General features: G+C 69.2%; 37 protein-coding genes and 7 pseudogenes (1 of these 44 only partly in view). 19 read left to right on the top strand and 25 right to left on the bottom strand.

Annotated elements, in window-relative coordinates:
* Nucleotides 1–284, top strand: partial view of a transposase gene (locus O3X23_RS13155; RefSeq protein ID WP_269271503.1) — the 3' end only. Its footprint begins 442 nt before the window's first position; only the last 284 of its 726 coding nucleotides appear in the window; the start codon falls outside the window, past its left edge; it ends in the stop codon at nucleotides 282–284.
* 21 nt (nucleotides 285–305) lie between these two features.
* Here O3X23_RS13155 and O3X23_RS13160 read toward each other — a convergent pair whose 3' ends face one another.
* From O3X23_RS13160 to O3X23_RS13175, 4 genes and pseudogenes are all read right to left on the bottom strand, one after another.
* Nucleotides 306–605 (bottom strand): hypothetical protein, encoded by a 300-nt coding sequence (locus tag O3X23_RS13160; RefSeq protein ID WP_269271504.1) that lies wholly within the window; start codon nucleotides 603–605, stop codon nucleotides 306–308.
* 132 nt (nucleotides 606–737) lie between these two features.
* Nucleotides 738–893, bottom strand: coding sequence for a hypothetical protein (locus O3X23_RS13165; protein ID WP_269271545.1), 156 nt, complete (start codon nucleotides 891–893; stop codon nucleotides 738–740).
* Nucleotides 889–1,382 (bottom strand): annotated as a pseudogene (locus O3X23_RS13170) (ISAzo13-like element transposase-related protein); the annotation flags it as partial. The pseudogene O3X23_RS13170 and the gene O3X23_RS13165, both read right to left, overlap by 5 nt.
* A 113-nt stretch (nucleotides 1,383–1,495) precedes the next feature.
* Nucleotides 1,496–2,326 carry a glycoside hydrolase domain-containing protein gene (locus O3X23_RS13175; protein WP_269271505.1) on the bottom strand — a complete coding sequence of 277 codons (831 nt, stop codon included), beginning with the start codon at nucleotides 2,324–2,326 and terminating at the stop codon, nucleotides 1,496–1,498.
* Between the two features lie 1,169 nt (nucleotides 2,327–3,495).
* Between O3X23_RS13175 and O3X23_RS13180 the strand changes: the two genes are divergently transcribed.
* The 4 genes and pseudogenes from O3X23_RS13180 to O3X23_RS13195 all read left to right on the top strand — a co-directional run bounded on the left by O3X23_RS13180 (nucleotide 3,496) and on the right by O3X23_RS13195 (nucleotide 7,159).
* The gene (locus O3X23_RS13180) at nucleotides 3,496–3,789 is read left to right on the top strand and encodes a DUF6461 domain-containing protein (RefSeq protein ID WP_269271506.1); all 294 of its coding nucleotides are present in this window, start codon (nucleotides 3,496–3,498) and stop codon (nucleotides 3,787–3,789) included.
* 10 nt (nucleotides 3,790–3,799) lie between these two features.
* Nucleotides 3,800–4,159: a hypothetical protein gene (locus O3X23_RS13185; RefSeq protein ID WP_269271507.1), complete on the top strand. Its 360-nt coding sequence runs from the start codon at nucleotides 3,800–3,802 to the stop codon at nucleotides 4,157–4,159.
* Nucleotides 4,160–4,641: 482 nt separating this feature from the next.
* Nucleotides 4,642–5,392, top strand: a pseudogene (locus O3X23_RS13190) (IS110 family transposase); the annotation flags it as partial.
* A gap of 195 nt (nucleotides 5,393–5,587) precedes the next feature.
* Nucleotides 5,588–7,159: a hypothetical protein gene (locus O3X23_RS13195; protein WP_269271508.1), complete on the top strand. Its 1,572-nt coding sequence runs from the start codon at nucleotides 5,588–5,590 to the stop codon at nucleotides 7,157–7,159.
* A 563-nt stretch (nucleotides 7,160–7,722) separates the two neighbouring features.
* Here the strand turns inward: O3X23_RS13195 and O3X23_RS13200 are convergent.
* Genes O3X23_RS13200 through O3X23_RS13210 form a run of 3 tightly spaced genes read right to left on the bottom strand, consistent with a single transcriptional unit; the run spans nucleotide 7,723 to nucleotide 11,245 of the window.
* Nucleotides 7,723–8,076: a UBP-type zinc finger domain-containing protein gene (locus tag O3X23_RS13200; RefSeq protein ID WP_269271509.1), complete on the bottom strand. Its 354-nt coding sequence runs from the start codon at nucleotides 8,074–8,076 to the stop codon at nucleotides 7,723–7,725.
* Entirely contained in the window at nucleotides 8,073–9,572 is a 1,500-nt protein-coding gene (locus O3X23_RS13205; RefSeq protein WP_269271510.1) for an ATP-binding protein, read from the bottom strand. The genes O3X23_RS13200 and O3X23_RS13205 overlap by 4 nt, the downstream gene beginning before the upstream one ends.
* On the bottom strand, nucleotides 9,569–11,245 hold the full coding sequence (locus O3X23_RS13210; protein WP_269271511.1) for an FAD-dependent oxidoreductase: 1,677 nt from the start codon (nucleotides 11,243–11,245) through the stop codon (nucleotides 9,569–9,571). The genes O3X23_RS13205 and O3X23_RS13210 overlap by 4 nt, the downstream gene beginning before the upstream one ends.
* 659 nt (nucleotides 11,246–11,904) lie before the next feature.
* On the opposite strand from O3X23_RS13210, the gene O3X23_RS13215 reads away from it, so the two are divergent.
* Nucleotides 11,905–12,150: a hypothetical protein gene (locus O3X23_RS13215; protein ID WP_269271512.1), complete on the top strand. Its 246-nt coding sequence runs from the start codon at nucleotides 11,905–11,907 to the stop codon at nucleotides 12,148–12,150.
* Between the two features lie 295 nt (nucleotides 12,151–12,445).
* On the opposite strand, the gene O3X23_RS13220 is transcribed toward O3X23_RS13215, so the two are convergent.
* Nucleotides 12,446–13,066 (bottom strand): TetR/AcrR family transcriptional regulator, encoded by a 621-nt coding sequence (locus O3X23_RS13220; RefSeq protein WP_269271513.1) that lies wholly within the window; start codon nucleotides 13,064–13,066, stop codon nucleotides 12,446–12,448.
* 140 nt (nucleotides 13,067–13,206) lie between these two features.
* Between O3X23_RS13220 and O3X23_RS13225 the strand changes: the two genes are divergently transcribed.
* A complete protein-coding gene (locus O3X23_RS13225; RefSeq protein ID WP_269271514.1) occupies nucleotides 13,207–14,358 on the top strand; it encodes an FAD-dependent oxidoreductase in 1,152 nt (383 codons plus the stop codon).
* 249 nt (nucleotides 14,359–14,607) lie between these two features.
* Here the strand turns inward: O3X23_RS13225 and O3X23_RS13230 are convergent, their stop codons facing one another.
* From O3X23_RS13230 to O3X23_RS13245, 3 genes are all read right to left on the bottom strand, one after another.
* On the bottom strand, nucleotides 14,608–15,084 hold the full coding sequence (locus O3X23_RS13230) for a hypothetical protein (RefSeq protein WP_269271515.1): 477 nt from the start codon (nucleotides 15,082–15,084) through the stop codon (nucleotides 14,608–14,610).
* 117 nt (nucleotides 15,085–15,201) lie between these two features.
* A complete protein-coding gene (lepB, locus tag O3X23_RS44160) occupies nucleotides 15,202–15,822 on the bottom strand; it encodes a signal peptidase I (RefSeq protein ID WP_443047837.1) in 621 nt (206 codons plus the stop codon).
* Nucleotides 15,823–15,932: 110 nt separating this feature from the next.
* Nucleotides 15,933–16,853, bottom strand: coding sequence for an EamA family transporter (locus O3X23_RS13245; protein ID WP_269271516.1), 921 nt, complete (start codon nucleotides 16,851–16,853; stop codon nucleotides 15,933–15,935).
* A gap of 79 nt (nucleotides 16,854–16,932) precedes the next feature.
* On the opposite strand from O3X23_RS13245, the gene O3X23_RS13250 reads away from it, so the two are divergent.
* Nucleotides 16,933–17,841, top strand: a complete 909-nt coding sequence (locus O3X23_RS13250) for a LysR family transcriptional regulator (protein ID WP_269271517.1) — start codon at nucleotides 16,933–16,935, stop codon at nucleotides 17,839–17,841.
* 89 nt (nucleotides 17,842–17,930) lie between these two features.
* Here O3X23_RS13250 and O3X23_RS13255 read toward each other — a convergent pair.
* The 8 genes and pseudogenes from O3X23_RS13255 to O3X23_RS13290 all read right to left on the bottom strand — a co-directional run.
* Nucleotides 17,931–18,194, bottom strand: a pseudogene (locus O3X23_RS13255) (GH25 family lysozyme); the annotation flags it as partial.
* Nucleotides 18,195–18,281: 87 nt separating this feature from the next.
* Nucleotides 18,282–18,413 carry a hypothetical protein gene (locus O3X23_RS13260; protein WP_269271546.1) on the bottom strand — a complete coding sequence of 44 codons (132 nt, stop codon included), beginning with the start codon at nucleotides 18,411–18,413 and terminating at the stop codon, nucleotides 18,282–18,284.
* Nucleotides 18,412–18,838: pseudogene (locus O3X23_RS13265) on the bottom strand (transposase); the annotation flags it as partial. The gene O3X23_RS13260 and the pseudogene O3X23_RS13265, both read right to left, overlap by 2 nt.
* A gap of 181 nt (nucleotides 18,839–19,019) precedes the next feature.
* Nucleotides 19,020–19,394 (bottom strand): annotated as a pseudogene (locus tag O3X23_RS13270) (GntR family transcriptional regulator); the annotation flags it as partial.
* Complete coding sequence (locus O3X23_RS13275) at nucleotides 19,387–20,181, bottom strand: hypothetical protein (RefSeq protein ID WP_269271518.1); 795 nt, start codon at nucleotides 20,179–20,181, stop codon at nucleotides 19,387–19,389. The gene O3X23_RS13275 and the pseudogene O3X23_RS13270, both read right to left, overlap by 8 nt.
* A 1,370-nt stretch (nucleotides 20,182–21,551) precedes the next feature.
* Complete coding sequence (locus O3X23_RS13280) at nucleotides 21,552–21,755, bottom strand: cold-shock protein (protein WP_269271519.1); 204 nt, start codon at nucleotides 21,753–21,755, stop codon at nucleotides 21,552–21,554.
* Nucleotides 21,756–22,097: 342 nt separating this feature from the next.
* Entirely contained in the window at nucleotides 22,098–22,334 is a 237-nt protein-coding gene (locus O3X23_RS13285; protein WP_269271520.1) for a hypothetical protein, read from the bottom strand.
* Between the two features lie 212 nt (nucleotides 22,335–22,546).
* A complete protein-coding gene (locus O3X23_RS13290) occupies nucleotides 22,547–23,353 on the bottom strand; it encodes a hypothetical protein (protein WP_269271521.1) in 807 nt (268 codons plus the stop codon).
* 321 nt (nucleotides 23,354–23,674) lie between these two features.
* Between O3X23_RS13290 and O3X23_RS13295 the strand changes: the two genes are divergently transcribed.
* The 3 genes from O3X23_RS13295 (at nucleotide 23,675) to O3X23_RS13305 (ending at nucleotide 25,929) form a co-directional block, all read left to right on the top strand.
* A complete protein-coding gene (locus tag O3X23_RS13295) occupies nucleotides 23,675–24,256 on the top strand; it encodes a ferredoxin (protein ID WP_269271522.1) in 582 nt (193 codons plus the stop codon).
* Nucleotides 24,257–24,401: 145 nt separating this feature from the next.
* Nucleotides 24,402–25,592: an ISAs1 family transposase gene (locus tag O3X23_RS13300; RefSeq protein ID WP_269271523.1), complete on the top strand. Its 1,191-nt coding sequence runs from the start codon at nucleotides 24,402–24,404 to the stop codon at nucleotides 25,590–25,592.
* Nucleotides 25,593–25,647: 55 nt separating this feature from the next.
* Entirely contained in the window at nucleotides 25,648–25,929 is a 282-nt protein-coding gene (locus tag O3X23_RS13305) for a hypothetical protein (RefSeq protein WP_269271524.1), read from the top strand.
* A 348-nt stretch (nucleotides 25,930–26,277) separates the two neighbouring features.
* Here the strand turns inward: O3X23_RS13305 and O3X23_RS13310 are convergent, their stop codons facing one another.
* Nucleotides 26,278–26,859 (bottom strand): TetR/AcrR family transcriptional regulator, encoded by a 582-nt coding sequence (locus tag O3X23_RS13310; protein ID WP_269271525.1) that lies wholly within the window; start codon nucleotides 26,857–26,859, stop codon nucleotides 26,278–26,280.
* Between the two features lie 115 nt (nucleotides 26,860–26,974).
* On the opposite strand from O3X23_RS13310, the gene O3X23_RS13315 reads away from it, so the two are divergent.
* Both O3X23_RS13315 and O3X23_RS13320 read left to right on the top strand, forming a co-directional pair.
* Nucleotides 26,975–27,655, top strand: a complete 681-nt coding sequence (locus tag O3X23_RS13315) for an SDR family oxidoreductase (protein WP_269271526.1) — start codon at nucleotides 26,975–26,977, stop codon at nucleotides 27,653–27,655.
* Nucleotides 27,656–28,231: 576 nt separating this feature from the next.
* Nucleotides 28,232–29,236, top strand: a complete 1,005-nt coding sequence (locus O3X23_RS13320) for an NADP-dependent oxidoreductase (RefSeq protein WP_269271527.1) — start codon at nucleotides 28,232–28,234, stop codon at nucleotides 29,234–29,236.
* Between the two features lie 116 nt (nucleotides 29,237–29,352).
* Here the strand turns inward: O3X23_RS13320 and O3X23_RS13325 are convergent, their stop codons facing one another.
* Nucleotides 29,353–30,555, bottom strand: a complete 1,203-nt coding sequence (locus tag O3X23_RS13325; RefSeq protein ID WP_443047838.1) for a PP2C family protein-serine/threonine phosphatase — start codon at nucleotides 30,553–30,555, stop codon at nucleotides 29,353–29,355.
* 409 nt (nucleotides 30,556–30,964) lie between these two features.
* Here O3X23_RS13325 and O3X23_RS13330 point away from each other — a divergent pair, with 409 nt between their 5' ends.
* Entirely contained in the window at nucleotides 30,965–31,135 is a 171-nt protein-coding gene (locus O3X23_RS13330) for a hydrophobic protein (protein WP_269271529.1), read from the top strand.
* 481 nt (nucleotides 31,136–31,616) lie between these two features.
* On the opposite strand, the gene O3X23_RS13335 is transcribed toward O3X23_RS13330, so the two are convergent.
* Both O3X23_RS13335 and O3X23_RS13340 read right to left on the bottom strand, forming a co-directional pair.
* Nucleotides 31,617–32,564 (bottom strand): sigma-70 family RNA polymerase sigma factor, encoded by a 948-nt coding sequence (locus O3X23_RS13335; RefSeq protein ID WP_269271530.1) that lies wholly within the window; start codon nucleotides 32,562–32,564, stop codon nucleotides 31,617–31,619.
* Nucleotides 32,561–33,982, bottom strand: coding sequence for a DHA2 family efflux MFS transporter permease subunit (locus O3X23_RS13340; protein WP_269271531.1), 1,422 nt, complete (start codon nucleotides 33,980–33,982; stop codon nucleotides 32,561–32,563). Before O3X23_RS13340 ends, O3X23_RS13335 begins: the two co-directional genes overlap by 4 nt.
* Nucleotides 33,983–34,124: 142 nt before the next feature.
* Between O3X23_RS13340 and O3X23_RS13345 the strand changes: the two genes are divergently transcribed.
* Nucleotides 34,125–34,412 carry a hypothetical protein gene (locus tag O3X23_RS13345; RefSeq protein WP_269271532.1) on the top strand — a complete coding sequence of 96 codons (288 nt, stop codon included), beginning with the start codon at nucleotides 34,125–34,127 and terminating at the stop codon, nucleotides 34,410–34,412.
* Nucleotides 34,413–34,612: 200 nt separating this feature from the next.
* Here the strand turns inward: O3X23_RS13345 and O3X23_RS13350 are convergent, their stop codons facing one another.
* A complete protein-coding gene (locus O3X23_RS13350; RefSeq protein ID WP_269271533.1) occupies nucleotides 34,613–35,293 on the bottom strand; it encodes a hypothetical protein in 681 nt (226 codons plus the stop codon).
* 1,075 nt (nucleotides 35,294–36,368) lie between these two features.
* Between O3X23_RS13350 and O3X23_RS13355 the strand changes: the two are divergent.
* Nucleotides 36,369–36,722: pseudogene (locus O3X23_RS13355) on the top strand (hypothetical protein).
* Between the two features lie 47 nt (nucleotides 36,723–36,769).
* A pseudogene (locus O3X23_RS13360) lies at nucleotides 36,770–36,916 on the top strand (IS5/IS1182 family transposase); the annotation flags it as partial.
* A gap of 254 nt (nucleotides 36,917–37,170) precedes the next feature.
* Here O3X23_RS13360 and O3X23_RS13365 read toward each other — a convergent pair.
* Nucleotides 37,171–38,460 (bottom strand): FAD-dependent monooxygenase, encoded by a 1,290-nt coding sequence (locus tag O3X23_RS13365; RefSeq protein ID WP_269271534.1) that lies wholly within the window; start codon nucleotides 38,458–38,460, stop codon nucleotides 37,171–37,173.
* Nucleotides 38,461–39,456: 996 nt separating this feature from the next.
* Between O3X23_RS13365 and O3X23_RS13370 the strand changes: the two genes are divergently transcribed.
* Entirely contained in the window at nucleotides 39,457–42,843 is a 3,387-nt protein-coding gene (locus O3X23_RS13370) for an NACHT domain-containing protein (protein WP_269271535.1), read from the top strand.
* A 507-nt stretch (nucleotides 42,844–43,350) separates the two neighbouring features.
* The gene (locus O3X23_RS13375; RefSeq protein ID WP_269271536.1) at nucleotides 43,351–44,697 is read left to right on the top strand and encodes a S1 family peptidase; all 1,347 of its coding nucleotides are present in this window, start codon (nucleotides 43,351–43,353) and stop codon (nucleotides 44,695–44,697) included.
* The last annotated feature ends 64 nt before the right edge of the window (nucleotides 44,698–44,761 follow it).

The raw sequence follows: 44,761 nt of genomic DNA on the forward strand, positions 1-44,761 counted from the left end.
AGCCTGGCGCCAAGGCGGCCGTCGGCATGGCGACTGTCATCGCCGACGGCGGATACCCGGGCACCGGCCTCGTCATCCCGCACCGTCGGCCCAAGGACGGGGTGCTCACCGAGTGGCAGGTGGAGCACAATCGTGGACACAAGCAGGTCCGCGCCCGCGTCGAGCACGTCTTCCCCCGAATGAAGGCCTGGAAGATCCTGCGTGACTGCCGAATCAGGGGCGAAGGCGTCCACCGCGCAATGCTCGGCATCGCCCGCCTGCACAACCTGGCCTTGAGTGGATGACGCAGGGGAGGCTGGCTACCGTCAGTCGATTATCGGGCCGGCAGCCGACCAGCGCTGGCCGCGGGGCCTCCGATGTCCGGAATCCAGCCGAGTACCGCTCGCATCGACGACTGCGTAGTCGACAACGATCTTGTATGGGTCGCCGTCCTCATATAGCCACACGGTGACGCAGCCTTTCGAGACATAGGTGTCGAACCAGACATCAACACCCTCCGCCTCGGAACGGACTGTGAATGCCTCCCCTGGTTTCATCCAGTAGTCCTCACAGTACGGCTCGATGAAGAGACAGAGCTCGGTGTCGCCCCGGTTCTCTATCGGCATGCTGCTGCGACCCACTGGTCCCCCAAGATCGATACCCCTCGGCCCCTCGACACACTAGCCGCCAGCGCCGTCCCGCTACTGCGGGGGACATCACTCTCGCATTACGGGACAAGCCTCAGGGCTTGCAGATCATTAACACGTCTTCTTGATCTTGTTGTTGGGTTCGCTGCTCTGGGTGAGGACCCGTCCCTGGAGGGGTGCGAGGGCGGCGGGTGGGGTGGTCGCTGGTGAGATGACGATGCCGCGTACTTCGAGCAGTTTCCTGATTTTCAGCAGGGTGCGGTGCATGGCGGTAGGGGTGCTGTTTCCCCTCCAAGGTCTTGACGTTGGCCTGCAGGCTGAAACCCTCCTCCCGCAGCAGGTCGGCGACAGTGTCCGCGCTGACTTTGTGCCCGGCCCCAGCCAGCTCTGCCGCGAGAGTACGGGTCGATTTCAGCGTCCACCGCAGCGGCGACATCGGATCACCTCGCACATCGGGTTCGACCAGCGCCAGCAGTGCCGGCCGCAGCCCCGGATTCAGAACCACGACACGCTTGCGTCCCCGCCAGGACGCCGGATCCGGCCCAACGGCTCCTCACCGGATTCCCGCTCGAACACGCCATGGCGGACTGTCGTCTCGCTGACTCCCGCCGCCCTCGCGACAGCGCGGACACCACCGTGTCCCAGCAGTCGGGCCTCAGTCCCCATCAGTAGCCGTCGCTGCCGCTCGTCCAGATGCTGGAACAACACCATGAACTTCGCCGAGAGTTGGTCTCGGGTCTCGTCCGGAATTGCCATACCACCTCAACGAGCCCCAGACAGGGAAGCAACACCTTGATTCCCTGCAAGCCCTAAGGCCATCGACCGGCACGGAGCAATGCGTTCGAGAGCGCCCCTTGGGCGGTGTGGGGTCAGCCGATGATGGCGACCGGGGCGTCCCAGGCGTTGCGGTCGACGGGGAGGGTGTAGCCGCCGCGGGTCTCTTTGCTGTTGGCCTGGTACTGGTGGGCCCGGCTGTGGTCGGTGTACAGCTTCGGGTTCCAGGGCCAGTCCTTGGTGGTGGTCTCCTGGCCGTTCCACAGGGCGTACCAGAGGTTGCCCGGCAGGTCTGTACGGTCCTGGGCGGTGGCGATGGCCTTGGCGCTGGAGGTGCTGAAGCCGTAGAGGCCGCCGCGGTAGGTCTTGGTGCGGAGGGTCTTGCTGAAGGCCCGTACGTAGGTGAGGGTGGCGTCGTTGCAGGCCTTGTCGGCGGTGTTGTACGACTCCATGTTGAGGTAGACGGGGCTGCCGGCCTTCATGCCGAGGGCTGCGGCCTTGGCGATCGCGTCGTTGGCGTTGCTGACCCCGACAGCGGTGGCGGTCGCTGCGGTGAACCGTTCCTTGTTGCCGCTGGTCTGGCAGGGCGGCTGAGCGCCGACGTAGAGGGGGATGACCCGCCAGCCGGCGGTGTCGACCGACTTGACCCAGGACTTGGTCAGGTTGGGCTGGGCGCACCCGCGGTTCTTTCCGCCGATGTAGACCGCGACACCGCTGTAGTAGTTGTCCTTCTTCCACGCGTTCATCGCGGCGAGGGAGGGGGCGGTGCAGGCGTCGAACGCCCGGCCTGTGTAGGTCTTCTGGGCCGGCCACGTCGTGGCCGCCATCGAGGTCTGCGCCACGACCCCGGCACCGGCTACGACGACGACGCTTGTCGTCGCCAGGGCGATGTAGCGGCCTTTTTTCGACAACCGGTGCTTCGGCATTCCCCGCCCCAAAAACATTCAGGCTCCGGGTCTCCGGAGCCTGGTCATCATATGCGGAGGCGGTTCGACGACAGTGACCGGCCAGGTCCTCCGACACCGCCCCCAGGCCAGGGCGGGCTGCGATCCGCCCTGCCGCCATACGCGAACCGCCGGGCGCCCGTCGCAACAGCCGGTCTTCGACCCGTCCGACTCGGAGCCGACCTCTGGACGCATGCAAGAAACGCGCGACAGACCCTGAACGCACTCAGCCGCGCAACGAGCATCCACGTCTGGTCCACACAGATCTCGCTGCCCATGTCAGCTCAGCAACGGCAGCCTTCGACAAGAAACGCCGGGAGAGGGACAGGCACCGGTACGCAGAATGCCCGAGCGACTCCCCGTTCCACGGACCCAGCGCGCTCAGACGATCGAACTGACGCCGTGGCAGGTGCGGCACGCCGTGGCGCGTGGCTACGTAGAGGCCGGACAGGTCATGGGGCGCGAGCTCGCGGAGCTTGGCCGACGATTTGCTCCAGCAGGGCACGGTACTCGGCGTTCAGCCCCCTCGGCGTGCTTGAACTCAGGGGTCTCCACCCAGAGCAACCCACCATGCAGCAACTGCTATCCACGATCGTGAGCAGCAGGTCGGGGGGTAGCGCTGGGTTGCGGCCGCACGGCCGCGCCCCATACCTGCCGGTCTTGCAGTACACACCGCCCGCCCGGGGAATCCGGGCATGTGCCCCAAAGCAGCAACCGGACAGCAGCGGTAACAGGACGGAGCCGTTCAGGGCGCGGCAGTCGCCGGACATCGCTTAGCAGCGTGCGGCGAGGCCGTTCTCGAATCCCTCGCCGCACGCGTCGCCACAGCGCCAGAACGTCGCGGCCGCAGTGTGGGACAGGTAGGCCGGGGCGACTTCGAGCATGCAGATGGCCTCATGGCTAGGAGCTCGTAACAAGGTCTTGTTGAGGTGTCCTGGTCGAGCGTGGCAGGGGGCTGATGCTGCCGCTCGCGGCCCCTTTCTGCATCCAGTTCACCGGGCACCCCCCCGGGGGCGTCCTGCCCGGTACCGATCCCACCGGATGAACCAGGCATCATGATCCGGGCTCCTCGCCGTGCTTGGCACAGTGCGGAGGGCCTGGAAGGCTCGCCCCTGACAGGCGATGCCAGGTGTGAATAACGGAGGCAGATCATGGAAACTGACACGGACGCGGGTTCGCTGGACTGGGCGAGGGCCTGGATGTGCGCTACTTTCACCCGCGGTCTCGCCCCCGAGGAGGTGTTCGCCCGCTACGGGGCCGATCCGGAGCAGGCGCGCCTGCTCGGCTGGGATGCAGCCTCGGACCTACCCTCGGGTGAATCGGGTGACGGGACGGTCTCGCTGCTGCGGGCCGGCAGGATCGGTCAATGGGCCTTCTGCGTCGAGGAGGACGGCGGCATCGGCTGTGGGGGAAGAATCGCTCGCGGAGTTGTCCCGGGGAACTGAGACGTACAGCGTGGCGACTACCGAGGGAATCGACGTCTTCCAGTACTGGCGCGACGGCGAGTGCGTCGAGTACTTCGAGCCCGGCATGGAGCACAGCCGGTCCGAACCGCTCGGCCCCTGGTGGGATCGAGTGGAAGACGCGCTCGCCGCACACGAGGCTGAGGGCGCCGGGATGGCGCCGGTGGTGGCCCTCGTACTCGATCACCTCGGCATCACTCTGGACGATGCAACCCTCGCCGGGCCTTGGCCCAGCCTGACGCTCGCCGAGGACGATGCACCAGCAGCACCGCTGAGCACTACCTACGCGGGTGAGGGACCGGTTCCGCCCGGGACCATCCTGGATCTCGGGCCTTCAAGTGGACTTTCCTGAATGGCAGGATCGCCTTTCGCCGCCCTGGGCCACGACCAGCGCCTGGCCAACGTGACAGGTGGCGACCGGAGAAGGACAGCGACACGATGACCGATCTGAGGGCAAGGCCAGCGCGTATCAGCCCGGACAGTTCGTGACGCGATCAGATCTGGCCTTCTTGAGTCGCCTCCACCGGATAATGCTGCAGACCAACGCGGAAGGCGTCGTGGAGCTCAACTCGCCGTTCCCAGCGCACGGCCAGGCGTGTGAACTAGCGGAGCAGGGCGAAGGTCTGCTCGACGACGTAGCGGAACTTGCCCAGGCCTTTGATGTTCGGGGAACCCTTGCGGGAGATGGCCGGCGGATTCGTCGGTATCGCAATTCACGCCGCACGGATCGCGAGTCGTACGCCTCGTCTCCGAGGACGGACTCGGGGCGCCGTCGTGGTCGGCCGGGCCGTCCGGCCACCGGTGGGATGCCGTCGACCAGCCTGGAGCTGGGACGTGACCAACGACGGCATCGACGTCTACCTCGGCCTGGACGTGGGCAAAGGTGAACACCACGCCACCGCGCTCACCCCCGCGGGCAAAACGGTCCTGGACAAGCGCCTGCCCAACACCGAGCCGAAACCGCGCGAGGTGTTCGCGAAGCTGCAGGCCAAGCACGGGACCGTGCTGGTGGTCGTCGACCAGCCCGCCTCCATAGGTGCGCTGCCGCTGGGGGTGACCCGCACTGGGCTGTCGCGTCGCCTACCTGCCTGGTCTGACGATGCGCCGCATAACAGACCTCTACCCAGGAGAGGCGAAGACCGACGCCCGCGACGCGTTCGTCATTGCCGACGCTGTCCGCACCATGCCGCACACCCTTCGGGCCGTCGAAGCCGCAGACGAGACTGTCGCTGAACTGGAAATGATCGCGGGCTTCGACGACGATCTCGCCACCGAGTCGACCCGGACCAAGGATCGGCTCCGCGGCCTGCTCACACAGATCCACCCCTCGCTGGAGAAGGTCTTGGGCCCGCGGCTCGACCACCCTGCCGTCCTGGCCATGCTCGAACGCTTCGGCTCTCCCGCCCAGCTCAGAAAGGCCGGCCTCCGTCGACTGGTCACACTACTGCGCTCCGAAGCACCCCGTATGGTAGAGCGCTTGGTCGAGGACATCTTCACAGCGCTCGGCGAGCAGACTGTAGTTGTGCCCGGCACGGACGCCGCCGCGATGGTCGTCCCCAGCCTGGCCTCCTCGCTGAGCTCGGTTACGGTGTCCTGCGGTCCCGGATCCGGACCCCCCCGCACGTGACACGATGGCGCGTCAGGCCCGCAACGGCCAGGCGCGCCGCCGGCGTTTGGTGCGCCCCACAGCGTCCGTGGGGAATTTCTGCGCCGTACCCCTCCTGTTGGCCAGGTCCGGCTACCTTCGCCTCGCCCGGTCCGGTACAGGAGAGGTACATCCATGAGCACGCCGATCCACCGCACCTCGACACGGCAGTCGGCACCCTTCCTGGCGTCGGCCCGGCACCGTGAGGGAGGGAGCCGGACCGGGAGTACGTCCGCACGCCCACTGGAGCGCGCCCTCCTGGAGATGCAGTCCCGCGCCGGCAACCGGGCCACGACCGCGGCGGTGCAGCGCCTGCGGGACACCGGGACAGGGCATGCTGAGGCGAACGGCGACGCGTCCCCCGCAGCCAAGAGGGAGAACTATCGCGACCGGATCGCCGCGCTCCTCGACAGGTTCAAGAAGAATCTCGAACCCATCGACACCTTCATCAAGGGCTTCCAGACCCCCACCAACGCGGCCTTCGCCCAGCAGGGCGCCGTCGCGGCCAACGAGGGCCTCAAGCACTCCGCCGCCGCCTCGGGGACCTCCGCAGCGTCGGGCAACCTCCTCACGGAGGCCGCCGGCACCGTGGTCAATGGCATGGACGCGTACAAAAGCAGGAAGGACGCCAAGGAGCACGAGACCGGGGCCGACCACCACAAGGCAATGAAGAAGGCCAAGACCAAGGGCGCTGACACGGTCGTCGGCGCCGCCAACTCGGGAAGCTACAGCGCTGCCATCGCCAAGGAGGTGACCAAGATCCAGAAGGCGGCGGATGCCGCGGTGGCATCCGAAGCAAGCGGTATCGCCAGCGCTTCCATCGGCGCGGTCAAGGCCATGCGGTCCGCCTTCCGCATCGGGGGAGCAGCCAACAAGTACCAGCAGATCAAAAAGCTGGGAGATCCCCACCTCGTCCAGGCGGGGTCACTGGCACGGCTGAACGAGTCGCACGAGCAGGCCGGCTGGGCCGCAGCGGAGGCTTACGTCGCGCTGGACGCCTACTGGAAGCATGAGGGCCCGGAACGGCTGGAGCTCGTTTCCGAGGCCATCGACGCCGCCTGGGAGGCGATGGGTGAAGCCCGTGACGTCGCCGAGAACCTCCAGCACGCCGAGAACGACGTGGAAAAGCTGAGCAAGGTGCAGCAGTACGCGAAGAAGAAGCAGCTCACCAAGATTGGCAAGGAGACGGCCGGCGGCGGGGGCGAGTCCGTCAAAGCCGCAGCCGGCGTCGTGACGGCGGTCGCGGCGGGAACGGTCGGGCTGGCGAGCAACCCGGTCGGATGGGGCCTCGCCGGGGCCGGGGCCGGTCTCGTCCTCGGCGTCACCATGTACAAGGCGCTCCGCGCCGCCACGAAGCGCTACGAAGAGGTCCACCACCCCGAGCGCTGGGCGCCGCAGGGCGAGACCCTGGCAGAGGCCGCCTCCCGCAAGGAGTCGCTGAAGCACGCGATGAAGTTCTGGAAGAAGGTGTCGAAAGGAGAACGCCAGGCCATGGCGCGCGAGATCTACGCCCTGGCGGCGGGCCCCGACATCTCCGGGAACACCACGGCCGAGATGCGGGCGTCCGCCAGGTCCCTGCTCATCGCCCTCAAATCCGGCCCCGCCAAGCACAAGCTGGAGCCGGACGCGTGGGCCGAGACCCTCAACGACCCGGCGAAGAGCTCCGGTTGGATCGCGGAGATAGCGGAGCAGCTGGCCTCCGGGTGACCTGGAGCGGGCCGACGGTTCACTCCGAGCGTCCGGCGACGCCTACGCCAGCCCGCCTCCCGGAGCCCCGACGGGATGTAGTCGGTCCACAGGTTCACCCCCACGGTGGTCGCCCCCTGCATGTTCCAGGTCAGGAACGGGGTCTGGTCCGGGGGCGAGGCATGGGCGGGGGTGGCGGTCACAGCGGTGCATGGCACGACCAGGAGGGCGAACAGCAGCGCCTGGACCATGCCGAGGGCGACCGATCTGCCGCGCGGCCCGCCGGACCGTGCCCGGGACAGCCCTCCTGCCGTGGACGGTGACGACTACCTCACGCTGTACCGGCTGTGGTTCGCCGACGGCCATGGGCCTGTCGACGATTTGGGGCCTCCCGCTCCTCGCCCGCACCCTCCGGCGGCGGTCCCTCCCCGGGTAGCACCGGCTGGTCCGTGCCATCCGGGGTGGGCGGTAGGCCCGCAATCTTGCGGCGCGGATGGGCCTCGGGCCGGCCGCCGCGCGGGGTTCGGCAGGACGGCACCGGCATCCGGCAGAGCCCGCGTCGGGACCCGCACGGGGCCGCCCGTTCAGGAGTGGAGCATGCGCGTCCAGTCCTCCGGCACGCGGCCGGCCGGGCCCGGGACCGGCTGGTCCGACGGGTGCCCAAACGGCGGGGTCAGCTCGGGGCCGGACTCGTACAGCTCGTCGGCGGCGTAGTCCCAGAACCAGTCCTCGCCCGGTTCGTAGCTCTGCACCACCGGATGGCCGGTGGCCTTCCAGTGGGCGGTGGCGTGCTGGCCGGGCGAGGAGTCGCAGCAGCCGATGTGGCCGCACTGGGCGCAGCGGCGCAGGTGGAACCACCAGCCGCCCGCCGCGTCGCAGTCCGCACAGCCGGGGCCGCTGGGCGGGGTGGTCAGGTCGACTCCGTCGATGGCACTCATGGAGACTCCTCGTGGTTCGGGGTTCCCGGCACGGTGTCCGGTTCGGCGGGCGGTTCGGTGTCGGTCTCCGGGGCGGTCAGCGGCAGCAGGACCTGGAAGCGGGTGTCCCCGGGTACGGATTCGACCTGGAGGCTGCCGTGGTGCTTGCTGACGACGATCCGCCAGGAGATGTCCAGGCCGAGCCCGGTGCCCTCGCCGACCGGTTTGGTGGTGAAGAAGGGGTCGAAGATGCGGCTGCGGATGTCCGCCGGGACGCCGGGCCCGGTGTCCCGGAACTCCACCAGCAGCCGGTCCCCCGCCCGGGCCGTGCGGACGGTGAGCGTGCCCTCGCCTCCCGTGCTCCCCATGGCGAAGACGGCGTTGTCGATGAGGTTGGTCCACACCTGGTTGAGCTCCGCCGGGTACGCGGGCACGTCCGGCACCGAGCGGTCGTACTCCTTGACCACCCGGATCCCGCGGCCGATCTTGCCGGAGAGCATCAGCAGGGTGCTGTCGAGGAGTTCGTGGACGTCGACGACCCGGTGTGAGGCGCGGTCGAGCTGCGAGTACTGCTTGGCGGCGTCCACGAGGTGCGAGATGCGGGTGGTGGAGTCGTCGATCTCGTCCATCAACAGCTCGGTCTCCACCGTGTAGCTGAGCCAGCCGATGGCCCCCGGCAGGATGTCTTCGGCCACCGTCGCCGCCACGTGGTCCAGCCAGTCCGTGTCCAGGCCTGCCTGGACGAAGACGGGTGCGATCCGCCAGCCCTCCGCGATGCCGTGGTCCTCCAGCCAGTCGGCGAGTTCGTCCTCCCGGTCGGACGCCTCCATAGGGCTCAGCACCGGTGCCTTGGCGACGAGTTCGGCGGTGCGCTCCTGGATCTCGATGAGCTCGGCGAGGGCCTCACGGGAGTAGGGGCCCTGGGCGATGACCGCCAGCTTGTGCCGCATCTTGCCGACCCGTTCGCGCAGCGTCGCGGTGGCCCGGACCGCCGCGGCGGCCGGGTTGTTGAGCTCATGGGTGAGCCCGGCGGACAACGAGCCCAGCGCCAGCAGCCGTTCACGCTGGCCGATGGCCTGCTGGGTGCTCCTCGATCCGAAGAAGAGCCCCTCCAGCAGGTGGGCGGCCATCGGGAACCATTCCCGCATGACGTCCGCGAACGACTGCGCAGGCAGCACGAAGAACCGCGTCGACTCGGTCACTCGCATCGAGTTGTTGTACACCTGGGGCACCCGGTCGCCCAGGTAGGCCTGCATCGCCCCCGCATACACCCCGCGCTGCGAGGTCCGGCCCACCTCCACGTCGTCGCCGCCGACCCGGCGCGACAGCACGACGGTGCCCTCGATCATCACGTAGAAGCAGGTCGCGGGGGCGCCCTCGGCGTACACGGGACCGGCGTCGAACCGCTCCACGCGCCCCTCGGCGCAGAGCTGGCCGAGCTGCTCCGGGGAGAGCTTCTCGAAGAGGAACAGCGAGGCAATCTCCTGCGGGCTGCAGGGCATGACCCGCCCGCTCACGACTGCTCCAGGTATCGGTGGACGAGCATGACAGCCATGGCTCCTTCTCCGACGGCGGACGCGACGCGCTTCGCCGACCGGGCGCGCGCGTCGCCCGCCACGAACACGCCGGGCACGTTGGTCTCCAGGTGGTAGGGCGGCCTGTCCAGCGCCCACTCGGCCGGCGGCCTGCCGTCCGGGGTGAGGTCCGGCCCGGCCAGGATGAAGCCGTGTTCGTCGCGCAGCACCGCACCGTCCAGCCAGTCGGTGAGCGGGGCCGCACCGATGAAGACGAACATCCACTGGGTGTCGACGAGTTCGCTCACGCCCGTGTCCACGTCCCGGAGCGTGACCTGCTCCAGGTGCCCGTCGCCGTGCGCCGCCTCGACCACGGTGCGGGTCCGCACCGTGATGTTCGGCGCCTCCTCGATCTGCTGGATCAGGTAGTACGACATCGAGGCGGTCAGGGATTCCCCGCGGACCAGCAGCGTCACGGACTTCGCGCCCCGCGCCAGGTACATCGCCGCCTGTCCGGCGGAATTGGCCCCGCCCACGATGTACACGTCCTGCCCCAGGCAGGCGGCGGCCTCCGTGAGCGAGGAGCCGTAGTACACCCCGCAGCCGGTCAGGTCCTCGCAGCCCGGGGCCTGGAGCTGCCGGTAGGAGACGCCGGTGGCCAGGATGACGCTGTGCGCGGCGATCGTCGAGCCGTCGGAGAAGCGGACCACGCGCGCCGCGCCGTTGGCCTCCAGCCCCATGACCTCGCGGGCGGTGAGGATCTCGGCTCCGAACCGGCCGGCCTGGCGGCGGGCCCGGTCGGTGAGCTGTGCGCCCGACACGCCGTCCGGGAATCCGAGGTAGTTCTCGATGCGGGAGCTCTGCCCGGCCTGCCCGCCGGTCGCCGAGCGCTCGACCAGGACGGTCCGCAGCCCTTCGGAGGCGCCGTACAGGGCCGAGCCGAGCCCTGCCGGGCCGCCGCCGATCACGATGAGGTCGTAGAAGTCGGCGGTGGGCGTGGTCGCGAGTCCCACGTGCGCGGCCAGCTCGGGGACGTCCGGCTCGACCAGGACGCCGCCTCCCGGGGCGATGACCACGGGCAGCCGCTGTCCGTCGGCGCCGGCCGCCTGCAGCAGCCGCTGCGCCTCCGGCTCCTCGGAGGAGTACCAGCGGTAAGGCACCTGGTTGCGGGCCAGGAACTCCCGTACGGCCGACGAGCGGGCCGACCAGCGGTGGCCGACCACCTTGGTGGCGGGCACCGGCCGGTGGTCGCTGGAGCGCCAGGCGGCGAGGAGGTCGTCGATGACCGGGTAGAGCTTCTCCTCCGGCGGGTCCCACGGCTTGAGGAGGTAGTGGTCGAGGTCGACGACGTTGATGGCGTCGATCGCCGCGTTGGTGTCGGCGTACGCGGTCAGCAGCACGCGCCGCGCGCCCGGATACACGGCCAGGGCCTGTTCGAGGAACTCGATGCCGTTCATCTGCGGCATGCGGTAGTCGGCGAGGATCACGGCGACCAGGTCGCCCCGCAGCTTCAGCTCGCGCAGGGCCTCCAGCGCGGACTCGCCGGATTCGGCGCGCACGATCCGGTACCCGGATCCGTAGCGTCGCCGCAGGTCACGGGCGATGGCGCGGGAAACTCCCGGATCGTCGTCCACGGTCAGGATCACGGTCCGCGCGGTGTCGGCGCCCTCTGTCATACCTCTCCCGCCCCGAGTGGCCTGGTCCGGCGGCGCGGCGCGGCAAGCCGCCCGCGCACGGTTCGTGTCCATCCTAAGTTCGATCGTCCGGGTGCGCCCCGGGACGCCCGCCCAGCCGCGGGTCCTCACCCCGAGGCGGCCGGCGTCAGGCGGACGGGCACAGGATCAGGCGGTTGGGCGGGGTCGGCCGCGGCCGCGGACGGCGCAGGCCCGCCGCGCCGGGAGTGGACGAGCCGAGGACGCTCGGGTGCGGGGCACCGGTGCAGGCCGGGACGGGCCGCGGCGGATCCCCGGCTGAGCGGCGCGCTCCAGGCCCTGCACGAGAACACCGGCCATCCCTGGTCGGTCCCCGAGCTCGCCGCGATCAGGGGCCTGTCCCGGGCGCCCTTCACCCGCATCCTCCGCGAGGTCCTCGACCAGACCCCGATGCAGTACCTGACCGACTGGCGGATGGCCCCCGCCCGCGAGATCCTGCGCACCGGCGATATCGCCATGAGCAACATCGCCCGCTGCAGCTCGCCCTACGCCTTCGCCGCAAGCCTTCCGCCGCCAACTCCCAGGCGCCCGGCGCCTGGCAGCGATTCGGCCCGGGCTCGTACGCTACGCCGGACAGCACCCGGCACCCTGATCCACGCCGGCTCCACCGGACGACATCGCCGGTGCCCAACTGCTCCACCGGAAGCTCGATCACGTCGAACACCCAGCGGGCGATCCGACGGGCCGACACCGTCAAGCTCGCGTCGGTCAGCGGCGAGATCCCGCCAGTCGTTGACACCGATCGGGACATCTCTTTGCCGCCCCGCGGCAAGGTGCTGCGCGGCCTACGGGTGACGGCCACCGCCTTCCTCGCCGACTGCCGCGCCCGCCTCGCCTTCGACCTGCTCTCCGACCCTGGAACGCCGTAGTGCTCTAGACGCTGCGCGACGGACCCAGCCGCCCGGGTCGGACTGCGCGAGCGGATCGGGGGCATCAGCTCCCAGGTCCCTACCGACACGTTCGCCAACTCCGGCGAGGACGGCACGCTTCGGGTCTGGGACCGGGCCACCGGAACCTGCACCGCCACCCCCCTCACCAATCGCACCCGCCACGGGGGTTCGGTGCTGAAGAAGGACTCCATGGCCGCGTTGTCGCCGGCTGCCCCGACCCTCCCGCCCTCCAGCAGTAGCAGCACTGACCGTTCCGGTCCCGCGCAGATGCCGGTCAGGCGGGTTCGGGGTTGGATGAAGCGGCTGTGCTCCAGCCCTGTTCGAGCAGGAGGCTTGCCCGGTCCACGGCGTCGGCAGCGTCGGCGCGGGAGCCGGCGAACGCGAGGGTTTCCAGGGTGAACCGGGCGTAGACCGCGCACAGGAGATCGTCGCTCGGGCGGTTGGTCTGCTCGGCCAGGGCCCGGGCCAGGGCGTTCTCGTGGCGCAGGGCCATCGCGCGAGCGTACTCACGCAGGGCAGGCGTCTGCTGGATGAGCTGCTGGAACTGCACGAAGCGCGGGTCGCGGGTATTGGGCGAGGTGACGAGACTCGCGAGGTGAGCCCGCAAGGCCGCGGGGATCGTCTGGCCCGGAGGCCGTTCGGTGACCGCGGCGATCAGGGCGTCCTCGTTGTCGGCGTCCTCGTCGAAGACCAAGGCCTCTTTACCGCCGGGGAAGTAGTTGAACAGGGTCGACACTGACACGTCGGCGACGTCGGCGATCTCGCGGACGCCCACCTGGTCGTATCCGCGCTCCAGGAACAGTCGCAGCGCGGTGTCGGCCAGCGCCTGACGGGTGGCGGCCTTCTTGCGTGCGCGACGCCCGCCCTGCGCCGGGCGATCGCTCATCTCATCCATGCCGTCCATCCTATTCCAGACTTTCGCACTGCAACATATTTGGAACTGTTGTATGTTTGTATCGGTTGGAGATTTTCCGGCCGTGCTGGACATCTTGGCGGCACCCGGCCGCGCACCGGCGCCCGAGAATGGACCCCCTCATGAACCCCGCAGCCCCCACGCAGGCCAGAATCAGCATCATCGGCGCCGGACCGGGCGGGCTGACCTGCGCCCGCATCCTGCAGCGACGCGGCATCCCCGTCACCGTCTACGACCGGGACGCAGGCCCCGATGTCCGCAACCAGGGCGGCACCCTGGACCTGCACGCCGACAACGGCCAGATCGCCCTGCGCGAGGCCGGCCTGCTGGACGAGTTCTTCGAACTGGCCCGCCCCGAGGGTCAGGAGATGCGTCAGATGAACCCCGACGGCGCACTTCTCTCGCACCAGGTCCCGGACGCCGACGAGCTTTTCAAGCCGGAGATCGACCGCGGCCAGCTGCGCGACCTGCTGCTGGGCTCCCTGGAGCCGGGAACCGTGCAGTGGGGCCGCGACCTGGCATCGGTGAGCGGACCGGCGAAGGGCCCGCGCCGGCTGCACTTCACCGACGGCACCACCCTGCAGAGCGATCTGGTCATCGGCGCCGACGGCGCCTTCTCCCGGGTGCGCCCCGCCGTGTCACCGGCCGTCCCGGAGTACTCCGGGGTGAGCTTCCTGGAGGCGTGGTTCAACGACGTCGAGAACGCACATCCCGAGATCGCCGGGCTGGTCGGCCAGGGCGGCGCCCACGCGGCTGACGGCGAGCGCGGGATGTTCGCCCAGCGCAACGGCGGCAACCACATCCGCGTCTACCTCATTCAGAAGGTCCCGGTCGACTGGATAAGCACGTGCGGTCTGGCCCCTGACGACACCGATGCCCTCCGCGCTCTGCTGTTGGAGCGTTACGCCCACTGGTCGCCCCAGATGCAGCGGCTGATCACCGACAACGACGGCCCCTACATCCAGCGGCCGATCTTCACCCTGGCCGTCCCGCACACCTGGGAGCACAACCCGACCGTCGCCCTGCTCGGTGACGCCGCGCACCTCATGCCCCCGCTGGGCGTCGGCGTCAACCTCGCCATGCTCGACGCCAGCGAGCTGGCTGTGGCCCTGGCCGAGGCCGCCGCCATCGACGACGCCGTCCGCACCTACGAGCAGACCATGCTCCCGCGCTCCACCGAGAACGCCAAGATCCTCGAAGGCGGCGCCGAATTCCTCCTGTCGATCGAGCTCCCCGACCTCGGAGACGACCAAGGGCCCACCGCCCAGTCGTGAACCCGCAGCCGGCCCACGCATCGCCCTGTGCGCACAGCAGCGCGCTCGAGGCGAAGCACTCGGACCCCCCGTTGGTGAAACAGCCGGTAAGTACAGCCCGTGCTGATCGGTCTGCCACCTGTGGCCTGCCGTATGGCCGCAAGCCCGGCTATGTCGTGACGCTCTGATCGGCTGATATGCGGTGTGAACCGTGCCCGTTTGCCACTGAAGATGGACCGGTGACGACTCGGCAGCCCTATCAGGTTGTGCCTAGGAAGCGCCCCACTCCGCCTGGACCCAGGCCAACTGTGCGTCGCTCAGCGTCGGATCGAACCCTTCCGGGAACAGCAGCATGCGCGGCTGCGGCCACATGTTCTCCGGCCCGTGCTCCTGGCAGTCCAAGGCGATGAGGTGCGGCCCTTCCCCGCAGGACTCGTACTGGTAGGGGCGGTCATGCACCTGGCAGACATATCCGAATACCGCACAGTCGTCATCGTCAGCCGGTTCGTAGGAGCCGGGATCGCTGATGACCACGGTTACCGGCTCTTGCCGGTTGAACCGAGGGATAGGCCGGGGATCACGCCACAGCAGTCGAGGAGGGAGCACGCGCCCATCATGCCCCGCGATCGACCCCTGCGGAGGAAACGCCTGCCAGGGCAACGTCGCCAAACGCCGGCGCCGCTGCCCTTCAAAAGCGCCGGACAGTCGGGCCAGGTCGGCCTCCCCATCCACCCGGGCGTACACCATCGCACTCGACTCGAACAATGGGCAGTGGTTGGGACGGGGGGCAGTGGGTGCCCTGCTCCAGAACCCAGGTGGCCGCGGATTCGTCGCCGCAACCAAAGGCACGGGCTCCCAACACGGTCACATCGTCAACGTGAATGGCACAGTTGCCTTCTTCGACGACCCACAAGGACAGGCCCAGCCAGCCGGCTGCCGCACCCGCGGGCGCCCCGGCCCGATCCGCGGCACGCGGATCGCCTCCATCACGGCGATTCTCTGGGTGCAGTCGTTGGTATGGCCGCCCGTGATCGTGAAGGCCGGCGGCCGGCCCGACGCATCGCAGCTCCGCTCCGGCCAATTGACCATTCCGTTCAGGAGATAGGGCTCGTCGAGCGGCTTGCCGTTCACCACCACCGGGCCCTGTCCCGTGCAGGTGACCCGGTCCCCTCCGATGCCGATCACGCGCTTGAGGACGCGAGCGGGTATGCCCCACTCCGGGAGAGGGATCACGACCACATCTCCACGTCCCACCTCAGAGCCGTCCACCTTCTCCGCGACGATGGTGCTGTCCTGGGTGAAAGTCGGCCGCATCGCGTCGCTCGACTGGGAGAACAGCTCGGTGTTCGACCAGAACGCGACGATGTCGGCCAGCATCAGCAGCGCTCCGGCTACCGCCACCGCACACCAGACGACCAACCTTCTTCGGTTCGTTCTGCGAACCGGAGCCGGTACCGGCCGCGGCGATCCCACCGGGTTGTCCATGTTGCTTCCTCACACGCCATCGTCCTCCGCTGATCGAACGACGCGGGAGGCATCGTAGAGGGCCTCCGCACCGTCTGAACGGCCGCCCCCACCCGCGTGCGCGCAGGCGGTCACCTGCGATAGCGGGCGGGTGCGGGGAGTTGGCCTGCGACGATGGCGGCGAGCGAGAGGCCAAATCCTGCGAGTTGCAGCGGACCGAACCGCTGGTCGAGGACGATGGCGCCCAGAGCAGTGGCGACCAGCGGCGAGAGCAGCAGGAGCACGGCGACCGCGGTGACGGGCAGCGTGGTGACGCCGCGGAACCACAGGGTGTAGGAGAGCAGCCCGCCGATCAGGCCCATCCAGAGATAGCCGACCGCGCCGGTCCCGTCGATGACCGGAGGCGCTCCCTCGGCCAGGAACGTCACGGGCAGCAGGCAGAGGCCGCCTGCCGTGAGTTGCCAGCCGGCGAAGGCGGTGGGACCGGCCTCGCCGGGGCGTCCCCACCGCTTGGTGAGAGTGATCCCCAGGGCCATGGACACCGCGCTGCCGAGCGCCGCCGCGATCCCCAGCTGGTCGAAGGCCGCGTTCGGCCCGATCACCATCAGGCCGACGCCGAACACGCCGATCACACCCCAGGCCAGGCGCCAGGCGGACAGGGCCTCGCGGAGGACCGTCACCGCCAGGAGGGCGATGACGAGGGGCTGTGCCGCCGCCAGGGTGGCGGCAACGCCCCCGGGCAGGCGTTCGGCTGCGAAGAACAGCAGCGGGAAAGGCAGACCGATGTTCAGCACGCCCAGCGCTGCCGCTTTCCCCCACCACGCTCCGCGCGGCAGCGTCCGGCTGAGCGCCAGGGCGATCAGGCCGCCGGGCAGGGCCCGCAGGAGGCCCGCGAACAGGGGGTGGCCTGCAGGGAGCAGTTCGGTGGTGACGATATAGGTCGTGCCCCACGCCATGGGTGTGAGCGCGGTCAGGAGCGTGCGGGGTACAGGTCCGCGCGAGGCCTCACTGATGCCGTCGGCGGAGGCGGTCGGGGCTGCTGGACTGGTCATGTCCGCAGTCTCAACCGACGGTGATCCATGAGTCCAACACATGTTGGTCATGCGATCGATCGCGATGGAAGATGCATCCATGGAGCTCCAGCAGATGCGCTACGTCGTCGCCGTCGCCGAGATGAACAGCTTCACCCGGGCCGCCGAGCGATGTCTCGTCGTCCAGTCCGCCCTCAGTCACCAGATCGCGCGTCTGGAGAAGGAACTGGGCGCGCGCCTCTTCGAGCGCACCAGCCGCCGGGTACGGCTGACCCCCGCCGGAGCCGCGTTCCTTCCCGCCGCTCGGCAGTGCCTGGACGCCGCCGAGCGCGCGGCCGCCGAAGTCGCCGGGGCCGTGGGGCAGATACGCGGGCGCCTCGCCGTGGGCGTGATCTCCAGCGTCGCCGCCGTCGACATCCCCGGCGCGCTGCGCGCCTTCCACCAGCGCTACCCGGACGTGCGCATCAGCCTGCGCGTGAGCGCGAGCGAGTTGCTCGTCGAGCAGGTGCGGGACGGGGGCCTCGACGTGGCTTTCCTCGGGCTGCCGACCACCGCGCGACCCGAGGGTGTCGCGGCCTGCGCACTCGCCCGTGACCGGCTCGTGGCCGTGGTCGCGCCGGATCACCCCCTTGCCGCAGAACCGGTCGTCGACCTGCTGCGGCTCTCCCGCGAGGTCTTCGTGGACCTGCCGGCCAAGACCGCCGGACGCGTCCAGTCGGACCAGGCGTTCGCGGCTGCCGGCCTCGACCGCGACGTCGCGTTCGAGGTGACCAACGCCCAGTTCCTGGCCCGCCTGGTCGAGCAGGGCCTGGGGATCGCCCTGCTCCCTTCCGCGTATGCCGCGCAGCTCACCGGGGTGCGCACCATCGAAGTCACCGACGCGCCGGCCCGCGTCGAGTACGCCATCTGGAGCCGCACCGGCCGCACGCCCGCCGCCGGCGCCTTCCTCGCCCTCCTGGAGATCCCGGCGGTGCCCGGGCCGGAGCGCCCACCTGTTGATGTGTCCTGAGTAACCGTCAGGCATGGGCGGCAGCCGGTGCGGGCGGCGGTTCGACGCCCGGACGGTGTCCGTCCGGGCGTCGGGCCAGGCGCAGGCCAGGGGGTGTTGCTGGCGAGGGCCAGCAGGCGGGTGCCGTCACCACTGAAGTGTTCGCGGTCCACCGCGCCCGAGATGCCGCTCACCGAACCGGACTCGGTGTACTGCCAGAACGTCCAGTACGGGAAGCCGCTGGAGATGGGCGTGCCTGCCGCGCTGGTCCAGTGCGCCACGAACAGCGGGCTCTTGGCGGACATGCCGCCCCAGGCACCCGTGCACGAGTTCCACCAGCTCGGGCTCGTGTAGATGACGACGTCGCGGCTCGTCACTGGGGTTGACGCCCGATGGGCACCGCAGTGCGGAGACAGCCTGCACGGCGCGTGCCTGAAGATAGCCATGGGGCGGCCAACGGATCAGATCACGGGCGGAAGCACCGAGTAGCAGAAGTTCACGAGCGCACCCCAGCCGGCGGTCCCGAAGCGGTGGTGCTGGCCGTCACTGTTCACCGTCAGGCTCAACGGCGCGTTGTTGGGAATATGCCTCAAGTGGTGTGCCGTGCCGGTCGACGATCACATGGTGCTTGCTGCCCGGCCGGCCCGGTCGACCGGTGAAGGGCCAGTGTGCGCCCCACTTTGAGGACCCTGATGACGTGCGAGCTGCGATCGCGGCATCATCCATCTCGAGCAGGTTGGCCGCCCGTAGTTCGGCCAGAGGTGCTTCGTGCAGGCGAGGCCAGACTCCCGCCTCGGTCCAGTCCCGCAGGCGCTGCCAGCAGGTGACCCCGCTGCACCGATCTGCTCGGTGGGCACGTCGCTCCAGCTGACGCCTTTGCACAGGACATAGACGATGCCCAGCAGGGCGACGCGTTCGTCCACGGCTTCCGGCCGGGGACCCGATGTCTCCGTGGTGGACGGGCCGGGAGCAGGGGAGCTATCCGCTCCCACAAGTCATCAGGCACAAGATCACAGATACCCCGCAGATCCTGCCGAGCCGACGCCCAACTGCCACACCAACAAACCGATCTCATTCTGAAGCAATCAGTTAGCCTGCTGCTCAAGCCTCTTCCTCATGCCTGTGACTTGTGCCGACGCCTCGGCCGTCTTGGGGCCACCCGCTCCGCAGTCGGAGGTGGCCGAAGAGGAGGCGGGCCCTGGGTCCAGGGCGTCGCGGACGGCGGTCAGGATGTCCTCGGTGTCGGCGCCGAGCGCTCGGGCGGCGGAGGTGAAGTCCCGGGCCAGAGTGATGAGATGCTCGGCATCGTGCGCGTGCGGCTCGGACGGGAGCGCCGCAACCCGGGTGCCCGCGCCACGGCGGGTGCGGATCAGCTCGGTGGCCTCCAGCTCGCGGTAGGCGCGGGCCACGGTGCCCGGCGCCAGACCGAGGTCGGCGGCGAGCTGGCGCACGGTCGGCAGGCGCTCGCCCTCGGCCAGCCGGCCGGTGCGGATCAGCGCGGCCAGCTGGGCGCGGATCTGCTCGTACGGCGGTACCTGGCTAGTGGTGTCGACGCGGACGACGGGGTCACTCATCTTCGAAAGTCCCATCGTCGGCTGCCTCGTCATCGACCGCCCGGGGTGCCACCACAGTGATCAGGGACCATCCGAAGGTGAACAGGCTCAGCAGGCCCAGGGGGCAGATCACCACGATGGTGACGGCGCCCAGCGGGCCGGCGCAGGCATTCTCGGTGAGCGCGACAAAGATCATCAGGACGACGAGTAGCACCTGGCTCGACACGAGCAGCCCCCAGGCTCCGGTGATCGCCCACGCGCGGTTGCGGCGCTGCTGGTCGTCTCCCGGGCCGTGGGCGATAAGGCGCAGGGCCCAGACACAGGCGGGGGTTCCGACCGCGAGGGCGGCGAACATCGGGCCGCTGTAGTACAGGCCGGGCCAGGGGCCGAGGGAAGCGGGCATCCCTTCGCAGGTGACGGTGATGACACGCCCTGCACTGCCTATCCGGGCGGGGTCGGAGGAGGCCGTGACCGCACCGATCGCCAGCAGGGTGGCGAGGGACGCCGCCTGCAGAAGAAGCAGGGGCGCCATATGGGGCGGCACTTGGTCTCGGATCAGGCGCGGGGCGAGACTCGCGGTGCGTACGGCTTCCTGGGGACGCAAGGTCAGGGCGTCGCCGAGCAGGACACCACCCACCGCGCACAGGCCGAAAGCAGTGATGGCGAACACGAGGGGCATCGGGATGTCGCCGCTGTCCATCGTGGCCGTCTGCTGTGCGGCCACGATGCCGATGGCCAGCCCGGACCAGCGGGCATAGTGGTCGGCGTGTTCGAGGAACCGGGACTGGAGCGGGACGGTATCGAGCATATAGAGATCCCCCCAGATCATCTTGCATCAAGCGGTGGGTACAAGATGCCCCGGTCGGGATCTTGTGTCAAATGCTCGATACAAGGCGATGCAAGTGGGACATCTTCTGGCACAAGGGATTCCCTCCGGCGTAACGCCCTCCGGAATCCAGGGGGGGTGCCCCCTGGGCCGGCTCAACCCACGGTAACGACGCGGGATTCCGCATCGCGCGCTCCATCGTGTGCCGATCCACGTTATGTGCATGACCATTCCCCCCTCCCCCCGCGGCGTACCAGATCACCCGAGACCAGAGGCGGATCGGACCAGACCACTTGAGACGCAGACCATATCGACGGAGACGGGACACCGCGACACGCGATGCGGCAGGCACAAGACTCGCAGCCTGTCTCAACGAACCGAGTCCACGCGTCTCACCCAATCCAGTCCACGCAGGTCAGCAGCACGCGAACGACTGACGTCGATGAGACAGGACAGCGACACCTGCGCGCCGGTACACATACCCATCTGCCTCCGCCGGAGTTCCTCACCGCCGGATCGGAACGCCCCAACAAGATCGCCAGAGCGCGCCGGGACGTACACCGCTCGGCTCCAGGAGACAGGCTCTAGGCGCAATACCGGTGGGTTTGCCGCCTCGCAGAGCATGTCGTGGGCGGCATCGCAGCTGGTAAACGGTAAGTGGGCGCCCTCAAGTAAGCGGCATTGGCTCTGGGCGCGCATGTCGGACACGAGCCGTGATCGACATCGACGACTCCATGCGTGGCCGTAGGCCAGACGTCCGGGAGCTGGTGGAGCAGATCGGTGGCACATCGGCCGCATTCGCATTCGATGCTGACCCGCTGAGCGCGGTCAGCGTCCTGGACGACTACGTGCAGACGCTGCCACTTGGGGCCTTCGAGGCGGAGGCCTGGATTGCCCTGCATACCGACCGACCTGTCTGCGTTCGTCACCGTGGTGTTGCTGGACACGTACGGAGGTGTCAACCGGGCACGCCTGGACGAGGCTCTGCCGACGGGCTGGGAACTGGTAGTTGACGTCGTTGGCCCGAACGCCCAGAACCGTGTGATCGCGCCGATGTCTTTGGTCCACCAGTACCTTGTACCGGTCCCTCAGAGGACCCCTCGTCTGGCGGAAGCCGTAAACCACCAGGTGTCCAGTCGCGCCGGGTGATCGGTGGTGCGTGTGGATGGCTCTCATTCCCACAAGGCCGTGCGCGTTGACGCCGCACACGTGCGTGAGTGGCACTCGCAGTCCAGAGCCGGTCCAAGTTGCAGGCCGTCAGGGCTACCTGGGCAGCCGCTGCTGCTCGGTGCACCCCTGTCGAGTGATGAGGGCGGCAAACCGTGCGAGCTCCGGCTACGACTTGGCGCCAATCAGGCGGGAGCGATGTTCTCTGCCGTCGGACCTTTTCGGCTCGGCGCGACGTCGAAGGTCACCAACTGGCCCTCGATCAACCCAAGGGAGCCCTGGGTGGCGATGTTCGAGAAGTGGGCGTACACGTCGGCGCCGCCACCGTCCTGCTCAATGAAGCCGAAACCCTTTGCTGCGTTGAACCATTTCACGGTGCCAGACGCCATGTCGCATTCCCTTCGGAGCACTACGCCCGCCCCACAATGCGCGGAAACCGGGTCGCAGCAACACAATGATGCCCTTTCCGGAAAATGACCGGAAATATTTAAACAGTCCCAATGGCTGAAGATTTCAGTAAAAGGGAGCTTGGAATTTCGGGAATCACACTACACTGCGGTCGACACTAGCATGCCGCAGTCACCGGGAGTGCATTAAGTCATTCTTTTCGGATCATCGCGATAAGAACGCTCCCCGCATGGCACACGAAATCCTTACGTCGCGATCCCAGGTATTAATCCTCCCCGAACGCAACGTTTCAGTTCTCCTCAGCCGGGCGCAATGGGGCATCGTCATGCGAGCGGTACTCCCGGGACCGCCTGCGCGGCAACCCCCACGAGCGAGACGCTTTGCAGCGTGACGAGGGTCCGGCGCGGACGATTTCCGTCCGCGACCGACATCGGCGTCAGCGCACCGAGCACCGTCGCGGACGTGGCGCCCCACATGCTCTCGGCTGCCAGGAATGGGGACTTGGTCTGACAGTTGACCAGCGTGCCGAGCGCGAAGCCCGACGACGTGCTCGCGGCCACCGCCAGCGTGAAGCTGCCGTGCAGTCGGCGAACTCATGGTTGCGGAGCAGGTCCCGGTAGCCGGCCTTCGAGAGTCGGGAACACAGGTCGGCCCAGGGCGTAGGCGAGGTGGTCTTCGCCGTCGACACAGCAGCCGGTCGGATCCCCCGGCACGGTGAACTCGCGGACTCCACGGACCCACCGACAACGGCCGCCAGACCAGCTCGCTGGGGTCAGCGGTTGTGACGGCTCCGGCGGCGGGCCCCGAGAACGCCGGCCGCCCCGACGAGCAGGAGCGCTCCGGCGATCGTCGCGGGCATTACCGGGGACGCCCCGGACTCGGCCAGTTCCTGGTCCTTGCCGGCACTCGGCGCCACCGTCGGCTTCACCGTCGCGCTGGGCTTCGCTGTGGGCTTGGCTGTGGGCTTGGCTGTGGGCTTGGCTGTGGGGGTCGGGGCGGGCGTCGGAGTCGGTGTGCCTTTGACGACCCTGAAATCGACGTCAGTGTCCCCTCCGAAGTCAACGCACCCATTTTCACGGGTCGGGTCGGGGTTGGCTACAGAGCCACCTTGGGCGATCGCCAGATAGGTATCGACCGGCGCTTCCTTGGCAGCCCCGATGCGGAGGTTGAACGTCACCTTCTGACCCTTGTCAAGTTGAAAGGACGGCAGTTTTATCTCCGGGTGCGCGCCGATCTTCTCGAGCACCCAGCCCGTCGATGTCTGACGCTCCACGGTCAATCCACCGACATACCTCCGGCCCCCCTCGACGCCGAGGTAGAGCGCGTGCCGAAAATCCTTCACCTGCGGGCCAGAAGGGTTGGAGTAGGTGATTGCGACGGCCTGGGGAGCACCCCCGGCTCTCAGCCTGGCCTGAGACAGACCGGTGATCGCGACCTTCAGGTAGACGAACCGCTCACCGCCACTGCAGGCCAGGTCCTTACCCGAGGTCGCGGTCGCCGTGCCGGTGGTGCCGAGCAGCGTGATACTGCCCAATACCGCAACAGTTGCCGCCGCCACGGCGCGAGGAATCCGCTTCATCGTAGGCCCCAGTCCCCAGTCGTTGTCACGAGGGCAGAAAATGCCCTGGAGGGGCGACCCTAGGCGCCCTGGGGAAGCGGCGTAAGGTGTCGCGGGTCATGAAATCTGGCAGGTAATTCTCACCGGATCAGTACAACCAAATCCGGAGTTCCGAGTTGGGCACCGCATCACCACCGCGGCCAGGGCCTCGGCAAAGTCATTGGGTGTCTGTGTTATGGCGATATCAGCTATCTGGAGCGCTGACGGCGCCGCCGTCGCGGGGCAGGTGAGTGGCGGCCGTTTTCAGCTAACTCGGTGATCGCCACCGGTACGCTCGCGGCCATGGATGTCGACTACGCCGGGGCAGAGAGCGCCTACTGGAACCCGCTTCCGGCGGCCCGAGAGATAGTGACGCGCTGGCGCGGTGGCGCGGGTGGCCTCTCCATCGGAGAGGGAAGGTGGGAGGACCGAAACTGGCTCAACGTCCCTGGCCCGTTCTACACCGGGGAGACCGACGACGGCATGAACGGTCCGGTCTACGCTCCCCGTCTGGTCTTGTGCGGCGGCGACTGGGGCATGGAGTTTGTCTACCGGCAGCCGCGAACCTCTCAGGAGGTGGAGACACTTCTCGACGTGGCCTGGGGAGAGCCCATGGGTGGCTATGCGTGGGACGGCGACGACCACTGGAGCGAGGATTCCGTCCGCGAGTGGTGGGCTGGCCGAGCGCGGGTCCGCGAGTGGATACACCGTCAGATCGCACGGCGTTCCGCCAGCGGGAGGGCTCAGGACCACGAGGACGTTCCAGCCCTTCACGAGTTCGCCGCGCATGTGGACGGCCCGTTGGAGCGGTATCTGCGCGGCTACCTGTATTGGCTCATCGAACGTCGTGAACCCGCCGCTGAGGTGACGCTTCCACAGCTGTGACCGCGCCCGTTGCCCGGGGGTGTACCGAAGTTCGATCACCGCTCGCTGCCGGGCTTCTACGGAGGCCCATCGAACCGGATATGCGTCAGGCACGAGTTCCCAAGATCATGTAAGTCTCTACGCCACATGACCGCTTGGGAACACCGTGTCTGCTGCGTCATCATTACCGATCCTGCCTGCCCTTGACCAGCTCCGCCATCAGCGGCCAGCCACGCAGGCCGAGCATCCTGACCTGCTGGAGCGTCTCGCCCAGGTGCCCGACCCACGAGCCCCGCGCGGGATTCGGCACGCCCTGGTCTACGTCCTGGCACTGACGGCCGTGGCGGTGCTGACCGGAGCCACCTCTCTGCTGGCGATCAGCGAGTGGGCCTCCGACGCACCGCAGCCGGTGCTTGCCACCCTCGGGGGACGCCTCGACGTCCTGAGCGGGCGTCACCCCGTGCCCGACGAGGCCACGATCCGCCGCGTCCTGGCCCGCGTCGACGGGGACGCGCTGGATGGGGCCGTCGGAGCTTGGCTGGCGGACCGCCGCCGGGCCACACCCCGAACCAGCGGCCTGTGCGGACTCGCAGTGGACGGCAAGAGCTTGCGCGGAGCCGCCCGGGCCGGCGGCCGGAGAATCCACCTGCTTGCCGCGCTGGACCACACCACCGGGCTGGTCCTCGCCCAACTGGACGTGCAGGAGAAGACGAACGAGATCACCTGCTTCCAGCCGCTGCTGGACGCCGTCGCCGACCTGGCCGGCATGGTCGTCACCAGCGATGCCATGCACACCCAGCGCGAGCACGCCAACTACCTTCTGGTGCGAGGCGCGCACTACATCGTGATCGCGAAGGACAACCAGAAGAAGCTGCGTGAGCAGCTCAAGTCCCTCCCTTGGTGCGAGATCCCGCTACAGGGCCGCACGAGGTCGACCGGCCACGGACGCTCCGAGATCCGCCGGATCAAGGTGGCCACCGTCGACAACCTCGTGTTCCCGGGAGCCCGCCAGGCCGTCCAGCTCAAGCGTCGCCGCGTGAACCGCAAGACCGGCAGAGCCACCATCAAGACGATCTACGCCGTCACCAGCCTGACTGCCGAGCAGGCCGCACCGGCCCACCTCGCGGCGCTCGTCCGCGGCCACTGGAAGATCGAGGTCCTGCACCACATCAGGGACACGACGTTCGCCGAGGACGCATCCCAACTCCGGACCGGTAACGCACCCCGGGTCCTCGCCACCTGGCGCAACCTCGCCATCGGCGCCCTACGCCTTGCGGGGACCACCAACATGGCCGCAGGACTTCGGCGCAACGCCCGCGACGCCAATAAACCCCTCGCACTCCTTGGCCTCACATGATCACGAAACGGACGTCACACGACTTTGCCGAAGCCCTGCCACCGCGGCCCGCGAGTTGTTCGCCGAACGCGGCGTCGACGAGGTCACCACCCGGCAGATCGCCGATAAGGTCCCTTCGGCACCGATACGTTGTTCCTGTACACCAAGACCACGGGCGCGCTCCTGCTGCTCGTCCAGAACTCCCTGTACGCCGAAGCCTGGAGCAAGGCCGGCGGACGCCGAGAGTCCACCCGCCGCTCCGGGTGCGGTGATGGCGATCGTCCGACCGGTGGTCGCATGCAAACCGGGTCCCTGTCGGCAAGGGGCGCGTCTACCTGTGCGAGATGGTCTTCGGTGACGCCGCAGAGCCCCGCCAGCACCAGGCCCTGGTCATCACCGCGCGAACCGAGGAGGCCGCCGCCTGGGGCCGCGCCGGGCGGCCCGGCGAGAGCGATGCCGCGGTGCTGGCGCGCGTCGTGTCCGCCTTGCCGTTCCTCCCAGTGGCGGCGAGCGTGAACGCCATCGCGAGCGTCGACGAGATCCCTGCGTGCCATCCAAGACCAGCTGGCGGTCGTGCCGCCGGCGAGGCCCCGACCGGCAGCGCTACGATCGCCGGGCATTCACGGCCTCGCCGGGGTGTCCGCGATGCTCGACGGTGGGCGGGACCGGCGCGCGCACGCCGTGCGGGGTCGGGGCCCGACCCCGGTCAGCGGGCTTGCGTCAGGGCCGCGTGCGCGGCGGTGAGGATTTCCTCGGAGAGCGGGGAGCCCTTGGTGGCCCGGGACAGGACCAGCGCGCCGAACAAGGTGCACAGCCGGGCGATACCGTCCCCGCCCTCGCCCCCTTCCTCGTCCTCGCCGGGGGCGAGGAACGCAGCGAAGTCGAGCACGCCCTCCGTATAGACGCGGCGGGCCTCGCGGTCCTCGCCCCCGCGTGCGACGTCGACGGCGAGGGCTGCGACCGGGCAGCCGTCTGCCGCGTCGTCACGGTGTTCGACGGAGAGATAGGCGTCGATCAGGGCCCGCTGCGCGGCATCCCGCCGCCCGTCGTACTGCTGGAGCTCGACCGCGTAGCGCCGGGCGAGCTCAGCGAAGGCGTGGGCTGTGGCCTCGTCGACGAGCGCCTCCTTGGAGGCGAACTGCTTGTAGAAGGCGCCGTGGGTCAGACCGGCCGCCTTCATCAGGTCGGCGACGCTGACCTGCGTGCCCTGCTCCCGGAACAGCCGGGAGGCGGTATCCACCACCCGCCTGCGATTTTCCTCCGCCTGTGCCTGCGATACGCGGCTCATGACCACCTCCCGTTTGGATGTCGACTGGCATCTATCATAGTCCCATGTTTAGATTGGATGCATAATCTAATTGGCTGCGGGCAGCTGACAGCACCCGCCAGGACCAGGAGCAGACATGGAACTCAAGAACGCGGTCGCGGTCGTCACCGGCGCCAACCGGGGGCTCGGACGGCATCTGGCCGCCCAGCTCGTGGAGCACGGCGCGAAGGTCTATGCGGCGGCCCGCCGCCCCGAAACAGTCGACCTGCAGGGCGTCACCCCGCTGCGCCTCGACGTGACGGACCACGAGTCGATACGGGAGGCCGCCCGCATCGCCGCCGATGCGACGCTACTGATCAACAACGCCGGCATCTCCACCGGCGCGATGCTGATCGGCGGCGACCTGGACGAGGTACGTCGCGAGATGGAGACCAACTTCTTCGGCCTGCTCGCCGCCACCCGGACCTTCGCCCCGGTCATCGAGAGCAACGGCGGCGGCTCCGTACTCAACGTCCTGTCCGCCCTGTCCTGGTTCCACCCGGCCGGCCTCGGCTCCTACGCGGCCTCCAAGGCCGCCGCCTGGGCGCTGAGCGACGCGACCCGTGAGGAGCTGGCGCCGCGCGGCATCACCGTCTCGGCGCTGCACGTCGGCTACATGGACACCGACATGGCCGCCGGCGTGCCCGCCGACCAGAAAGTCGCGGCCGCCGACGTCGCAGCCCAGGCCCTGTACGGCATCGAGACCGGCCTGCCCGAGATCCTCGCCGACGACACCAGCCGGTACGTCAAGCAGAGCCTGTCCGCGGCACCCCAGTAGACCGCAGGCTGACGCCCACCTCACCCCGGCGCCACCGCCTTCCTCGTCCCGGCCACGGAACGGGGGGCGCCACGTCGCGGCCGGACATCTCCTAACCCGGCAACCGCCGCAAGAACGTGGGCTGAATATGGCCGTCGTCGACACCATCCTGGCGATCTCCGAGGAGACCGGCGTGATGCCCGCCCAGGTGGCGGTGGCCTGGGTGCGCGTGCCGCCCATTCCGTGGTCACGCTCGTCCCGACCATCGGCCCGCGCAGCCTCTCCCGTGCGACAACTGCCTCGGCACCCTCGACGTCCACCTGACCGATGAGCAGTACACCCGGCCGGCCGCGGTCAGCCGGTGCCGATCGGCGTGTCCCACGAGGGGATCGGCGCCTCCACGGGCCGCCGCCGGGGAGGCGCTGCCGACCGGATCACCTCCCCGGTCGTGCCGGTGGCCGGATGGGTGAACGCTGAGGACGCAGTGCGCCCCGCGCCGCACGCAGAAGGACAACACAGACTCGTTCGTACTGGGAGACGCCCGGGGCGAGCGAAGACCCCGCCCCTCCCCGGACGGAACACGGAACGGAGACGACGATGAGGGCTTTCATGGTCGAGAAGTACGGTGACGCGACCACCATGCGCGCCGCCGAGGTACCCGACCCGCGGGTGGGCCCCGACGACGTCCTGGTCAAGATCCACGCGGCGGGCGTCAACCCGCTGGACATCAGGATCCGCAACGGTGACTTCAAGTTGTTCATGCCCTACCGTCTGCCGCTCCTCCTGGGCAACGACCTCGCGGGGACCGTCGTCCGGGTCGGACCGTCCGTCACCCGCTTCACGGTGGGTGACGAGGTATACGCCCGGCCCGGCAAGGAGCGCATCGGCACCTTCGCCGAAATCCTCGCCGTCCACCACGACGACCTGGCGGCCAAACCCGCCACCCTCACCATGACCGAGGCCGCCTCCCTTCCCCTGGTCGCGCTGACCGCGTGGCAGGCCCTGGTCGAACGGGCCCACGTACAGCCGGGCCAGAAGGTCCTCATCCATGCGGGCGCCGGCGGCCTCGGCTCTATCACCGTCCAGCTCGCCAAAGCGCTCGGCGCGCACGTGGCCACCACCGTCAGCACCGCCAACGTCGACCTCGCCAAGGAACTCGGCGCCGACGAAGTCATCGACTACCGCACGCAGGACTTCGCCACCCTCCTCGACGGCTACGACGTCGTCCTCGACAGCCTCGGCGGCGAAAACCTCGCCAAATCCCTGCGTGTGCTCAAGCCCGGCGGCACGGCTATCTCCGTCGCGGGCCCGCCCGACCCGGACTTCGCCCGCGCACTCGGCGTGAACCCGGTCCTCCGCCTGGCCATGACCGTGCTCAGTTTCAAGACCCGACGTCAGGCCAAGCGCCTCGGCGTGACGTACTCCTTCTTGTTCATGAAGGCCAGCGGCGACCAACTCCGCGAACTCACCCCCCTCATCGACACCGGGAAGATCCGCCCCGTCATCGACCGCGTCTTCCCGTTCGACCAGACCCTCCAGGCCATGGAGTACGTCGAAAAGGGCCGCGCGAAGGCCGGCAAAGTCGTCGTCGCCATGACGTAGGGCGGGCGCGCCGGCATCGACCGGCTCCGCCGGATCACCACCCGCGTCGAGCAAGGCCGGTCACGGGCATGGCGCCCGGCTTCGGCAAGGCCGCCCAGCGGGCCCAGCACCGGGTCCTACCTGCCGCCGGTACTCGTGGGACGGCTGGCGGTGTGGGAGCCGTACCAGTCCAGACACAGGACCGTGGCGTCGTCTTTCGGTGGCAGGCCGTTGTAGGCGTCCGCCACCGCGGCGACCAAGGTGCGCACGACTTCGCGCGGGTGCTCGTCGGCGGTCTTGCGGAGCAGGCCCGGCAGGTCGACAGTTGCCGCTTCACGGTCCTGCATGCCGTCGGTGTAGAGCACCACACGGTCACCGGGGCGCAGGTCGAGATCCTGCACTTTGTAGGGGCCTTGTCCGGCGACGCCGAAGGGCAGGTTCACCCGCAGGGTGAGCTCGTCGACCACGCCGTTGCGCAGCCGCAGTGGCCCGGGGTGGCCGGCGTTGACGAGCTGGGCGCTACTGCCGTCCAGGGCGATGCGCACCAGTTGCCCGGTGACGAAGGTGCGTCGGCCGTGGTCGAGGAGGGCCTGGTGGGTCTGGCGGGCCTGTTCGACCAGGTCCGCGCCTGCCCGGCGCGCGCCGCGCGAGGCATTGACCACGAGGGTGGCCATGAGCGCGGCGTCGACGTCGTGGCCCATGGCGTCGGTGACCGACAGGTGCAGGGTGTCGTTGTCCAGGCTGTAGTCGTAGGTGTCGCCCGCGATGTCGGAAGCCGGCACCAGGCCGCCGGCCAGGGCGAACTGGTCCGCCTCGCAGGAGGAGGCCGAGGGCAGGAGCTGGCGCTGGATCTCCGCGGCCAGACTCACCGTGGTGGTGCGGTTGCCCCAGTGGTAGAGGTCGGTGAAGCGGCGGTCGGTGACGATGATGTACGCCAGCGCGTGCGCCGCCGCCTCCACCTGCTCCAGCACCTCCGGGGTAGTGCGGTTGAGAAACAGCTCGAGGACACCGACCGTGTCACCGCGGTTGGTCACCGGGGCAAGCACCCGCTGTCCCTGTTCCCCCTTCACCGTCGTGTGCACCAGTTTCTGGGAGCGCAGGACTTCGTCGTACACGTTGCTGCCGGCGAGCGGCACCTGCTCGGCCTGGCCCCCCTGGGACGAGGACGCCTGGTCGCTGACGCGCAGCAGCCGCCGGCCCACGACGTCGACGAACAGGAACGACACGGACCGCGCGGCGAACCGGTCGCGCAGGTAACGCGCCACGACATGGAGAGAGCCCGTGGGCGCGGCGCCCTCCGCTGCTGCCAGCACATCGGCCAGCCCTATCCGATCTCCCATCACAACCGCCTCCTTCAGTTTCGGACCTTGACTCGTCTTCCCCGGAGCAAGCCAGCCTTCACCTGTGCGGCACGAAACCTTGGGAATCGATGCGCTGACCAGCAGTTTCCTGCACCGGCGCACCATGCGGCAGGTCCGCCAACGCCGCGAAAGACCGCGATTCGGTTCGGGCAGGGTGTTCTGGGCGGCTTCGGGATCGTTAACGGCGACGGCATGTCCCGGCCGAGCCTGCGGGGCGCAAGCGGCGGATGCACTGGGCGGTCTGAGCCTGGGAGGCCTCAACGTCGGCTCCCCCCGCGCTTGAGCCACGGCGCGCACCCCACCCGGCGCAGGCATATAAAGGCCACATAAAACCAGGGCGCATGATCAGTGCGGGTTGGGGAATGCGCTGCTCAGGAGGTTGATAACCATGGGTCCACTGCTTTTGGTTCTACTGCTCGCGCTCATCTTGTTCGGTGCCGGCTTCGCCCTGAAGATCCTTTGGTGGGTCGCCGTCGTCGTTCTGGTCGTGTGGCTGCTCGGCTTCGTTATGCGCGGCACCCACGCCGGCGGCGGCCGGGGCCGCTGGTACCGCTGGTAGCTGACCAACACCCGTACAACGCAACGCCGATGGGCCCGACCGGTAGACCGGTCGGGCCCATCGGCGTGCCTCGCTCGTGACTGCGAAGTGAGCTGTTCGGCTCGCCAGGCCGCACTCGGGGTGGGCGCGGGCCGGTGTGGGAGCCGTCGACGTCCCCACCCGCAACAATGGCCCCATCACTACCCGCCAACTCTGACAAACCACCGTGCGGCAGCGGAGTGGGAGGATTCGCCCCGGAGTACCGGGTCGAAGAGCCGGCCGCATTTCCCCGGCCACGATCGCGCCCCGCTCCCCCGCCGCCTCACCCGCCCCTGAAAGAGCAAACCCCCCACCAACACACCCGCTGCCAGCCTGTCATGCCCCACGGTCACCCCGACTACATGATCAAGACTGCACGTCGCAGGACATATTGACAGCAGTTGGCCACTCGCCACAGAACGGGGGTCAGATCCGCTCCCCGCAGGCGGGCCCTCGAGCGTGGTCAGGCCGGGCGTTCGGGTGGCAGGCCAAAGGCGGAGAACAGATCGGCCCGGTGGAAAGCGAGGATGGCGGTCACCCCCTCCTCCGACAACGTCAGTACTTGCAGGTACCGGGCGTGGAATCGGTCGTCGTCCCCGCGGCTGTACAGGGCGAAGGCGGGCTGGCCGTTGGCGGACGTCTCCACCATGACGCGCCGTCCGTCGCCGGGCGTCAACTTGGCCGCCAATAGTCGCAGCACGTCCTGCCGCCCGTTGAACCAGGTCGGGACCGGTGGCATCTCCCAGCGGACGTCCTGGGTCAGGAGTTCCTCGAGGGCCACCAGGTCGGCCCGCTCGAAGGCTCTGGCGTACCGGTCGAGCAGATCCCGTCGCCAGGGATCGTCCGGTTCGCTCACCTGCTCCTCGGACGGGGCGATCCGGGCGAGTTCGGCCCGCGCGCGCTGCAAGGAGCTGTTGACGGCCACGGTGGTCGTATCGAGTGCGGCGGCGACCTCGGCTGCGGGCCAGAGCAGCACGTCCCGGAGGATCAGCACCGCGCGCTGCCGTGGCGGCAGATGTTGCAAGGCCGCGATCATCGCGAGCCGCAGGCTCTGCCGGGTCCCCACGACGGTTGCCGGATCGGCGCTCATCCCGTGATCGGGAAGCGGTTCGAGCCACGTCGCCTCCGTCATCGGCGTGTCCAGGTCGTCCGGATCATTTCCGGGCGCGCCCAGCGCCGAAGGCACCAGACGGCGGCTGCTGTGCTTCAGGGCGTTCAGGCAGAGCCGGGTGGCGATCCGGTACAGCCACGTCCTGACCGAGGAGCGCTGCTCGAACTCCGCGAAACCCTTCCAGGCGCGCACATAGACGTCCTGCACCACGTCCTCCGCGTCGTGCCGTGAACCGAGCATCCGGTAGCAGTGCACAACCAGCTCGCCGCGGACCTGTGCGAACTCGTCCTCCAGGTTCATCGGAGCTCCTTGACCGGTTCCGGGCGGGCGACGGACGCGCCCGGTTCCCCACCGTGCCGCACGCTGACGCAGAGTCCCGACGCGGCTCCCAGCAGCGACAGTACGCCGCTCGCGGCGAAGGCCCGGGTGAATCCGGTGGGGAAGGACCCGTAGCCGCCGGCCGAGGTGAACGCCGCGGCCAGGACGGCCACGCCGACGGCTCCACCGAGCTGCCTCATCATGCTGTAGACACCGGACGCGAGCCCGACCGACTCGCGGGGCAGTGCGCCGATGGTCGCGCTCTGCGTCGCCGGCAGCGCCATGGAGACGCCGCACCCTGCCAGGATCAGTGGAGGCACCAGGTTCACGTAGTGGGGCGCGTCCGCGCTCACCAGACTGATCCAGAACATGCCGGCGGCCTGGAGTGTCAAACCCCCCGCGACCAGGGGGCGTTCGCCGACCCGGTCCACGAGGCGGCCGGCCAGGGGCGACACGAGGAACAGTGTGCCGGTCCACGGCAGCAACCGCAGCCCGGCTTCCAGCGGGCCGGAGGAGAAGGCCGTCTGCATGTACTGAGTCATGAAGAACACCGCGCCGAACAGTGCCGCGGTGAGGAAGAAGGCCGCCGCGTTGCCGGCCGAGAACGTCCTGGACCGGAAGAAGGACAGCGGCACCATCGGTTGTCGCGCCCGGCTCTCCCAGACCAGGAAGGCCAGGAGCACCAGGCCGCCCACCGACAGCGAGCCGATCACCTCGGCGCTGGACCAGCCGGCCGACGCTCCCCGGACCACCCCCCAGACGATGCCGAGGACGGCCAGGCTGATCAGGGCGACGCCGGGCAGGTCCACAGGGCGGGCCGCGCCCCTGCTCTCACTGATCCGCAGCAGGACGCACGTGACCGCGACCGCGCCCACGGGCACGTTGATCCAGAAGATCCACTGCCAGGCGAGACCCTGGGTCACGGCGCCGCCGACGACCGGTCCGGCCAGCACTCCCACGCCCGTCAGGCCGCTGAAGACACCGGTCGCCCAGCCCCGGCGTTCGGGCGGGAAGGCCGCGCCGATCAGGCCGATCGCCAGGGGCATCACGAAGGCCGCGCCGATCCCCTGCACGGCCCGGGCCGTGATCAGCCACTCGATGGACGGGGCCAGCGCGCAGGCGACCGAGGCAACGGAGAACAAGCCCAGGCCGGCCGCGAACATCCGCCGCCTGCCCCAGCGCTCGCCCAGCGCCGCCCCGACCATCAGCCACATCGCGAAGCTGAGGCTGTACGCGTTGACCGTCCATTCCAATTGCTCGATCGAGGCACCGAGGTCCCCCTTGATACTGCTCAGCGCCGCCGCGACCACCAGCGCGTCGAGCGCCACCATCAGCGCTCCGAGCGAAGCCAGGCTCAGCACCCAGCGCTGCCCGACGGTTGTTCGGTTCCTGCCGTCCACGAAAGGTCCTCCAGAAGTCGGTGTCACTGATATCGACAACCCGGAGGGCTCGGAGTCATCGCTGCGATGAGTCCCCGGTGTGCGTGTTGTCGATACCGGTGAGAGCGAACCGTTCGCACCGAGGAGAATCTGATGAGCGCAGGTGATCCGCTACCGGACCACGCCGGAATCCGCCGACGAGAACCAGCGCCTGATCGAGGGCGTCTACGCCGAACTCGCGACAGCCGCACCCGTGCTGCGGTACAGCAGCTTCCGGCTGGCCGACGGCGTCACCTTCGTCCACGTCGTGGACGGAGCGGGCCTGCCCGAGCTGGCGGCGTTCCAGGAGTTCCAGCGTGAACTCGACAGCAGGCTCGCCGGCGACGTCGCCCGTGAGGAGGCCACACTGATCGGCTCCTACGCGGCCGCGACCGCGACCAACCGCGGTTGAGCGCCGGGCGGGGCCGTGCGGAGCCGCGGTCGCCGCAGGTCCTGCCGGTCCCGTCCGCATCCGCCGAGCAGGCCCGAGCGCGCGACCACGTGGGCCGCGTGGGTCATACTCCCCACCGCTCAGCCGCGCACTCGTGCACCCGCAGGTCGGCTACGCGAGCGGCTGATCGACAGCGCCGTTGCGGCCGCCCAGGTACCCGATCACCCGTGACCCGCGAGCGGGTCACGACGGCCACCATCCGTGTGAATTGGGTCGGCGGCGAGGGCGCGGCTCAGGAAGGCGGCGAGTTGCGCGGTAGCGCCGGGGTCGGCCTGCGCGAGGCGGCCGACGAACGGCAGTTGGTCGTCGTCTGCAGTGCCCGCGAGGGCCAGCGCGGACAGCAGGGCAGCATGAGCCATCAGCGCAGCGGGCAGGGCCCCGTCGGCCGCCGCCCGCATGGCGGGCTCGGCGTAGTGGCCACGACGGGCGGCCAGCGCATGCGCCAGCCACGCGTCGACCTCGCGGGCCCGCCAACTCCCATGGTGGGCCAGTAGGTTGCGCGCAACCTCATCTCCGATCTGCGGCACTGTCTCCTGCAGTGCCCCCTCCCGGGCCAGGCGCTCCAGTTCGTCGGCACGCCTGGCGGTGTTCTTCCACTGCTGCCGCGCGGCCTTGTCGGCTGCGTCGTACGCGGCTTGGGCGCGCTGTTCGTCCTGGGCGGCCGCGTCGCGGGCCGGGTCGTAGACACCGCCGACCTGTGCGAGGAGTTGGCCGATACGCTCCCATTCCGCTACTTCCGCGGCACCCCGGCCACCGTCGTCGGCGAACGCCTCGTGGCGCAGGTCCTGGCGGCGGCTGAGCTGCGCGTGATCAAGCGCCTCGGCCGCTTCACGGTGCGTCATGCCCCGGGCTCGGCGGCGGACCGCAGACCTGCCGACCTGTTCCCGGTCGACCGGTCGCACGGAAGGGAGACGGTCGCCACGTTGAGGTCTCATTCCTATCCCTCGCATTCGAGAAAATAATGGTACACCGCCGCCATTAACTCGCCCGTTGCCCATCACGGCCTTTGTTTTATAGCAGCTTCAGCGAGAAATCTTCACGAAGAAATCGAGATCAAACCAGCGGCGACCTCATCAACCTGAAGCTCGATCGTCCTCCGCTGATGGGCGGGTGGCAGGGACGTCACCACCCAGGCACTGGCATGACCTGAGGGAGGCCGGCTGAGGGCGGGCGACGCAGGGGGGCTTCGACGTATGCGCGGAGGTCCTGGCCGGTGCCGGCAGTTCCTGAACTCGCCGCTCGGCATACCGCCGAGCCCCCGGCCCGACACCGCCCTGCACCGCCTGTACGGTCAGGGGGCCTTCTTCGAGTCCGACGCCGGCCTGCTGGAGTTCTCGCCCATCGGCGCTCACCCGGCCCTCGCGCATATGGGCTGTCGACAGGGCTGGCCACCCGTTTCCCCTCCCCCGGGCTTCGGCTCCGGCCGGCCGCAGGGCTGCCGGAGCGCCGCGCGTCCATCCCGCAGGCGGATGCCCAACGGTCCCCTTGCCCGGCTCAACAGGATGGCCGCGGCTGCGGTCCTGCGCCTTCTCCGCACTTTGCGCGGCACCGCCCCATCACCCACACCCTGCACCCCGCCCGTAGCCGCCCAAAGGCACGGCGGTACCCGTCAGGAGGAGGCGTGGGCGTTGTCCTTCGCCATGATCGAGCGTGGCTGGGCCAGCGGGGCGCCGATGTTGCCGGCATCGTGGCTCCCTTACGACCACCCCCTTCACCCAGCTAGCCGATCTCCTGACCGGTGCGGCTGCAGCCGTGGCTGAGCGCCTCAACTCTGCCAGCCCAAAGGGCCGTCCCGTAGCTGCTGGTCACAGAACTGCCCCGGGTGCGGAAACTGCGTAGCTACTGAGTTCGCGATGCCGGTATCGTCCGGTCTCCCGATCCGCCGTACCAGCGGCCTACGTACAGGAAGCGATGCACATGACCAGCCGGCAAGCAACGACGACCCTGTGGCGCCCCACCGGCCCCAAGGAGCTGGATCTGGTTCGGGAGCTGAACTGGCGTGCGTAGCCGCCCCGACTGTCCGAGCAGCCGATCTTCTACCCGGTCCTGAACGAGGACTACGCGATCAAGATCGCCCGGGACTGGAACGTGAAGCACGACGGTGCCGGCTTCGTCACTCGTTTCGAGGTCGAGTCGGAGTTTGCGAGCCGGTATCCCGTCCAACAGGCCGGCGGGGAGACGATCCTCGAGCTCTGGGTTCCGGCCGAGGAGCTGGACGACTTCAACGCTCACATCGTCGGCGAGATCCAGGTGGTCCACGAGTTCCGCTGAGGCGGAGAAGGGTGCTGGGGCGGCACGCCCGGTGCGATGATCCCGGCGTGGCTGGTGTGATCACGGCGTCGGAGCCGTCTTGGACAGCCCCGTTCACCGGGCTGAGCCCGCGGGCCTTCGGGAAGCTGGTGACCGTGATGCTGCGCGAGGATGCGGACGTAGTCCGCAAGGGCCGACTGTGGGGCCTGTCTTTGGCGTGCGTCGAGGCGATAGTGAGGCGCGCGGTCGCCACCGGCGTCTTCGGCTTCCCGGCTGAGGAGGCCGCGCAGATCGCAGTCGCCACCCTCGGGTCCTCGCCGACCGGCGTCGAGCAGATCAGGCTCGTGGCCTTCGACCAGCAGGCACATGACCTGCTGGTCGCTGCGCTCGCTTCCTAGCGCCCTCGATCGCGCCGTCCGTTCCCATCCATCGTGTCGGGAAGCCGTGTCGGCGAGCTGCACTGTGACACCTACGGTTTGGCCGACGAGGTGATCGGTGATCCGGCCGGGGCTGCGGAGTCCGGCACTCCCGCGTAGTCGGGCAGCTCGACGCCGTTGATCGCACGCCCGACCAGCTCGGTGAACCATTCCCCGGCGAAATCGGGGAGCGGCTCGGCGTCCGGCCCGGGGAGGTCGCGGCTGTGGGCGTTCAACCGGCCGATCTCCTGGTTGGCCTCGACGAACGAGCGCATCCGCGCCTCGTAGCGGGCGAACCCGGCGTGGGGGTCCCATCCGGCAGCGGCCAGCTCTCCGGCCAGCAGGTACGCGCCGACCAGGGCCAGCCCGGTGCCCTGCCCGGACATCGGTGACGAGCTGAACGCCGCGTCCCCGAGCAACCCCACCCGTCCACTCGACCAGCGGTCCATCACCACCTGGGCGACCTGGTCGAGGTAGAAGTCCGGAGTGTCGTCCAGGTGCGCGAGGATGTCCGGAGTCAACCAGCCCAGGCCCGCCATCCGCTCCCGCAGCAGGACCTTCTGGGCCGCGACGTCACGGTAGTCGAAGTCGAAGTCGACCGAGGCGAAGTAGAACACGGCCATCGCCCGGGTAGCGTCCTGGATGGGCCGCAGGAGGGCAGAGCGCCCGGACTCCTGATCCTGGTACTCCAGCAGCCAGCGGTCCAGCCCGAACTCGTTGGGCACACTGTAGAAGGCCAGCACGTGCCCGAGATGGCGGAGGAACCGCTCATGCGGCCCGAAGACCATCGCTCGCAGCTCCGAGTGCATCCCGTCGGCCCCGACCACCAAGTCGAAGCGCCGCCGGGTGCCGCCCGCGAAGACCACGTCGACCCCGTCCGCGTCCTGGGCGAGCTCGGCGATTCGGTCGCCGAAGACGTACTCAACGCCGTCGCGGGTATCGTCGTAGAGCACCTGGGACAGGTCCCCGCGCAGGATCTCGATGTCCGCGATGAACCCGTCGCCCCCGTCGTCGTCGGCGCGGAAGGTCTCCAGCACTTTCCCGTCCGCATCCACGGTGTGCGCGCCGGCGGTGTCGGTGCACGCCGCGCGCACCGCCGCGTCCAACCCCATGCGCCCGATGACCTCCTTGGCGACCCCGCGCGCGTCCACCGCCTGTCCGCCGGGACGCAGCTCGGGAGCCCGCTCCACCACGGTCACCTCAGCCCCCCGCCGGCGCAGCCAGTGAGCCAACGCGGGTCCCGCGATGCTCGCCCCCGCCACCAACACCCTGGGACCGCTCACCTGCGTCACCTGCTCACCAGTCCGGACAGTGCGCTCCTGCTCGGAGTCGTCGACGCTCATCACAGCCTCCATCTGCTTCCTCCCGCGCTGGAACGTTCCCAGCACGGGCCACCGCTGTCGGTGGATCCAGCCGTATCGACCACGCGCGCGCACAAAACTCATCGGTCACGGCAGGCATTGATGCGAAACGCCGACTCCGATGGGATAGATATCAACTCAGACTGGTGCCAACCAGACGAACCAGCCTGTCAGCTGGGCCGCCGCCTGAGAATTCGCCAGATCTGCGCGCAACACAGTCAAGAAAACCTGTTCGTCCACGGCAAAGGCCATCACATCGACCTCTCAGGAGGTCTGCTGCGCCCAGGTCGCTGCCACACTCCAGCAGGAAACCCACCCGGCTCTTGGACGGTCGCCGTCCCGGCCGTGGAGCCCGCTCCGGCCCAGCCGCTGGCTGTCAGTCCCCTCAGCCCTCTCACCCCCGACCCCGGGCCCAACCACCCCGGCCCCCGCGAACCCGCCGAGGGCGACGCCACGGGGTGAACCACGGCGGGCGTAGCGGCGACGGCCCTCACCGGAGCAGGCGCCGGCCCGCTCCGCCGGCGCCGACTCCGGACCCGCCTCGACTGAGGCGGGTCCGGCGGACGGGGCGGGAATCCCCGGGTCCCGCAAGGTCACCCGTTCTACCGTCCACCGGACCATCTGGCACGGAACCTCTCCGGGTGGCTTCGGGCCGACGCAGGACCGCGGAGCTGAGCCGCAGGACCGCGTTGACCAGCCCGATGATTTCAGTGGCTGTCTGTACCCACGTCTGCCAATCGTGCACGGTGACACCCCTTCTCGCATTGGCGGGCGGATGTGCCCGCTGAATCAAGGGTGTTGCCGCGCGGATACCGGGGAAGGAAGTGGCGACGAGACGCGTACGTCGTGTACGTGGCGTGCCTGACACAGGGGTGTTGACCAGCGCACGCGCCTGCCCGCCGGGGCCCGCTACGCGTACGTTCCGCGAACGGTGGGAGGGCGGGCGTGTCCGGGGCATGGTCCAGGCAGGGGGCGGGGATGGCGACGTTCGGCAAGCAACGCTGGCCGTCCGACGGGCCGGTCCGTGCGCTTCTCGAATACCTCGACGAGATCCATCGGACGGCGGGCCGGCCCTCCTTCACGGAGCTGGGCCGACAGGTGGGGTTGGCCCCCAGCACCCTCTCACCGTTCTTCACCGGTCGGCGTCTGGTCTCCCAGGGCAACCTCTACCTCGTGGTGGAAGCCCTCGACGGCGACTCGGCCCGCGCGGAACGCCTCCGCAAACGGGCCGCCGCCGCCTGGGCCGACACACCGCAGCGGCCGGCTCAGGAGCCGGCGGCGACCACCGACCCCGTACACACCTACCTCGAAGGCTTACTGGTCGCTTTGGAGCACTGGGCGCGGCACGAAGGGCGTCCGCGCTACGTTCCTGAGGACCTCGACCTGTTCGCTCTCCCCCGCTTCGTACGGGTACGCCGCGCTGCGGACCACACCCCGGTGAGCTGGCCCGAGGCAGTCGGCCGATACCGCCACCTCGTCGTCCTGGGAGACGCGGGGATGGGCAAGTCGTGGCTGATTCGTTCGGAGACCGCGCGGCGCGCTCGTTCGGCTCTGGAGTCGCTCAGGGAGGGGGCCAATCCAGCCGCTTCGGAGATTCCAGTGCCCGTACGGGCCGACGAACTCGCCGCGCTGCCTCACGACCGTCTCATCGAAGCCCTCGTGGATCGACTCTCCGTGTGGCATCCGGTGCCACCTTCCCTCAGGAACGCGCTCGCGGCCCTGCTGGCCGGGGGCCACGCCACCCTTCTCGTGGACGCCCTCGACGAACTGCCCGGGCGCACGGAGCGGCGCCGGGTGGATCACCTTTTGTCCTACTGGAGCGAGCGGATCGGCGGCGGTCTGGTGGCGACCAGCAGAGCCGCCAACTACACCGGTCCGCCGACATCGGCTCGTTCGACGGTCGAGGCCGATCTGCTGCCCATCGGCCGCGCCGAGGTCAGCACCTTGATCGACCTGTGGGGGCTGCCCGCGTCGGCCGCCGCGGCCCTTCGGGATCGTGTGGCCTACGACGCCGCTGCCGCGGCCTTGGTCGAGGCCCCTCTCATGGCGGCTCTGTTGTGCGGTCTGGCCGAAGAGGAGGACGAGCTCCCCGCGCAGCCGTCCGCCGTGCTCGAACGGGTGGTGCGCCGGTTTCTGGGCGCTGAGAACCGCTGGCCGGCGACACCGGTGGTCGAACCGGCCGAGGTGGACCGGCTGATCAGTGTGCTCGCGCCCCTGGCCCACGCCTTCGCCTCGGACCCCGAGGGCTGGCGGGACCGTATGTCCGGGCAGCGGATCCTGACCGTCCTGCGGGGACGCGCCCAGGAGTTGACTGCGGCTGGCTATGACGCGGCGGGCGCGCTGCGGGTGTTCTCGGTCGATGCCGGCATGCTGTCGCCCGCCGCCGACCACCGGCCCGGCGCCGACGTACCGTATCTCTTCGTCCACCGGTACTTCGCGGTGTTCCTCGTCGCCGTGCACCTGTCCGAGCTGCCCCTCGGAGACCTCATCGACGAGTTGGCGGAGGACCGCTGCCTGCACGACGAATGGCCGACCGCGATAGGCATGACCGGCGGCATCCTCGCCCGTCAGGACCGCACGGCGACCGTGGTGCGGATGGTCGACCACCTGCTGTACCGCCGCATGGACCCTTTCCACGGAGCGTTGTTCACCGCCCTCCGGATCCTCACCGAGCTGCCCGATCACCGGTCCGTCCCCCGGGAACACGCGTCCGAGGTGGCCCGGCGCATCACGGACCTGCTGACACGGGAATCGGAGCGGACAACCACCGCCGACTTCCTGCGCAGGTGGCTGCCCAACCTGCCGCCCGTCGTCACCACAGCGGTGCTGGACCTGGCCCGCACCTCGGGCGATCCCCAGGTGGCTGCTGCGGCCCGGCACGGCCTGTCCATGGTACGAACGGACGAGGTCGAGGCGTTCCTGGTGGAACGACTGGTCCCTGGTGAGGCCAACGAAGGCGCCTGGCAGGCGCTGGCCGGTCGGACCGGGGAAAGGGTGGCCCGGGCCCTGCTGGAAGGGGTTCGAGGTCCGCATGGTGCCACGGTCACGGGTCCGGGCGACACGCTGGCCACCGGTGCCGTGGACCTGGTACTGCCGGAAGTCCTGGACCTGTTGGAGCATCCGGCGATACCGGTCCGGCTCAACGCCGTGTGCGCGCTGCGTCACCTCCATACCGACGACAGGGTGCTGACCGGGCTCGTCAGGGCGGCCACCGCCGACGAGGAGATCGCGGTGCGGATGACGGCGGTGGAGATCCTGGCGACGGCCCCGGACCCGCGCGCCGCCGAAGCCCTGCGTGCGCTGACCGCCGACCCCAGCCGCACGGTTGCCCAGTGGGCCGCACGCCTTCTCGACGAGGCCGGCCACTCCGCCGAACCGAGGCCCTCGAAGCGCGACACCGACGAGCGCCCGAACGACCCGCTGGACCGGGACCCGTACGCCCTCCTCGCCGCGATCACCAACGACGACCGCCCGATCGCCGCTGCCAACCGCCTCCGGGGCACGAACGACCCCGTCGTCGTCCGCGAACTGCTCGGACTCCTGTCCGACGACCGGCCGGCCATGGTGCAGGCCGCGGTCCTCGCCCTCGGTGAGACCGTCACCCCGGAGGTCACCCATGCCCTGGTCGGCCTGATGACGCACCCCGATCCCGAGATCCGCGTGGCGGTCCTGGGCGGCGCCGGAATGCCGCACGAGGCGCGCCGTCCCCGAGGTGCCCTGACTGCCGGGCTCGCGGGACTGCTGGCCGACCCCGACGCCCGGGTCAGGCACGCAGTGCTGACCCTGCTGCCCGAACAGCCCGCCGATCCAGACCTCTTCGACCCGGTCGCAGAACTCCTCGACGACGCGGACCACTCCGTCCGGAGCCGCGCCCGGAAAGTGCTGGCGGCTTGGCCACCCGCCATGACGCTCGAGCTGATCGCCGGTCGGGCAGGCACGGCCCGCCCGACCGTGTTCCTGCCGCTCTACTCCGTCGCCGAACAGCTCGCCGTCGCCTCCTGGAGCACGGTGCCCCCAGGGCGGCGGGCGGATCTGAGGCGACGTCTGGCGGAACTAACGCGCGCCGCGGCCGAGGTCCGGTCAGCGATGCCGGCGGAACCCGGGCCCGAGGACCCAGGGACACCGGACGAGCTCGTCGTCATCGCCATCCAGGGGACCAACGTCAACGGGGACCGAATCTTCACATACATCCGGCTCCCGCTCTTCCGTATCCCCTGCATCATGCACATCCTGTCGCGCCGCGCGGCGTTCAACCCCTGGGAGATCGGCGAGGTCCTGGCCGCCGGGTTCGGGGAGCCGGACGCGGAGGTCATCGCCGAGCTGGGCGGCAACCTGTTCACCATCTCGTTCGATCCGAACGACTGACGACAACTGCCGCATCCCGCTCGGGTGGGCTAGAAGATCACTGAGGATGTTGGGGGTTCTGGCCTCGGCCGGGGTGGGACGAGGTCAGTCTCGTCGGTATGGAGGGTGAGTGGGTCGGGCCCCCGGTCGGGCCCGATGTGTGGTCCACCTGGCGGGAGTTGTTCCCGGCGGTAAGTGTGTTTGTGTCCTGGCCGAACATCGCGATGCGTTGTTCCCGGCGGAGATGTTCGCGGACAGGAATCCCTCGGGGATCGCTTGCCGCCTACCTCACGCACCCGGACGCCGACGCGCGGCAGGACGCATGGATCAGATCGTGGCTGCGGGGCAGCGTCGACACCTCGTGTCCTTCGCTGCACGCGACGACAACGAACTGTGCGCTGAGGACCAATGCCGGCCTCGCCCACACCAGCCAGACTTCGGGGACTGCCTCGTGAGGTGGCTCGACGGCGAGCCCCTGGTGCGGGTAGTTGTCATCGTTCGTAACCGTGCTGGAGGGGACGTACGCCCATGAAACGTGCACACACATGCTGGTCCATGGCCGCGGCACTGGCCGCGGCCATGTCCCTCGGCCTGACCGTGGGCGCTCCGTCGGCCCCGGCCGCGGCCCCGGGGAACTCGGGCGAGGTCCACATCGCTCAGCACAACGACCCATCAGCTCTCTCGGCACGAGACCGTCGCCTGCAGCAGAACCAGGTCGCGCTGAACCAGCTCGCCAATCGTCTGGTCCCGGTCCCCGAGGACCGCAGGCGCTACGTCCCCGGATTCGCGGGCATAGTCCTGGATGTCGAGCACGCCACGTTGGTCGTGCACTGGAAGGGCACCGTTCCGGCGCGCATCACCCGCGTGCTCGCCGAGGCTCCTCGTGGGGTGGAGGCCCAACTGAGCGCGGCGACGTACTCGAAGGATGAACTCAGCCGCGCCCGAGACACCCTCTTTGCCGGGGAAACCGCCCGCAACGCCACGTCGCTGGCCGCGCACGACTGGTCCGTGCACACGGTCTCCGTTCTGCCGGACGGCAGTGGACTGCAGGCGCAGTACGACACGGGGGCGCAGCGGCGTCCGTCGTCGGCATCAAGCGGTGCGCCCTCCCGGTCGGTGCTCGAAGCATCCCTGCGCGCGGCGACGGGAGTTCCGGTCGCACTGACAGCCGGTGCCGCCCCGCAGGCGACCAATCGGTTCAACGACTCCTCGCCCTGGTACGGCGGCGGCCGTCTCACCAATCCCAATGGCACCGGCTGCACAGCTGGTTTCGGCGCGACCTCCTCGGCGGGCCACCTGCTCATCACCGCGGGCCACTGCGGGACCACGGGGCAGTACTCCGACGGCGCGAACGAGACCATCGGGCCTGTCCAGGCCGCGAAGGGCTCGCTCGACACCACGATCATCCGAGTCACGAACGGCATTTCCTCCTGGCGCTACTTCGACGGCCCATGGAACACTCAGGCCAGTAAGTACATCGACGGATCCGCGACGAACTGGACCGGCGATTACGTCTGTGGTTCCGGCTCGCAGACCGGCATCCGCTGCAACCTGAAGATCACCAACGATGACACCTCCACCGTCCAGGACGGCATCCGCATCTCCCCGGTGGTCTTGACCGAGCGGAGTTTCGCCGCGGACATCGCGGTGGGCAAAGGGGACAGCGGCGGCCCCGTGGTCGCCTCCACGGATGGCCAGTACGGCGAGAACATGACCGCACGCGGCATCATCATCGGCGGGAAGAACGAGGTCGCCTGCCCTGCCGGCGGTACGAGCGGGCCGACCACGTGCTTCTCGTCGATGGTCTATGTGCCGATCCGGCCGATCCTCAACTACTTCGGCCTGACCTTGCTCACCGACCCGACCCACCCGTAACGGCTCCCCCGGGGCCCGCCGGCGGTCCGCGGCCGACCTCAGAATCGACAGGTCGACCGCGGAC

It is taken from the genome of Streptomyces sp. H39-S7 (assembly GCF_027158205.1).
Taxonomy (GTDB): Bacteria; Actinomycetota; Actinomycetes; order Streptomycetales; family Streptomycetaceae; genus Actinacidiphila.

Coding starts and splice junctions, on each gene's coding strand:
- O3X23_RS13160 (WP_269271504.1), bottom strand. CDS start 605: ATGCCGATAGAGAACCGGGGCGACACCGAGCTCTGTCTCTTCATCGAG.
- O3X23_RS13295 (WP_269271522.1), top strand. CDS start 23,675: ATGGATGTCGACTACGCCGGGGCAGAGAGCGCCTACTGGAACCCGCTT.
- lepB (WP_443047837.1), bottom strand. CDS start 15,822: ATGGACAACCCGGTGGGATCGCCGCGGCCGGTACCGGCTCCGGTTCGC.
- O3X23_RS13325 (WP_443047838.1), bottom strand. CDS start 30,555: ATGGGAGATCGGATAGGGCTGGCCGATGTGCTGGCAGCAGCGGAGGGC.
- O3X23_RS13225 (WP_269271514.1), top strand. CDS start 13,207: ATGAACCCCGCAGCCCCCACGCAGGCCAGAATCAGCATCATCGGCGCC.
- O3X23_RS13370 (WP_269271535.1), top strand. CDS start 39,457: ATGGCGACGTTCGGCAAGCAACGCTGGCCGTCCGACGGGCCGGTCCGT.
- O3X23_RS13320 (WP_269271527.1), top strand. CDS start 28,232: ATGAGGGCTTTCATGGTCGAGAAGTACGGTGACGCGACCACCATGCGC.
- O3X23_RS13180 (WP_269271506.1), top strand. CDS start 3,496: ATGGAAACTGACACGGACGCGGGTTCGCTGGACTGGGCGAGGGCCTGG.
- O3X23_RS13245 (WP_269271516.1), bottom strand. CDS start 16,853: ATGACCAGTCCAGCAGCCCCGACCGCCTCCGCCGACGGCATCAGTGAG.
- O3X23_RS13375 (WP_269271536.1), top strand. CDS start 43,351: ATGAAACGTGCACACACATGCTGGTCCATGGCCGCGGCACTGGCCGCG.
- O3X23_RS13195 (WP_269271508.1), top strand. CDS start 5,588: ATGAGCACGCCGATCCACCGCACCTCGACACGGCAGTCGGCACCCTTC.
- O3X23_RS13310 (WP_269271525.1), bottom strand. CDS start 26,859: ATGAGCCGCGTATCGCAGGCACAGGCGGAGGAAAATCGCAGGCGGGTG.
- O3X23_RS13210 (WP_269271511.1), bottom strand. CDS start 11,245: ATGACAGAGGGCGCCGACACCGCGCGGACCGTGATCCTGACCGTGGAC.
- O3X23_RS13220 (WP_269271513.1), bottom strand. CDS start 13,066: ATGGATGAGATGAGCGATCGCCCGGCGCAGGGCGGGCGTCGCGCACGC.
- O3X23_RS13165 (WP_269271545.1), bottom strand. CDS start 893: ATGCACCGCACCCTGCTGAAAATCAGGAAACTGCTCGAAGTACGCGGC.
- O3X23_RS13280 (WP_269271519.1), bottom strand. CDS start 21,755: ATGGCGTCTGGCACCGTGAAATGGTTCAACGCAGCAAAGGGTTTCGGC.
- O3X23_RS13315 (WP_269271526.1), top strand. CDS start 26,975: ATGGAACTCAAGAACGCGGTCGCGGTCGTCACCGGCGCCAACCGGGGG.
- O3X23_RS13330 (WP_269271529.1), top strand. CDS start 30,965: ATGGGTCCACTGCTTTTGGTTCTACTGCTCGCGCTCATCTTGTTCGGT.
- O3X23_RS13250 (WP_269271517.1), top strand. CDS start 16,933: ATGGAGCTCCAGCAGATGCGCTACGTCGTCGCCGTCGCCGAGATGAAC.
- O3X23_RS13275 (WP_269271518.1), bottom strand. CDS start 20,181: ATGCTCGATACCGTCCCGCTCCAGTCCCGGTTCCTCGAACACGCCGAC.
- O3X23_RS13230 (WP_269271515.1), bottom strand. CDS start 15,084: ATGGTGTACGCCCGGGTGGATGGGGAGGCCGACCTGGCCCGACTGTCC.
- O3X23_RS13350 (WP_269271533.1), bottom strand. CDS start 35,293: ATGACGCACCGTGAAGCGGCCGAGGCGCTTGATCACGCGCAGCTCAGC.
- O3X23_RS13290 (WP_269271521.1), bottom strand. CDS start 23,353: ATGAAGCGGATTCCTCGCGCCGTGGCGGCGGCAACTGTTGCGGTATTG.
- O3X23_RS13365 (WP_269271534.1), bottom strand. CDS start 38,460: ATGAGCGTCGACGACTCCGAGCAGGAGCGCACTGTCCGGACTGGTGAG.
- O3X23_RS13175 (WP_269271505.1), bottom strand. CDS start 2,326: ATGCCGAAGCACCGGTTGTCGAAAAAAGGCCGCTACATCGCCCTGGCG.
- O3X23_RS13335 (WP_269271530.1), bottom strand. CDS start 32,564: ATGAACCTGGAGGACGAGTTCGCACAGGTCCGCGGCGAGCTGGTTGTG.
- O3X23_RS13200 (WP_269271509.1), bottom strand. CDS start 8,076: ATGAGTGCCATCGACGGAGTCGACCTGACCACCCCGCCCAGCGGCCCC.